Origin of the sequence: Mesorhizobium intechi, assembly GCF_002879535.1 — a bacterium.
Lineage (GTDB): Bacteria > Pseudomonadota > Alphaproteobacteria > Rhizobiales > Rhizobiaceae > Mesorhizobium > Mesorhizobium intechi.
This window is the reverse complement of record NZ_PNOT02000156.1, coordinates 1-49,182: the sequence shown is the minus strand read 5'-3', so window position 1 is coordinate 49,182 and position 49,182 is coordinate 1. Positions and strand designations below refer to the sequence as shown.

At 64.1% G+C, this 49,182-nt stretch carries 54 protein-coding genes and 1 pseudogene; 29 read left to right on the top strand and 26 right to left on the bottom strand.

From position 1 onward, the window contains the following. Nucleotides 1-339, top strand: a 339-nt coding sequence (locus C1D09_RS13305; RefSeq protein WP_143974756.1) for a 4'-phosphopantetheinyl transferase superfamily protein, incomplete at its 5' end; no start/stop codon positions are given. 6 nt (nucleotides 340-345) lie between these two features. Here the strand turns inward: C1D09_RS13305 and C1D09_RS13300 are convergent. From C1D09_RS13300 to C1D09_RS13290, 3 genes are all read right to left on the bottom strand, one after another. Continuing rightward, on the bottom strand, nucleotides 346-1,440 hold the full coding sequence (locus C1D09_RS13300) for a KamA family radical SAM protein (protein ID WP_143974755.1): 1,095 nt from the start codon (nucleotides 1,438-1,440) through the stop codon (nucleotides 346-348). 344 nt (nucleotides 1,441-1,784) lie between these two features. Further along, nucleotides 1,785-2,681 (bottom strand): NmrA family NAD(P)-binding protein, encoded by an 897-nt coding sequence (locus C1D09_RS13295; RefSeq protein ID WP_143974754.1) that lies wholly within the window; start codon nucleotides 2,679-2,681, stop codon nucleotides 1,785-1,787. Continuing rightward, the gene (locus tag C1D09_RS13290; protein WP_143974753.1) at nucleotides 2,678-2,875 is read right to left on the bottom strand and encodes a DUF1127 domain-containing protein; all 198 of its coding nucleotides are present in this window, start codon (nucleotides 2,873-2,875) and stop codon (nucleotides 2,678-2,680) included. The genes C1D09_RS13295 and C1D09_RS13290 overlap by 4 nt, the downstream gene beginning before the upstream one ends. A 216-nt stretch (nucleotides 2,876-3,091) precedes the next feature. Between C1D09_RS13290 and C1D09_RS13285 the strand changes: the two genes are divergently transcribed. Beyond that, entirely contained in the window at nucleotides 3,092-4,003 is a 912-nt protein-coding gene (locus tag C1D09_RS13285) for a transcriptional regulator GcvA (protein WP_143974752.1), read from the top strand. Between the two features lie 16 nt (nucleotides 4,004-4,019). Here the strand turns inward: C1D09_RS13285 and C1D09_RS13280 are convergent, their stop codons facing one another. Then, complete coding sequence (locus C1D09_RS13280) at nucleotides 4,020-5,060, bottom strand: SDR family oxidoreductase (protein ID WP_246135734.1); 1,041 nt, start codon at nucleotides 5,058-5,060, stop codon at nucleotides 4,020-4,022. A gap of 55 nt (nucleotides 5,061-5,115) precedes the next feature. Between C1D09_RS13280 and C1D09_RS13275 the strand changes: the two genes are divergently transcribed. Next, complete coding sequence (locus C1D09_RS13275) at nucleotides 5,116-6,111, top strand: AraC family transcriptional regulator (RefSeq protein ID WP_425463416.1); 996 nt, start codon at nucleotides 5,116-5,118, stop codon at nucleotides 6,109-6,111. Between the two features lie 484 nt (nucleotides 6,112-6,595). Next, the gene (locus C1D09_RS13265; protein WP_143974749.1) at nucleotides 6,596-7,531 is read left to right on the top strand and encodes a hypothetical protein; all 936 of its coding nucleotides are present in this window, start codon (nucleotides 6,596-6,598) and stop codon (nucleotides 7,529-7,531) included. Between the two features lie 101 nt (nucleotides 7,532-7,632). Here C1D09_RS13265 and C1D09_RS13260 read toward each other — a convergent pair whose 3' ends face one another. From C1D09_RS13260 to C1D09_RS13240, 4 genes are all read right to left on the bottom strand, one after another. After that, entirely contained in the window at nucleotides 7,633-8,766 is a 1,134-nt protein-coding gene (locus C1D09_RS13260; RefSeq protein WP_143974748.1) for a substrate-binding protein, read from the bottom strand. Between the two features lie 87 nt (nucleotides 8,767-8,853). Further along, complete coding sequence (locus C1D09_RS13255) at nucleotides 8,854-9,126, bottom strand: hypothetical protein (protein ID WP_010910579.1); 273 nt, start codon at nucleotides 9,124-9,126, stop codon at nucleotides 8,854-8,856. A 90-nt stretch (nucleotides 9,127-9,216) separates the two neighbouring features. After that, nucleotides 9,217-10,794, bottom strand: coding sequence for an HD domain-containing phosphohydrolase (locus tag C1D09_RS13250; protein ID WP_143974747.1), 1,578 nt, complete (start codon nucleotides 10,792-10,794; stop codon nucleotides 9,217-9,219). Between the two features lie 455 nt (nucleotides 10,795-11,249). Further along, nucleotides 11,250-12,806, bottom strand: coding sequence for a serine hydrolase (locus C1D09_RS13240; protein WP_143974746.1), 1,557 nt, complete (start codon nucleotides 12,804-12,806; stop codon nucleotides 11,250-11,252). A 175-nt stretch (nucleotides 12,807-12,981) separates the two neighbouring features. Here C1D09_RS13240 and C1D09_RS13235 point away from each other — a divergent pair, with 175 nt between their 5' ends. After that, nucleotides 12,982-14,628, top strand: coding sequence for an acyl-CoA synthetase (locus C1D09_RS13235; protein WP_143974745.1), 1,647 nt, complete (start codon nucleotides 12,982-12,984; stop codon nucleotides 14,626-14,628). A 69-nt stretch (nucleotides 14,629-14,697) separates the two neighbouring features. Here the strand turns inward: C1D09_RS13235 and C1D09_RS13230 are convergent, their stop codons facing one another. Further along, nucleotides 14,698-15,465 (bottom strand): hypothetical protein, encoded by a 768-nt coding sequence (locus tag C1D09_RS13230; protein WP_167514592.1) that lies wholly within the window; start codon nucleotides 15,463-15,465, stop codon nucleotides 14,698-14,700. A gap of 40 nt (nucleotides 15,466-15,505) precedes the next feature. Further along, a complete protein-coding gene (locus C1D09_RS13225; protein WP_143974743.1) occupies nucleotides 15,506-16,681 on the bottom strand; it encodes a coiled-coil domain-containing protein in 1,176 nt (391 codons plus the stop codon). Nucleotides 16,682-16,964: 283 nt separating this feature from the next. Here C1D09_RS13225 and C1D09_RS33140 point away from each other — a divergent pair, with 283 nt between their 5' ends. Continuing rightward, nucleotides 16,965-17,120, top strand: coding sequence for a hypothetical protein (locus C1D09_RS33140; RefSeq protein ID WP_167514589.1), 156 nt, complete (start codon nucleotides 16,965-16,967; stop codon nucleotides 17,118-17,120). Between the two features lie 25 nt (nucleotides 17,121-17,145). On the opposite strand, the gene C1D09_RS34225 is transcribed toward C1D09_RS33140, so the two are convergent. After that, a complete protein-coding gene (locus C1D09_RS34225; protein ID WP_342780226.1) occupies nucleotides 17,146-17,382 on the bottom strand; it encodes a MerR family DNA-binding protein in 237 nt (78 codons plus the stop codon). A 101-nt stretch (nucleotides 17,383-17,483) separates the two neighbouring features. Then, nucleotides 17,484-17,588 (bottom strand): annotated as a pseudogene (locus C1D09_RS34220) (MerR family DNA-binding transcriptional regulator); the annotation flags it as partial. Nucleotides 17,589-17,662: 74 nt separating this feature from the next. Here C1D09_RS34220 and C1D09_RS13215 point away from each other — a divergent pair. Then, the gene (locus tag C1D09_RS13215) at nucleotides 17,663-18,211 is read left to right on the top strand and encodes a hypothetical protein (protein WP_143974742.1); all 549 of its coding nucleotides are present in this window, start codon (nucleotides 17,663-17,665) and stop codon (nucleotides 18,209-18,211) included. A 138-nt stretch (nucleotides 18,212-18,349) separates the two neighbouring features. On the opposite strand, the gene C1D09_RS13210 is transcribed toward C1D09_RS13215, so the two are convergent. Further along, a complete protein-coding gene (locus C1D09_RS13210; RefSeq protein WP_246135733.1) occupies nucleotides 18,350-18,631 on the bottom strand; it encodes a hypothetical protein in 282 nt (93 codons plus the stop codon). Between the two features lie 345 nt (nucleotides 18,632-18,976). Between C1D09_RS13210 and C1D09_RS13205 the strand changes: the two genes are divergently transcribed. The 6 genes from C1D09_RS13205 (at nucleotide 18,977) to C1D09_RS13180 (ending at nucleotide 26,304) form a co-directional block, all read left to right on the top strand. Continuing rightward, nucleotides 18,977-19,861 (top strand): hypothetical protein, encoded by an 885-nt coding sequence (locus C1D09_RS13205; RefSeq protein ID WP_143974740.1) that lies wholly within the window; start codon nucleotides 18,977-18,979, stop codon nucleotides 19,859-19,861. Between the two features lie 361 nt (nucleotides 19,862-20,222). After that, nucleotides 20,223-22,109, top strand: a complete 1,887-nt coding sequence (gene htpG, locus C1D09_RS13200; RefSeq protein ID WP_143974739.1) for a molecular chaperone HtpG — start codon at nucleotides 20,223-20,225, stop codon at nucleotides 22,107-22,109. Nucleotides 22,110-22,288: 179 nt separating this feature from the next. Then, a complete protein-coding gene (locus C1D09_RS13195) occupies nucleotides 22,289-23,167 on the top strand; it encodes an ABC transporter permease (protein ID WP_143974738.1) in 879 nt (292 codons plus the stop codon). Beyond that, nucleotides 23,164-24,003: an ABC transporter permease gene (locus tag C1D09_RS13190; RefSeq protein WP_143974737.1), complete on the top strand. Its 840-nt coding sequence runs from the start codon at nucleotides 23,164-23,166 to the stop codon at nucleotides 24,001-24,003. Before C1D09_RS13195 ends, C1D09_RS13190 begins: the two co-directional genes overlap by 4 nt. Next, nucleotides 24,000-25,142, top strand: coding sequence for an ABC transporter substrate-binding protein (locus C1D09_RS13185; RefSeq protein ID WP_143974736.1), 1,143 nt, complete (start codon nucleotides 24,000-24,002; stop codon nucleotides 25,140-25,142). Before C1D09_RS13190 ends, C1D09_RS13185 begins: the two co-directional genes overlap by 4 nt. Next, nucleotides 25,135-26,304: an ABC transporter ATP-binding protein gene (locus C1D09_RS13180; RefSeq protein ID WP_143974735.1), complete on the top strand. Its 1,170-nt coding sequence runs from the start codon at nucleotides 25,135-25,137 to the stop codon at nucleotides 26,302-26,304. Before C1D09_RS13185 ends, C1D09_RS13180 begins: the two co-directional genes overlap by 8 nt. A gap of 52 nt (nucleotides 26,305-26,356) precedes the next feature. Here C1D09_RS13180 and C1D09_RS13175 read toward each other — a convergent pair whose 3' ends face one another. Next, nucleotides 26,357-27,337, bottom strand: coding sequence for a GlxA family transcriptional regulator (locus tag C1D09_RS13175; protein WP_143974734.1), 981 nt, complete (start codon nucleotides 27,335-27,337; stop codon nucleotides 26,357-26,359). Between the two features lie 161 nt (nucleotides 27,338-27,498). Between C1D09_RS13175 and C1D09_RS13170 the strand changes: the two genes are divergently transcribed. The 8 genes from C1D09_RS13170 (at nucleotide 27,499) to C1D09_RS13140 (ending at nucleotide 35,380) form a co-directional block, all read left to right on the top strand. Then, on the top strand, nucleotides 27,499-30,102 hold the full coding sequence (locus tag C1D09_RS13170; RefSeq protein ID WP_208760376.1) for a bifunctional diguanylate cyclase/phosphodiesterase: 2,604 nt from the start codon (nucleotides 27,499-27,501) through the stop codon (nucleotides 30,100-30,102). 127 nt (nucleotides 30,103-30,229) lie between these two features. Next, entirely contained in the window at nucleotides 30,230-31,129 is a 900-nt protein-coding gene (locus tag C1D09_RS13165) for a LysR family transcriptional regulator (protein WP_143974732.1), read from the top strand. Further along, nucleotides 31,111-31,869: an NADPH-dependent F420 reductase gene (locus C1D09_RS13160; RefSeq protein ID WP_342780225.1), complete on the top strand. Its 759-nt coding sequence runs from the start codon at nucleotides 31,111-31,113 to the stop codon at nucleotides 31,867-31,869. Before C1D09_RS13165 ends, C1D09_RS13160 begins: the two co-directional genes overlap by 19 nt. Before the next feature lie 144 nt (nucleotides 31,870-32,013). Further along, nucleotides 32,014-32,991, top strand: a complete 978-nt coding sequence (locus C1D09_RS13155) for a glutathione S-transferase family protein (protein WP_143974730.1) — start codon at nucleotides 32,014-32,016, stop codon at nucleotides 32,989-32,991. Beyond that, nucleotides 32,991-33,587 carry an alpha/beta hydrolase gene (locus tag C1D09_RS13150; RefSeq protein WP_143974729.1) on the top strand — a complete coding sequence of 199 codons (597 nt, stop codon included), beginning with the start codon at nucleotides 32,991-32,993 and terminating at the stop codon, nucleotides 33,585-33,587. The genes C1D09_RS13155 and C1D09_RS13150 overlap by 1 nt, the downstream gene beginning before the upstream one ends. Before the next feature lie 67 nt (nucleotides 33,588-33,654). Next, nucleotides 33,655-33,819: an aromatic-ring hydroxylase C-terminal domain-containing protein gene (locus tag C1D09_RS34215; protein ID WP_425463415.1), complete on the top strand. Its 165-nt coding sequence runs from the start codon at nucleotides 33,655-33,657 to the stop codon at nucleotides 33,817-33,819. A gap of 68 nt (nucleotides 33,820-33,887) precedes the next feature. Beyond that, on the top strand, nucleotides 33,888-34,604 hold the full coding sequence (locus tag C1D09_RS13145; RefSeq protein ID WP_143974728.1) for a hypothetical protein: 717 nt from the start codon (nucleotides 33,888-33,890) through the stop codon (nucleotides 34,602-34,604). A 134-nt stretch (nucleotides 34,605-34,738) separates the two neighbouring features. Beyond that, a complete protein-coding gene (locus tag C1D09_RS13140; protein WP_143974727.1) occupies nucleotides 34,739-35,380 on the top strand; it encodes a glutathione S-transferase family protein in 642 nt (213 codons plus the stop codon). Between the two features lie 76 nt (nucleotides 35,381-35,456). On the opposite strand, the gene C1D09_RS33135 is transcribed toward C1D09_RS13140, so the two are convergent. Further along, entirely contained in the window at nucleotides 35,457-35,627 is a 171-nt protein-coding gene (locus C1D09_RS33135) for a hypothetical protein (protein ID WP_167514591.1), read from the bottom strand. A gap of 109 nt (nucleotides 35,628-35,736) precedes the next feature. After that, nucleotides 35,737-36,087, bottom strand: a complete 351-nt coding sequence (locus C1D09_RS13135; protein WP_143974726.1) for a hypothetical protein — start codon at nucleotides 36,085-36,087, stop codon at nucleotides 35,737-35,739. A 248-nt stretch (nucleotides 36,088-36,335) separates the two neighbouring features. Between C1D09_RS13135 and C1D09_RS13130 the strand changes: the two genes are divergently transcribed. Then, nucleotides 36,336-36,776 (top strand): lipid-binding SYLF domain-containing protein, encoded by a 441-nt coding sequence (locus C1D09_RS13130; RefSeq protein WP_143974725.1) that lies wholly within the window; start codon nucleotides 36,336-36,338, stop codon nucleotides 36,774-36,776. A 124-nt stretch (nucleotides 36,777-36,900) separates the two neighbouring features. Further along, nucleotides 36,901-37,338 (top strand): VOC family protein, encoded by a 438-nt coding sequence (locus C1D09_RS13125; RefSeq protein WP_143974724.1) that lies wholly within the window; start codon nucleotides 36,901-36,903, stop codon nucleotides 37,336-37,338. A gap of 60 nt (nucleotides 37,339-37,398) precedes the next feature. On the opposite strand, the gene C1D09_RS13120 is transcribed toward C1D09_RS13125, so the two are convergent. Next, on the bottom strand, nucleotides 37,399-39,021 hold the full coding sequence (locus tag C1D09_RS13120) for an ABC-F family ATP-binding cassette domain-containing protein (RefSeq protein WP_143974723.1): 1,623 nt from the start codon (nucleotides 39,019-39,021) through the stop codon (nucleotides 37,399-37,401). Between the two features lie 228 nt (nucleotides 39,022-39,249). Between C1D09_RS13120 and C1D09_RS13115 the strand changes: the two genes are divergently transcribed. Next, nucleotides 39,250-39,561: a hypothetical protein gene (locus tag C1D09_RS13115; protein ID WP_167514593.1), complete on the top strand. Its 312-nt coding sequence runs from the start codon at nucleotides 39,250-39,252 to the stop codon at nucleotides 39,559-39,561. Between the two features lie 26 nt (nucleotides 39,562-39,587). Continuing rightward, complete coding sequence (locus tag C1D09_RS13110) at nucleotides 39,588-39,884, top strand: hypothetical protein (protein WP_143974722.1); 297 nt, start codon at nucleotides 39,588-39,590, stop codon at nucleotides 39,882-39,884. A 64-nt stretch (nucleotides 39,885-39,948) separates the two neighbouring features. On the opposite strand, the gene C1D09_RS13105 is transcribed toward C1D09_RS13110, so the two are convergent. Then, entirely contained in the window at nucleotides 39,949-40,833 is an 885-nt protein-coding gene (locus tag C1D09_RS13105; RefSeq protein ID WP_143974721.1) for a DUF3365 domain-containing protein, read from the bottom strand. After that, the gene (locus tag C1D09_RS13100) at nucleotides 40,788-41,015 is read right to left on the bottom strand and encodes a DUF6471 domain-containing protein (protein WP_143974720.1); all 228 of its coding nucleotides are present in this window, start codon (nucleotides 41,013-41,015) and stop codon (nucleotides 40,788-40,790) included. The genes C1D09_RS13105 and C1D09_RS13100 overlap by 46 nt, the downstream gene beginning before the upstream one ends. Before the next feature lie 105 nt (nucleotides 41,016-41,120). On the opposite strand from C1D09_RS13100, the gene C1D09_RS13095 reads away from it, so the two are divergent. Next, on the top strand, nucleotides 41,121-42,077 hold the full coding sequence (locus C1D09_RS13095) for an IS1595 family transposase (protein ID WP_143974719.1): 957 nt from the start codon (nucleotides 41,121-41,123) through the stop codon (nucleotides 42,075-42,077). A gap of 378 nt (nucleotides 42,078-42,455) precedes the next feature. Here C1D09_RS13095 and C1D09_RS13090 read toward each other — a convergent pair whose 3' ends face one another. From C1D09_RS13090 to C1D09_RS13075, 4 genes are all read right to left on the bottom strand, one after another. Next, the gene (locus tag C1D09_RS13090) at nucleotides 42,456-43,052 is read right to left on the bottom strand and encodes a Panacea domain-containing protein (RefSeq protein WP_143974718.1); all 597 of its coding nucleotides are present in this window, start codon (nucleotides 43,050-43,052) and stop codon (nucleotides 42,456-42,458) included. Between the two features lie 183 nt (nucleotides 43,053-43,235). Then, nucleotides 43,236-43,658 carry a hypothetical protein gene (locus tag C1D09_RS33130; protein WP_167514590.1) on the bottom strand — a complete coding sequence of 141 codons (423 nt, stop codon included), beginning with the start codon at nucleotides 43,656-43,658 and terminating at the stop codon, nucleotides 43,236-43,238. A 248-nt stretch (nucleotides 43,659-43,906) separates the two neighbouring features. Beyond that, complete coding sequence (locus tag C1D09_RS13080) at nucleotides 43,907-44,536, bottom strand: NADPH-dependent F420 reductase (RefSeq protein WP_143974716.1); 630 nt, start codon at nucleotides 44,534-44,536, stop codon at nucleotides 43,907-43,909. 23 nt (nucleotides 44,537-44,559) lie between these two features. After that, entirely contained in the window at nucleotides 44,560-45,258 is a 699-nt protein-coding gene (locus C1D09_RS13075) for an SDR family NAD(P)-dependent oxidoreductase (protein ID WP_143974715.1), read from the bottom strand. A gap of 170 nt (nucleotides 45,259-45,428) precedes the next feature. Here C1D09_RS13075 and C1D09_RS13070 point away from each other — a divergent pair, with 170 nt between their 5' ends. Continuing rightward, nucleotides 45,429-46,058 carry a glutathione S-transferase family protein gene (locus C1D09_RS13070; RefSeq protein WP_143974714.1) on the top strand — a complete coding sequence of 210 codons (630 nt, stop codon included), beginning with the start codon at nucleotides 45,429-45,431 and terminating at the stop codon, nucleotides 46,056-46,058. Between the two features lie 3 nt (nucleotides 46,059-46,061). On the opposite strand, the gene C1D09_RS13065 is transcribed toward C1D09_RS13070, so the two are convergent. Both C1D09_RS13065 and C1D09_RS13060 read right to left on the bottom strand, forming a co-directional pair. Continuing rightward, nucleotides 46,062-46,661 carry a YdeI/OmpD-associated family protein gene (locus C1D09_RS13065; RefSeq protein ID WP_019859500.1) on the bottom strand — a complete coding sequence of 200 codons (600 nt, stop codon included), beginning with the start codon at nucleotides 46,659-46,661 and terminating at the stop codon, nucleotides 46,062-46,064. 334 nt (nucleotides 46,662-46,995) lie between these two features. After that, on the bottom strand, nucleotides 46,996-47,469 hold the full coding sequence (locus C1D09_RS13060; RefSeq protein WP_143974713.1) for a cupin domain-containing protein: 474 nt from the start codon (nucleotides 47,467-47,469) through the stop codon (nucleotides 46,996-46,998). 65 nt (nucleotides 47,470-47,534) lie between these two features. Here C1D09_RS13060 and C1D09_RS13055 point away from each other — a divergent pair, with 65 nt between their 5' ends. Together C1D09_RS13055 and C1D09_RS13050 are read left to right on the top strand one after the other, a co-directional pair. Continuing rightward, nucleotides 47,535-47,990 carry a MarR family winged helix-turn-helix transcriptional regulator gene (locus C1D09_RS13055; RefSeq protein ID WP_143974712.1) on the top strand — a complete coding sequence of 152 codons (456 nt, stop codon included), beginning with the start codon at nucleotides 47,535-47,537 and terminating at the stop codon, nucleotides 47,988-47,990. Nucleotides 47,991-48,116: 126 nt separating this feature from the next. Further along, a complete protein-coding gene (locus C1D09_RS13050) occupies nucleotides 48,117-48,845 on the top strand; it encodes an SDR family oxidoreductase (RefSeq protein ID WP_143974711.1) in 729 nt (242 codons plus the stop codon). A gap of 13 nt (nucleotides 48,846-48,858) precedes the next feature. Here C1D09_RS13050 and C1D09_RS13045 read toward each other — a convergent pair. Next, nucleotides 48,859-49,182: substrate-binding domain-containing protein (locus C1D09_RS13045; RefSeq protein ID WP_246135731.1), on the bottom strand; the 324-nt coding region annotated here is incomplete at its 5' end.

The window sequence follows — 49,182 nt, the reverse complement described above, 5'->3', positions numbered from 1 at the left end:
GAGATGGCCGTGGCGGCGGTTGCGCCTGTCGGCGGCATCATCTCTGTTGGCATTGACGTCGAGCCCGCCGAGCCCTTGCCGGACAACATTTTCGCGATCGTTGCAATCGGCGCGGATCGGGCCGGCGCGGCGGACCGGCGGCTTGCCGGCCGCATCCTGTTTGCCGCCAAGGAGGCGGTCTACAAGGCAGCCTATCCGCTCGATCGCGAGGTGCTGGGCTACGAGGATATCGCCGTGGACCTCGGTGCAGGCCGCGCGACGACCAAGACCGGCCGCAAGGTCAGCCTCGCCTACTGCGTCGCCCCGCGCGTGGTCGTGTTGGCGTTTGTCGGCGAATAGCGCGGTCTATTCGCCCACAATCTCCCGATAGGTCCTCACCGCGCCGTCCTGGCCGCGTATGCGCCAGGTGTGCTCATTGCGGTCCTCGATGGGACATGGCCCGAGCGGCACCTTGCCGCCGCCTTCCGGCAGGTCGAGCACGTAGACAGGGTTGCAGATGCCCGACAGGCGCGCCCTCAGCGCTTCGACCAGCGCCTGGCCCTGCGCGATCGTGGTGCGCCGGTGCGCCATGCCGCGCGCCAAGTCGCCATGGTGCAGGTAATAGGGTTTTACCCCGAGCCGGTACATCAGCTCGCGGCACAGCTCCTCCAGCACTTCGACCGTGTCGTTGACGCCCTTGAGCAAAACGCTCTGGTTGAGCAGCACGAAGCCCGCCTGCCGCATGGTGCGGCATGCCACCTCGGTCGCGGGCGTGATCTCCCGCGCGTGGTTGAAATGCGTGACGACGGTGACCATCAGCCGGCCCTGCAGGGCAGCGACCAGCTCGGATGTGATGCGCGACGGCAGCGCCACCGGCACCCGCGTGTGGATGCGCAGGAGCCGCACATGCGGGATGGCCTCGATGCGCGCGAAGATTTCGGCCAGGGCCTTGTCGGGCAGCGACAGCGGGTCGCCGCCGGTCAGGATCACTTCGCGGATCTCGGGATGATCGGCGATATAGGCCAGCGCTGGCTCCAGCGCCTCGCGCGTATAGCCGCGGCCGATCGACGTCAGCGATTCCTTGCGGAAGCAGAACCGGCAATAGACCGCGCACTGATAGGTCGGAAACAGCAGCACCCGATCGGCATGGCGATGCGTCAATCGCGGCACCGGGCTGAACGCATGGTCGGCGATCGGATCGCCAAGCTCGCCTTCCGTCTCCCCCAGTTCGTCCGGCGAAGGGATGACCTGCGCGCGGATCGGATCGGCCGGGTCGTTCCAGTCGATCAGGTCGAGATAGGCTTTTGGCGCACGCACCTTGTGCAGCGCGGCGGCAGCTTGAGCGGCTGCGCGCTCGGCCGGCGACAGCGGCAGGCGATCAAGGTCGCGCACATGGCGCACGCCCTGGCGGACATCGTCCTGCCAGTCGGGGGCGCGGGCTGCATCTTTAAGGTCGGTCATCGCGGGTCTCGCAGTGGTCGCGCGGACCTATCTGCCGGATCGGCGGCGCGGTCAACCATCGTCGCGGAGCCAATGCCGCGCCCTGCGGCGCCGGCCCTCTGGCTTGCCGGCCATCTCCCCCGCGAGCGGGGAGATTGGCAGCTTCGCCGCCGGCTCTTCTCTCATACCTTCTTATAGCTTCGGAGATTGGCGAAGGCTGTCGCGCCATCCGACCTCCCCCTTGTGGGGTTGAGGAGTGATCCGCAAACCGTTCGGAAAGCCGATTGCTCAGCTTTGCGAACGGCGAACGGCCGGCAAGCCAGGGGAGCGCCGTATGGCGCCGGCCCCTGCCGTTCAGCGAGCCTTTACCCAGCCAGCTTACCCCTCGCCGCCATGGCCACGAAAGCACTTTCGACCGTCTCGAACCTCAGCTCCGGATAGAGCACACCCGCCTCCGGCGTGTCCGTCTCGTGCGCGGTCTCGCCACGGATCCAGAACGCCCTCAGCAAGCCGAGGCCGGGGACTGCCGCGATCAGCGCCTCCAGCTCCTCCGCGCTCATATTCACGACGCGCGGCGAGCGGCCGCTGATCCGACGCCACAGATCGATCATCTGGCCTTGCGTGATCCTGTTCCGCGCGATGCGGATTTCGCGGCGGACGGCGTTGGGGTCCTCCAGCGCGCGCATGGTGATGGCGGCGATGTCCTTCTCGCTGACGAAGGTCGCCGGCACGGTGCCGTCGCCATAGAGCGTCACCTCGTCGGGAGGCAGGGGTGTCGAACCGAAGCGTGTCAGGTCGCCCAGCGTCGCCACCCAGGTGGAGAAGAAGCCGTTGGTGTAGATCACCGTATAGGGCAGATCTGCCTCCCTCACCGCATCGAACACGGTCCTCTTGATGTCGAGCGGTGCGATCGTGCCGGGTGCGGCAGCGGCAAAGTCAAGGCCGAAGCCGGCGGACGGCACGAAGCGGGAGACGCCGACATCCCTGACGGCGCGAACTAGCGTCGTCTCGCTGGCCGAACCGACATGCACCGAACTGATGACGCGGTCGACCTTGCCGACGGCGCGCACAAGGCTGTCATAATCGTCGAGATCGCCGACATGCACCGTGGCGCCCAATTCCCTGAGCGGCCGCATCCGCTCTTCATTGCCTGAAGTGGCTGCCCGAACCAGGACATGCAAGCTGTCGCCATTGCGCGCGCTCGCCTTGGCCATTTCGCTGCCCAGCAGGCCCGTCGCGCCGATGATCAGGGTGGCGGTCATTGTCCCCTCCCGTTGCCCAGAATTCCATTGCTGGGGATCGAACCGTCCCAGTCGCGCTCCAGGCCGATGTCCTGCAGGCGGCGGTCGGAAAACCGGGAAATCCGGTGCAGCACGCGGCGGCGCTCGAATGCCGCCGTGCCGCGCATGGCAAGGCCGCTCATCGCGGCGCCGATGGCTCCAAAGGTCAAGGTCATTGTCTTCTCCTATCGTCGTCAGGGCGCGAACGTGCCGATGCCGCCCGTCGGGCAAGCATGACGATCGCTCACACGTTTCATTGGCCTTTCAACGCATCAGGGGAACCCGAAGGGTTGATGTCGATGCGCGGTACGCCATGATATTGAGCATTTCCGGACTGGACGACAAACGACTCTTTGTGCAAGATTTGTGAGTAGCGCTCACAGGTCGAGATCATGCCGCGCAGATTGCCGCCCCTCACCGCCCTGCCCGCTTTCGACGCCGCCGCACGGCATCTGAGTTTCTCCAAGGCGGCCGACGAGCTCAACGTCACCCATGGCGCGGTCAGCCGCGCCGTCCGCAACATCGAGGACCGGCTGGGTATACAGCTGTTCGATCGGGGAACGCGATCCGTGCGCCTGACCGCCGTGGGCGCGGCCTATGCGCTCGAGGTCGGCAAGGCGCTCGACCAGATTGCTGCCGCCACCATCGCCGCCACGCCCGACCGCTCGACGCGCATCCTGAACGTCTCGACGTCGGACGGCTTCGCCGGCCGCTGGCTGGTGCCGAGGCTGCATCGCTTCCACCGCGCGAATGCCGATATCGACGTGCGGCTGGCGACCTCGGGCATGCTGGCCGATTTCGTCAGCGACGGCATCGACATCGCCATCCGCTACGGCAAGGGCGGCTATGCCGGCGTGACGGCGGAATTTCTCGCCGACGAGGAGGTCTTCCCGGTCTGCAGCCCGGAACTGCTGCAAGGCGAGCGTCCGCTGCGCCGGCCCGGGGACCTGAGGCACCACAAATTGATCCATGACGCCTTTCGCATCGACTGGGCGACATGGCTGCAAAAGGCCGGTGTCGACGGCATCGACCCCAAGCGCGGCGTGCGCTTCGATTCCGCCACCTTCGCCGTCGAGGCCGCCGTGCATGGCGAAGGCGTGCTGCTCGGCCGCAGCGCGCTGGTCTCCGCCGACCTTGCGGCGGGGCGGCTGGTGCGGCCCTTCGACCTCGCGCTGAAATCGGCGGCCAGCTACTACCTCGTCTATCCGGAAGGCGCGCTGCGCCAGAAGAAGATCAAGGCGTTCCGCGACTGGCTGTTTGCCGAGGTCGCGGCTGACTGGGTCGGGATGCCCGGGAAGAATTGAGGGCGAAGAGACCCGCCTACGCTTTTGGCCAACCAACCAAGGCCAGCCGCAACAAACTCTCGGCCGTGGCGACGATCGCCTCCTCGGCCGGGCGCGGCGTCCAGCCAAGCCGTTGTGTCGCCTTTTCGCTGGTGGCGTCCATCATCACGCCGAGATGCCTGGCCAGCATCCTCGTCGTCGGATCGCCACGCAGCGCCAGCAGGCGGATCACCCAATTGGGAATCTCCCTGGTCGGCACCTTGGCTGCCGCCGCGCCCATCCTGCGCCGCAGCACTTTAGCAACATCCGCCATCCACAGGCTGTGGCCCGAAATGCCGATGAAGCGCTCGCCCTTGGCCGCATGGCTGGTCATCGCCAGCAGGTGCAGGTCGGCCAGGTCGCGCACGTCGACATAGCCTGAGTTGACGCGGGGACAACCGGGCATGCCGTCCATCAGCCGCTTGATCAGCCCGATCGAATGCGAGAAGTCGGCGGCGAGCACCGGGCCGAGCACGGCGACCGGATTGACGACGGAGAGTTCGAGGCCGCCGCCCTCGCGAGCGATGAAATCCCAGGCGGCGCGCTCCGACAGCGTCTTCGATCTCTGGTAAGGCGCGACGGCACCGCTGAGATCGGACCAGTCGGTCTCGTTGAACGGTCGTGTCTGCGGCGCATGACCCATGGCGACAGCGCCGATGGCCGAAGTCAGCACCACGCGTTTTACGCCGGCCTCGCGCGCGGCCTTGAGCACCCGCAGCACGCCGTCGACGGCGGGCCTCACCCAATCCTCCTCGCGCGTCTGGCTGCCGGACGGCGTCGGCGATGCGCCATGCATGACATAGGCGCAGCCGGCGACCGCGTCCGCCCAGCCGACGTCCGCAGTGAGGTCGGCGGCGACGAAGGACAGCCGATCGCCGGGCTCGGCGCCACCTTCCCTGAGCATCGCGCGCACCTCGGCTTCGCGCTCGAGCGAACGCACCGTCGTGCGCAGGCGATAACCGGCGTCGAGCAGCTTCAGCATGCAGTGCGATGCAATGAAGCCTGAGCCCCCGGTCACCAGCACCAGTTCGTCGTTCATGTCAGTCTCCTGATGTTCGTTGGTCATCAGCTAGGCTGAGCAGTTCGGATTGTGAATGCTTGAAAATCCGCATAAGTTGCGCGAAAGTACGAAAATGACCGGCGATCCCTTCTCCGACATCCTTAAATTCACCAGCGCGCAAACCATGGTAACAGGCGGCTTCACCGCCGGCGGGCCATGGGCGCTGCGCTTTCCGGCGCCCGAAAAAATCAAATTCTTCGCCGTGGTGAAGGGCAGTTGCTGGATCCGCCTCGAGGGCGAGGACGAGCCGGTGCATGCGCAAACGGGAGACGTGCTGCTTTTGGCATCGCGGCGCGCCTTCATCCTCGCCAGCGACCTGTGCGTGCCGCCGCTCGACGCCATGGCGGTGTTCTCCGGTTGCAGGATCGCCCAACTCGGCGACGGCAAGGATTTCACGCATATTGGCGGCCACGTGCTGCTCGACCAGGCGAGCGGGCGGCTGCTGGCCGACGTCTTGCCGCCATGGATACACATCCACGCCTCGTCGCCGCAAGCGACGGTCCTACGCTGGATCCTCGAGCAGCTGGTGCACGAGCAGGCGGATGGTCAGCCGGGCGCCAGCCTTGCCTCGGCGCAGCTCGCTCAATTGCTGTTTATCCAGGTGTTGCGGGCGCATCTGCAGACATCGAGCCTGATGCCCGCCGGCTGGCTGCGCGCGCTCGCCGACCCGCGCCTGGCACCGGCGCTGCGGCTGATGCATGGCGACCCCAGCCGCGACTGGCATCTGGAGGAACTCGCCAGGGCCGCCGCCATGTCGCGCACCAGTTTTGCCGCCCATTTCAGGCAGACCGCCGGGGTCGCGCCGCTGACCTACCTGACGCAATGGCGCATGCATCTGGCCGAGCGCGCCTTGCGCGAGGAAGATACCCCGGTGGCGGTGCTTGCGCGCTCCCTTGGCTATACCTCGGAAAGCGCCTTCAGCAATGCCTTCAAGCGCGCTACCGGCACCGCGCCCAAGCGATATCGAACCGCAGGGAAAGCCGAACGGTCGGATGACGCCGAAGCGCGGTCGCTGAGCCTGGTATCCTGAAAAATCAGGAGAGGCGGATGCCCGGGACAGGTGAACAGCGCGGGACTGTCCACCTGTCTCGGGCCTGATGCATGCCCGGAAAAGCGGGCATCGATTTTCAGGGAACTGACATGCCTTGAAAGACCCCGTGCACAGAGTGGACGTTTGGTATCCTCGGCGACCAGTCGTCATATCACGGGTGTCGACCAAGGCTGGCCCTACTCCTTGGCGCGATAGGCTTCCGGGATGACGAATACTTCGTTGGCCCGGCCATGGCCGCCGCCCTCGCCGACGCCGCTGTCGGCGCTCTATCGGCGGAACCGCCAGCTCTCGCCGCCTGCGCGTTTTCCCCGATTGGGCCGCATGCACCTTCACCGATGCCGACCTGTAGGGACGCGGCCATCGTCCGTGTCCAGCATGGGTATCTCGCCGCCATCGACCCCGACGAAACCGTAGGTATTGAAGCAAAATAGCGGTATTCTGCGTCGGGTCTTGGGATAAGCGGATGGATTTCAGCACGGGCCATGGCTACCTCCTCATCGGCGGCCTCATCCTGGTCGGCACCGGGTTGCTCATCCTGTCGCTGATCGTCAATCTTCGCGTTGCCCACAGCGTGCGCAACGACGTGCGCCATCGCGAAAAGCTGCTCGAATATTACCGCAACATCTTTTCACAGCTGGGCGTGATCCTGATCGGCATCGGCGTGTCGCTGTTCATCTTCTTCTTCCAGCAGAACTATCAGGACCAGCGCCGACGCGAGACCGAGCTGCAGCAGGTTCTCGCCAAGCTCGCCGCGCGCATTGCCCGGGGCGCGCCGGTCATGCAGTCGCTGGAAGAATTCGACGAGTTGCTCGATGAAGGCGGGCCCTATCTGAGCCCCCAACTCGGCGGCAAGAACACCGCCGTCAGCGTCCATGGGACAGAGCTCGGCAAACAGGCGGCCAGGATCCTGCTTGTCGAGCGCGACGTCGATCTCGCGGACTTCGAGGTGCTGAACTTGTCGCGCGATTTCGAATCCTCCTTCGTCGTCAACGACCTCGATTCCAGGCTTTGGTTCGACATCGTGCGCGACGAGAGCGAGATCAAATACGCCACCACCCAGCTCGCGCTCGACTACAAGGACCTACGGGACACGATCGGCGGCGATCCGCCAGAGGCAGTGGTCGCCGACCCGGAAAAGGAGCGCCGGGTCAAGCGGGAGGTGCTCGACATCTTCTACGATGCCGATCTGCTGCGCCAGCGCGCCAGGCAGCATCTGGCCCGCGCCTGCTGGCTGTTCAGCCAGGGGCGCGGCTTCGTCGGCGCCGCCCCGGTCAATGCGATCGAGGCCGATGCCAGGTCGCATCAGGAGTGGCTCGATCGGTCGAAACCCTTTCTGACGCAGGCGAAGTCGGGCAACAGCGATTGCTTTACGCTGCTCCGGTACGGCCAGCGGTCATGAGCCGCGAGCAGCGGGCAAGGCCCGCCACTGTGTGACAAGCCAATCGCTGTCAAACACCGGGTTGGCGCCGGAAGCGGACCGTCGGATTCCGGCGCCTCCGGTTACCCCGCTTTGCTTAGCTGGAGTTCGTCGCCAAGCGCGCGCTCTTTGGGATCGATCGAACCCAAATTCTTGACAACCCGGAACCGACCACCCTGCGCCTGCGCGATGTACATGTTCATGCGAACATGGTGCTGGCCGGGGACCATTTCGGCCGGGCCACCCGGTCCCTCGTCGATGCGAGCGTGATCGAGCGCTCGGATGACGGGATCCCGCTCGGCACTGCCCGCTTCCTTCACCGCCGCTTCCCACATCTTGATCGCCCGGTAGTGCCCGGTGCATCCGCTGCCCGCGGTCAGTGTAGCCCCACCCGGGAAGCGTTCACCATAGCGGCGCAACAGCGCACGACCGAACGGCTCGTCGAGTTCCTGGTAGTAGTCGAGGCAGCTGTAGAGGCCTTCAATCTGATCGGACGGCACCAGATTGAAGAAGTTCTCGTCGAAGTAGGTGCAGACGATCTTGCCGCCGCGTTTGCCGAAACCGGCCTTGTGCAGCTCCTCGAGGAATGGCGTCAGGCCCGGCGGGACGATGGTGTTGAAGACCACGTCGGTGCCGCTTGCCATGATCTGTTGCACCGTCCGGCGGAAATCGACGGTGTCCAGCGGAAAATACTCCTCGCCGACGATCTCGCCGCCATTGGCGCGCACCGCCCGGCTCGCCGCCTTGTTCAGCAAATGGGGCCAGATGTAATCGGCCGACGGCAAATAGAACCGCTTCGCGCCGGTGCTGTTCATGAGCCATGGTATCAGCGGCTCGACCTGCTGGGCGGGTACGGGCCCGGTGCAGAAGATAAGGGGATCGTTTTCCTGTCCCTCATACTGCTCTGTATAGATGTAGAGCGTCCTGCCACGGGTGACCGCCTCGCTCTTGATGGCCAGGCGGGTCGAACTGTAGATGCCGCCGACGACCACGTCGACCTTGTCGACGTCGACCAGTTTCGCAGCCTTCGCCTTGGCAACGCTGTCCGTGGTCTCGCCATCCTCGATGACGAGTTCCACCGGCCGGCCGAGGAGGCCGCCATTGGCGTTGATATCGTCGACGAGCATGGTGGTGAGGTTCGCATTTGCGACGCCCATGAAAGACAATGGGCCGGTGAGTTCGGCGATAAGGCCGATCTTGATGGGTTTCGGATCCATTTTGATTTCTCCAAATCTGGGGTTTGGTCCTCTGGCGATTGTCGGCGCGCGCCGCCGGCCGGCGGCAGGCGGCGCTCGGCGCGGGACTCAGGCCTCGTAATGGCCGAGCAGCAGTGCCGCCTGCGGCTTGCCGACATGGCCGGCTTCCTGCAGGATCGCTGGCACCTCCGGGTCGGACACGAAATTCTTCCAGCCCTCGGCGTCCCAGTCGAAGATCGCCCAGACGCGGTCGGGCTCGCTGGGGTCGCGGAAGACGGTTGCGCCGTTCGAGCCGTGCAGCCGGCGCTTGTCGGCGCCCTTGGTCGAAAAGATACGGATGAAGTGGTCGATATCGGCCACTTTGGTCGTTGCGAGCAGCATCTGATTTCCTCCTGTCGGTCGCGGCCACCATTGAACCGTCGACAGGATCAGGATGCGCGCCCCGGATCGGGCGCGCATGGGGTGGATTCCCTATGCCTGCATCTCGCCTGGGCGGACAAGGCCGTGCTCGACCGCGTAGAGCGCGGCCGCGGCACGGGTGGTCACGCCGATCTTGGAATAGACGCTCTGGATATGGTGGTCAGCGGTCTTGGGCGAGATGTCGAGCTTTCGCGCCACTTCCTTGGCCGTAAGTCCCGCGGCGATCAGGCGCAACACCTCGATCTCGCGCGGCGTCATTCCGGCCAGCGCGCGCGGCACGGCCCGCCGCGATGGCTGCCCGGCGAAGGACAAGACGGCCTCTGCGGCGTCCGGACAGATGCAGCCGTCACGAACGGCAGCGCGCAGCTGGGCGGCCGCCGCCTCGCTGGACAGCGCCTTGCGGTGCGGACGTTCCTCTCGCGACGTCTGGAAGGCTTCGGCAGCGGCCAGGATCCTTGCCGCCGGCGAAAGGTCTGAGCCGCCGACCTTGCGGTGATAGCCGGAGCCGTCGAGGCGCTCATGATGGCGAAGCACGAGGGCGGCCATCGCCTCGCCCTCGCGACCGAACGAGGCCAGCGCCCGCTCGCCGTAATAGGCGTGCAGCTGTGCCGCGTCGCGTTCGCGCACCGACAGCGGACCGTTGCGCATCCAGGTCGCCACCGGCACCACCAGTTCGCCAATGTCGTGGATGCAGCCCGACCAGCGCAGCGCGCGCACGTCAGGGTCGGGCAGCCCGATCCGTTTGCCCGCACCCGTGGCCAGTTCCGAGACCATCCTCGAATGGCCCTGCGTAAACGGCATGCGCATGTCGATCATGTCGGCTATGGCCAGGAACGCCTCATCGCAAGCCCCCTCATCCAGCGTCACCGGCGGATCCGGCTCGAGCGCCAGGATGGTCTCGCGGTCGACCGTCGCGCCGATGCCCTCCATCAGGACCGCCGCATTGGCCGAGACGAGCCGGGCCAGACCCGCTTCGTACGGACCATCGCCTCGGCTGGCGACGGTCTCGGCCATCCCGTCGATGCCTACGGCATCGCTGAGCGCAATCGCATCCTGCGCCAATGTGATCAGGCGCACGGCGGGCAGGACATCCTCGCCACTCAGCCCGCGCGGCAGGCCCTTGCCGTCCCAGCGTTCGTAGATCTGCCCGAGATTGCAGCGGATCTCTTCGGACAGGCCAAGCCGCTCGCCGATCCGCTGCGCGACCTCGCAATGCGCCGTGAGCACCGGGCGGGCCACGGCGAGCGCCTGCGACATCGCAGCCTCGACCGCCCTGGCCTGCGCATCAGGTTGGAGATCGTAGTAGAACCGCTTGAACGCCTGTACGAAGACCCTGCCCAGCTCCGCACGATTGCCCATGTCGAGGCCGACGAGATCCTGGCGCAGGGCGATTTCGTCGCCGAAGGTGGCCGACAGAAGGTCCGTGTCGGCATTGCAGCCGACATAGCGCAGCATCGACTGATGGTAGGCGTTGCGCCGAACCTCATCGGAAACGCCCGCAAGCTCGGCGATCCGCATTGCAAGCACGCAGGATTTCAGCGCGAAGTCGCGGGAATGGCCTGTGGCGAGGTCCGAGGCATAGGCCAGGACCATCATGAAGTCCGCACGGCGTATCGAGACTTCTGCCATCGCACCCCCCCAATGACGCCATGCTAGCCCCGTGTGCCGTCAATACCTAGGGGAAAATCTCCGGCCGATTGCCGATCGGCGGCGGTCCCGATCGCCGCCCAACCTGGCAAAAGGCAGAACCGCAATCGACGGCTTGCCGGGCGGTGGTGTGGGCCTGCGTCATACGCTCGCCATCGGCTGGACAGTCCGGTGAAGCGGTAGCCGAGGCGAGGGACAGTGGCGATCCACTCCCCGCCGTCGTCAGCCGGACAGAGAGCCCTTCTGAGCCTCGCGATTTGAACGGCGGGTGGCGTCCTTCCAGCGCTGGCACTGTCGCCCATCGCGATCGTGTTGCGGCGGCGCGACGCAGTGAACCATCGCATCGATCCTTGCGACCGTCCGACATCGGGCAAGCGCCCCCTGGAGCAGCGGCACAAGATCTGCGTCCCGGCGCCGCTCGCTGCCCCTGTCGGCCGCTAATCGGCCACACGCCGCAGCGTGCCCAGATGATTGTCGTCGAGGAAGCCTATGGTTATGGCCGACGCCTTGCCGTCAGGGCCGACGACGAAGCTCACGCCGGTTGGCCTGTCCGGCATCTCCGCGTCCGGGAAGGCCACGAACAGGTCGCCGTCGAAATGCGTCAGGGGATAGGACCGCGCACCGGCCGGGCCGACCTTGAGCACAAGGCCGTCTCCCGCACTGGCCACGGCAGCATCGCCGAAGAAGTCGTTGGCGTAGCGGCCCGCATAGGCACCTGGCGGCCGGGCCGGCCTTGCCGGAGACGGCGGCGTGGCATAGGTGGCCTTGGCCGCATCGACCGCCGGGCCGAACATTCCGGCGTAGATGTCGTCCCATGCGTTGACCCAGTTCTTCTGCACCGCCCCCTCGAAGACGAGGTCGGCGAAACTGTCGGACAATCCCTCCGGCACGCCTGTCGGAAAGGCGTTGGCGATGATGACGATGCCCAGCTTCTCCCGCGGGAAGATCGTCACCAGCGTGCGCGCGCCGACGCTGAAGGCACCGGCATGGCCCCAGCTCAGGCCATGCCGGCCGAATTCAACATTCCAACCGAGGCCATAGAAGGACATGCCGCCGGACACGGGGTTCTTGCCCCGCGCCATCAGCGGCACGTGCGTCTGGTCCAGCGCATCGGCGGCTATCAGCGTCTTGCCGGCATAGACCCCGTCGCCGATGATGAGGCGCACCCATTGCGAGAGATCGCGCGCGGTGGAACTGACGCCGCCCGCGGGCGCCTGCGCATCGGGATCGCGCTCTATCTTGGCGGCCCAGGCGCCGGCGACCTTGACGTGCAGCGCGGCACGATCGGCGTGCTTGACGAAGTCCGAATGACGGGAACTGGTCGAGGCCATGCCAAGCGGACGGTAGAGCTTCTCCTCGGCGATCTCCTCCCAAGGCTTGCCTGTCGGTATTGCGGCCGCGACGGCGCCCTCGGTCAGACCGAAATTGCTGTAGGAGTAGCCGGCACGGAAGCTCGACGATGGCGGCACGAACCGCAGGCGATGCAGGATCTCGGCGCGGTCGTAGCCTATGTCCTCGAGGTCGTCTCCGGCGGTGCCGGGCAGTCCGCTGCGATGCGAAAACAGGTCGCGGACGGTAAGCTGGCTGGTCGGATAGGGATCGGCCAACCGGAAGGCCGGATCAAGGTCGGCGATCTTCGAATCCCAGGACACGATCCCGTCGCTGACCAGCGCCGCCACGACGGTGGCGGAGACCGGCTTGGAGAGCGAGGCGATCTGGAACACCGTGTCGGCGTCGACCGCCTCGGGCTTGCCGGCCTCGCGGTGGCCGAAACCTTTCAGGAAGATCACTTCATCGTCATGCACCACGCCGATGGCGAGACCGGGCACCCCGCCGTCCGCCACGGCGCCTTGGGCAAGCACTTCGAGCTTTGACAGGGCGACAGCGATGCGCTCCGGCGTAATGGTGTCGGCCGACGCAACACGCGGCCAAAGCGCCAGTACGGCGATGCAGACCCAGATTGGCCAGTGGCAGAGGTTCCGTTCCAGCGGCACGATCGAGCCTCCTCTCCTGCATTCACCTGGCTACCATACAGGCCGGTGCAAACGAGGCCAATGCCTGCCGCCCCATGGTCCACCTTCGTCGCAATCGACCGTCACCGCGATTTCAGGCAATCTGACAGATGAAGGCGCGCCATGGGGAGATGGGCCGCCGCCAGGGAGGACCGACATGACCGGCTTGCCACGCTACGAGGACGCCGTTGCGGACTTTCGCGTCGAGGATGAAATCGCCAGGCTTGACGGCGACCCGGCGACCGGCATCAACGCCTATGTCGAATGCTGCGGCCGCCATACCGGCGAAAACCGCCTGGCGCTGCGCGCGATCTCCACGGGCGGCGAACTGCGGCTGTTCAGCTTCGACGACCTCGCCGACATGTCGGGCCGCGTCGCCAACCTGCTCAAGGATGCAGGCGTCAGGCCCGGCGATGTCGTCGCCGGCATGCTGCCGCGCATTTCCGAACTCATAGCGCTGATCCTCGGCACCTGGCGCCTCGGCGCCGTCTACCAGCCATTGTTCACCGCCTTCGGCCCGAAGGCGATCGAGCATCGCCTCGGCTACAGCGGGGCCAAGCTGGTGGTGACCAATCCGGCCAATCGCGGCAAGCTCGACGAGATCGAAAACTGCCCGCCGATCGCCACCATCCTGCGCCCCGGCGATACCTTGCCCCAAGGCGACATCGACTTCCGCGCCGCGCTTGCCTCTGCCTCCCCCGACAGCGAACCCGTCATGCGCAAGGGCGACGACCTGTTCATGATGATGTCGACATCAGGCACGACGGGCCCGCCCAAGGGCGTGCCGGTGCCGCTCGATGCGCTGCTGGCCTTCGGCGTCTACATGCGCGACGCCATCGGGCTGCGCCCCGACGACGTCTTCTGGAACATCGCCGATCCCGGCTGGGCCTATGGCCTCTATTACGCCATCGCAGGCCCGCTGCTGCTCGGCATCGCCACCACCTTCAACGAGGGCGCCTTTAACGCCAGGAACACCTATGACGTCATCGAGCGGCTCGGCGTCACCAGCCTTGCCGGCTCGCCCACCGCCTTCCGGCTGCTGCTCGCCGAAGGGCCTGAAGCCGCCGCCCGCATCAAGGGACGGCTGCGCGTGGTGAGCAGCGCTGGCGAGCCGCTGAACCCGGAAGTGATCCGCTGGTTCGACGCCCATCTCGCCGCGCCCATCCACGACCATTACGGCCAGACCGAAAACGGCATGATGGTCAACAACCACCATGGGCTTTCGCATTCTGTGCGCGCGGGCTCGGCCGGCTTTGCCATGCCGGGCTATCGCGTGGCGGTGCTGGACGAGGCGGGCAACGAGCTCGGCCCTAACCAGCCCGGCATCCTAGCCGTCGACATCGCCAACTCGCCGCTGCGCTGGTTCGACGGCTACCACCAGGCTGAGACGCCGGCGATCGCGGGCGGCTATTACCGCACCGGCGACACGGTGGAATATGAGCCGGACGGCTCGGTGTCCTTCATCGGCCGCGCCGACGATGTCATCACCTCGTCGGGCTACCGCATCGGCCCGTTCGATGTCGAAAGCGCGCTCATCGAACATCCCGCGGTCAACGAGGCGGCGGTGGTCGGCGTGCCCGACCCGCGGCGCACCGAGATCGTCAAGGCCTTCGTCATCCTGGCGCCCGCCTACCGGGGTAGCCCAGAGTTGGCCGAGGAACTGGCGCAACACGTCCGCAAGCGGCTCTCGGCCCACGCCTATCCGCGCGAGATCGATTTCGTCGCCGAATTGCCGAAGACGCCGAGCGGCAAGATCCAGCGGTTCCTGCTGAGGAAGGCGGAGGTGGACAAGCGGCAGGGCTGAAGGGGGCTACAGCGCCGACCCAACTCGGGCGACGCGGGCGGAGCGGCGCGTGCCCTGTCGCGGACCGTTCTATATTGCCGCTATGACCCTGCCCGCCACATCGAGGCGGCAACCGACTTGCGCTTGCCGGACTTCGATGCCACCGCGTCCGGCGTAGTCTATTCGCACCTGGATCGGCGCCGTCAGTGCACCCCCACGTCGACGCAAGGCACCTGCGCTCACCGCGCGGACGCGGACGGCGCCAAGTGGCCTGGCCGCCGACAGGATCGCCGCCTGGCAGGCTTGCACTACCGCGACTGGCGTGCCGGGCTTCGCTTTCAGGGCTTCCAGGGGTGCAAAGGGATATCCCCTGGTGAGGTCGCCCTGACCAACTTTGGAAGGCCTGAGGATGGGCGGCAGGACGATCGATGGCCTGGCGGTCTTGGCAGTGGCGGTCTTGGCAGCGGCCGTCGCGGCAGACCCGGTGCCTGTCGCGGAAGAACCACTGGCTGCCGTGGCGGCCGAACCACCGGAAACGGCCGCCGACCCGTTTCCGGCGGACGGATCGGCGCCCGGGCCGACATCCGCCGAGAGGCCTCCGCCTGTGGTGCCAACGCTGCCGCCGGCACTGACGCCCGCGCTGACTGATCCGCCGCCTGTGCCGACCGAAGCGCCGACATTCGCTCCGCCGACACCACCGACGCTCGCGCCCACCCCTACGGAAACGCCTTGCGAACCGCCGCTCACTCCAGCACCGATCCCGAGACCGCCAACCGTGCCGCCTAAACCTGTGTCAAGAGCCGAGGCAGGCCCGATTGCGATGCCGATCGTCAACGCGGCCGCGAGATATTTCTTCACTGTCTTCCTCCCTGCGCCATGCATTTGGCTCACCTGTCTTTCACTGCGAGAGTGGGCGGGTTGGCAGCAATGCGGGGGGAAGAGAAATCGTTGCCAGCATGACAGGTTGGGCTGAACTTGGACCCTTCACCTTCCGTTTTTTCGGCAAGCCCGGTTTACGGGCTGCGTCCGGACGCGACAGCGCACTCGCGAGCGCGCTCTTGGAAACACCTGCCTTGGGCGCGCGCGCCGCGGCCGCTGTCCGACGTTTCTCCTTGATACTGTCGATCCCAGCGCTGTCGATTTCCTCGCGCGCGGCACTGAGGCTGCGGGCCAGGCCGTTGGCTCTTTCACGCTCCTGGTCCAGCGCCGCGCTCAAATTCATGGAGCTCTGCTTCAACGCCTCGCTTTCCCGACGGGCAATCTCGAGGTCGCGCATGGCTGAATCTGCTCGTTGACGTTCCAGTTCGAGCCCTTTGCGAGCCTGGTTTGAAACGGCGTCGGCCTGTTGTCGGTCCTTTACCGCCTTTGCATGCTCAGCGACGGCCAGATTTGCGCGTGTCTCGAGCGCATCGATGGTCTGACGGGCCGTGGCGAGTTCCTGTTCCAGCAGCCCGATCTTATGGCGCTCCTCATCCAGCGCTTGCTTCGCGGCGTCGTCGGCCTGTTGCCGGTCCTTCACGGCCCTGGCCTGCTCCGCTGCAGACAGATCTGTGCCTGTCGTGAGCGCATCGATGGTCTGACGGGCCGTGGCGAGTTCCTGTTCCAGCAGCCCGACCTTATGGCGCTCCTCATCCAGCGCCTGCTTCGCGGCAGCCCGGGAGGCGTCCGTGGAGGGAAGCGCTTCAGGCATCGCGGCTTTCTTGCTGTCCCAGAGACTGGCTTCCGCCCTGAAATCTTCGATGGCACGCTGCGCCGTCTCCAGATTGAGCGTAAGCGCTTCGTCTGTCTGCTTCTGCGCTTTCAGGGCCTGCGCTTGCCTGGCCAATTCTGCCCGTGCCGCGGCCAGTTCGCGGCGCAATGCCTGCTCATCCTCGCCCGGCAGCGTTTGCGCGCCCCCGATTCCGGCGGCGCTTGGTTGCATCAGGCTCGGTTCCTTGGCGATATCGGTGTGGTCCGAAACCGCGACCGGCGAGCGGCCATTGGCTGCGGTGGTCGCGGACGCTTCGGGTATCGGTTGGCTGTTTGCCGGAGATGCCAACAGCAGAATGAGGATTGACGACACGACCGGCAGCATGGCGTTGCACCCGCTGGCAGATATCCGCTGAAGGACGATCGACGGCCGTCGTCTGGTAAACGTGAAGTCAAAGCGCAGACATTTGGACCTGGTACCCTGCAAATGATTCATCACTTGACCTCACCTGGCGCGACCCTCACCGCGATTGTATTCTCCACTCAATTCGAGCTACGGCTGGATGCCGCGTCACCGGGACGCTACCTCCTATTTCCTTGCTTGTTGTCATTCGAACGAACGAATGCAGCCTTTCCCCGTTCCGTGCGGCAAGGACGGCCCTGTTTGAATGAGCAACAGTGATGGCCACAAGACCTTCTTGCTTGTGATGGCGGCGTGCTCGATCGTCGGCACGCTGGTCGGCGGCCTGCTTGGTGTGGTGCCGAGTTCATTGCGGTTGCCGGCCCTTGCTGGCCGTGAAGGTCTGGGGACGCGGCTAGTCTAATCGATTCCCATGGACGGCTGGACTTTCATCCACAGCAGCCGCCCTTGGCCGGTGCAGCCATATCCTTGAAAATCACGCAGTCTTGCGCAGGGCCGCCAGCGCAGGCGACATTGCAGCGGGTGACAAAGCTCTCCAGCCGTCGTTCGAGCAAGCGCAGTTCGGCGAGTTTCTGGCGAACCTCGTCAAGATGCCCCTGGGCGAGGTCGCGCGTTTCCACGCAATCGCGGTCGGTGCTGATCGAAAGCTCCAGCAGCACGCGCACCTGATCGATACCGAAGCCGAAGTCCCGGCACTGCTTGACGAAGTCAGCCGCCCCAAATCGTCATTGTCATAGGTGCGTTGACCGCCAGCCGTGCGTGGCGGGGGTGGCAATAGACCGATTTCCTCATAGTAGCGGATTGTGGGCGTGCTGACACCGGCGGCCCTGGCGAGCGCCCCGATGGCAAACACGCCGACATTAAGGTTCATCGCAAAACACTCTTGAACCTCAAGTTACTTGAAGGAGTACGCTACCCTCATTCTGGCGCGAAAGGAACATTCTGTTGATGGGTTTTTTCGGAAACCGGGTCGTCCTCGTCCGTTGGACGTCGGCCATGCTGGCGATCTCGGCGATTCTCTTCGCAGCCGCCGTCTTGATGGAAGGTGTCGGGCATCAGGAGCCTGCCGACCTGGCCGCGCACCAAGAAGCAGCCGGGACTCAAGAACAGGGCGGCCATGATGAAGCTGCCGAGAATTCCACGGCGAAGCAAGATGGTGACAGCGGAGCAGTCGGCGAAACGGGCGGTCACGCCGAGCAAACGGTCCTTGGCATTAACCTCGAAACCCCTTGGCTGGTATGGGGGTTCTTCAGCGTTTCGATCGTGCTCGCCGCCGCCGTCCTGAGGTTTGGCAAAGCGACCCTCTTGCTGGCCATTCTGCTGGCTGGGGCTGCGGCAATTCTTGATGGCCGCGAGGTGTTCCTGCAACTCGCTCGGGCCAACGCAAACGTGGCGAGCATGGCGGCGCTGACAGCGCTCGCTCACGCCGCGGTCGTCATCCTGGCCGTGTTCGCCTGGCAGCCCGCTTCCGGTCCGCCTGGCGGGAAATTCTAAGGGGCGACCTCCATCATGGTCACCAGCGATGTCTGCTTTCAGGCGACGACAGGGCTTGCCTCTGCGACCGACAAGGCGCGCATTGCCGCCATTCGAAGCGCAGGCAATCAGAGCCGATCAGGGACAGCTTGGCTGAAATCAGTGCGCCACGCCATCCGAAGCGTGCAGCAGCCTCCAGGTCGAGCCGAGACGGCCGTGGAACTGGGCGGCAAAATGTTCCGCGGCCACGTCCTCTAGGCCGTCATCGACGAGCGCCTCGATGCTTCGCCGCATCAGGGCAAGCTGCATCTGCCTGGCGTGTTCCAAATTGGCCTCTCGCATGATTTCCGTCACGTGGTAGGCGACGACTGGTTGGCCGAGGCACGAGAGCAGCGCGTTGGCCTCGGCCGTTACGGCGGTCACTGCGTCTTCGATCTTCATTCTGGCGATCCTCATCAAGAAATGATGCTGACGCCTCCCCGCAAAGGCGACGGTGGTCCGCCGCTTCTTCTTTGATTGTCGGCCTGCCGCGCGCGACCGAAAGCGGCGCGCCAGGCTTATGATTACTGTCTTGTCCGGCCTCTCGAGCAGCCTCGTTTGGCCTGGAAATAGTATCCGTCAAATTTGATTCAAAGGCGACCGGATAGTTAACTGATGGTTAATGGCAGCACTTGCCATGCCTTCCCCATCAGGATGTTTCGCCTCGGCGTTTTCTGCCGCGCAATAGCCGCAAAGCTGCCCGATGGCTGCCTGGCCTGTTGATCCGCCACGAAGAAAGGTTCTGTCATGCGGTTGGTCTGGACGGTCATGTTTGCCCTGGCGAGCAGCGCTGCCTTCGCCGCCTCGCCGGAGGACGATTATATCGCCGCGCGCGACAAGGCGATTGCCGACATCGCGGCGATGGAGAGCACGAACGCACCGGTGGAGACGCTCGATGCGGCCAATGAGAAGGCCCGCGCCGATCTCGAAAAGCGCCTTTCCGCCCTGCTCGGCCCCTTCACGGTCAAGGATTTTCCGGCGGCCGGCACGATCAACATCGAAAGCCTGAGTTCCTCCGATGTCGGCTTCGGCATGCTGGACGGGCTGCGCCACGGCACCGAGGACGGCCCCAGCATCGTGGCCTCGACACGCGGGCTGGTCGAGCGCTGGTTGCAGTCGCGCGCCGCCGAGACGGACGCCGATCTCAAACTGCCGACGAGCTTCGACGCGGCGCTCAAGCTTGATGCCTTCTACACCCAGGCCATCGGCAGCGACGCGGCCTTCACCAGCACGCTCGACTTTGCGCTGAAGAAGCCTGATGGCGCCGACATGGCGATCGCCCGCCTCGGCGGCTGGGCACAGGATATCGGACCGAACTCCGACCAGGAGGTCGTCGTCACGGTCGTCAAGGGCAACAGCGTCCTGATCGCCGAGGCGCCCGCGACACCGCCCGTGCCAAAGATCGCGGCCTGCGACGCCGCGTGGACCGCCGCCGACGCCGCCGCCCAGAAACTCGCCAAGCAGGCCACTGACGACAGCGACGAAAACACATCCGATGCCGCCAACGCCGCCTGGACGAAAGGCGACAACGACTTCCGCGCCTGCATGGGCAAGAGCCTGCCGGACACCCCCGCCTACCCCGCCCTGCTCGCCCAGGCGCAGGCGCTGGCGGATCACATGGCGGGGAAGTAGGGAATAGTTGGAAAGTTGGCGCCGCCCCTCACGTGCCTGCCGGCATCCTCTCCCCGTATAGTGACGGGGAGAGCGACGGCTCGTCGCCACTTTCGCCAATCGCCAACGTTGCCTGGAAGGCGCCCGCCATGCGGCCAGCCCCTTCTCCCCGTTGCTAAACGGGGAGAAGTGCCCGGCAGGGCGATGAGGGGCAGCGCCGACATCGATGATTGGCACCTCTTGCTACCCTCGCTTCCAATCACAATATCTCCGGCGCGCTGGCCTTGCTGAACACAGTTGCCAGCACCGCAAAAAATGGTTGAAAGGAAGCCCTGAACGCGCCCCGGCGCGGCGGGCGGATGAACAGCGTGGGAAAACTGGAATGACGACTGACACAAAAGCGACGGAAACCAGGGCATTCGAGGCCGATGTCTCGCGGCTGCTGCACATGATGGTGCACTCGGTCTATTCCGATAAGGACGTGTTCCTGCGCGAACTGATTTCCAACGCCGCCGACGCTTGCGAGAAGCTGCGTTTCGAGGCCGTCAGCCGCCCCGAACTGCTGGGCGACGATCCCAGGCCGCGCATCGCGATTTCGGCTGACGCCGACAACAAGGAGATCACCGTCGAGGACAATGGCATCGGCATGAGCCGCGACGACATGGCCGAGGCCCTGGGCACGATCGCCCGCTCGGGCACGCGCGCTTTCATCGAGCGCGTCGGCACAGGCACGGAGGACACGCAGCTCATCGGCCAGTTCGGCGTCGGCTTCTACTCGGCCTTCATGGTGGCCGACCGCGTCGATGTCGTCAGCCGCCTGGCCGGAAGCGAAGAAGCCTGGCGCTGGTCCTCGGACGGCAAGGGCTCCTACGAAATTGCCCCTGCCCCGCTGGAGGCCGCGCCGAAGCGCGGCACCCGCGTCGTGCTGCATCTGATGGATGACGCCGTTTCCTACACCGGTTCCCACCGGCTCGAACAGCTGGCCAAGTCGCAGTCCGGCCATGTGCCGGTGCCGATCACGCTCATCGAAAAGCCCGGCGCCGAGGCGCGCGACATTGCCGATGGCACCGCACTCTGGGTGCGACCGAAGAGCGAGATCAAGCCCGAGGAATACACCGATTTCTATCGCGGCGTCGCCGGCCAGTATGACGAGCCGGCCGCCACCATCCATTTCCGCGCCGAGGGCCGGCAGGAATACTCCGTGCTCGCCTTCGTGCCGGGCTCGCGGCCGTTCGATCTGTTCGACCAGGACCGCAAGGGCCGCATGAAGCTTTATGTGCGCCGCGTCTTCATCACCGACGATGCCGACCTTCTGCCGCGCTATCTGCGCTTCGTGCGCGGGCTGGTCGATTCCGCCGACCTGCCGCTCAACGTCTCGCGCGAGATGATCCAGGAAAGCCCGCTGCTCGCTTCGATCCGCAAGGGGCTGACCAACCGCGTGCTCGGCGACCTCGCCAAGCTGGCGGAGAACGAAGCCGAGGCCTATGCCAGGATCTGGGACAATTTCGGCGTTGTGCTGAAGGAAGGGCTCTACGAGGATTACGAACGACGCGAGCAATTGCTGAAGCTCGCCCGCTTCCGCTCGACCGCCTCGGGCGAAGGCTGGCGCGGCCTTGCCGACTATGTCGCGGCGATGAAGGAAGGCCAGAAAGCGATCTTCTTCATGGCCGGCGACGACCGCGCGCGGCTCGAAGCCTCGCCGCAGCTCGAAGGGTTCAAGGCGCGCGGCATCGAGGTGCTGCTCTTGACCGACCCGGTCGACAGTTTCTGGGTGACGATGGCGCCGGAGTTCGAAGGCAAGCTGTTCCAGTCGGTAACGCAAGGCGTCGCCGAACTGTCCGACATCCCGCTGCTCGACAATGCGAAGAACCCGGACGCGGCGGCAACGCCGGAGGTCGACGGCTTCCTGGCCTTCGTCAAATCAGCGCTTGGCGATGCCGTCTCGGATGTGAAGGCCTCCGACCGCCTGACCGAGAGCGCGGTCTGCCTGGTCGCTCCGGAGCATGGCCCCGACCGGCAGTTCGAGCGGCTGATGAACGCCGCCGGCCGTCTCGACAAGGCGGCCAGGCCCATCCTCGAAATCAACCCGCGCCACGAGCGCGTGCTGGCGCTCGCCGGCCTCGGCGAGGAGGACCAGGCGTTCAAGGACGACGCGGCCCACCTTCTCTACGACGAGGCGCGCGTGCTCGACGGCGACAAGCCCGCCGACGCCAGGGCGTTCTCGGAGCGTCTGGCCCGGCTGATCGCACGCGGCATCGCGAAGGGCTGAGCTTCGCCTACCGGAGCCGCCGCGATGCCGTCCGCCGACACGGTTTCGGCGTCCATCGCCGCCGGCGACGCGCCCGATGTCCGCTGGCTCAATCGCCTGGTGTAGACATCGGGCCTCCAATCACCCAATCTCGGCACCGGGAACAAACAGGCGCTTCGAAGAAAGCGCACCGGGTGCTCATGAAACGACGATGGACATTGTACGATCCACGGCTGGCATGGCTGCTGGTCGCACCAGTGCTCCTGCTGCTGATCTTCTTCCTGGTGCTGCCCATCGCCGTGATGGCCGCCTATACCTTCTTCACCTTCGTCACCGCCGGCGTGGAAACCAGCGCGCTGACGACGGCGAATTGGCACGAATTCCTGACCGACAGCTATTATGCCGGCTTCCTTTTGAAGACGCTGCGGGTCGGCGCCATCACCGCGCTGCTTTGCGGCGTGCTCGGCTATTTCCCGGCTTATTTCATCTGGGCGACGACCTTCAAGCACAAATGGGTGCTGCTTCTCCTGCTTATCGTGCCGTTCTGGATAAGCTTCACCATCCGCACCTTTTCGTGGATCAACATCCTGGGCGAACAGGGCGTCATCAATGTCGCGCTGCTGAAAATGGGCATCATCAGCGAGCCGCTGCCGATGCTCTACAATGAGGGCGCGGTCATCCTGGGCATGCTGCACTTCCTGCTGCCCTACATGATCCTCAACGTCTATGTCAGCCTCGAGGGCATCGACCGCACCCTGATTTCGGCCGCGCGCTCGATGGGCTGCACCAGCGCGCAGGCGTTCCGGGAGGTCACGCTTCCGCTTTCGCTGCCCGGCCTGGCGGCAGGCCTGCTGCTCTGCTTCGTGCTGGCCGCGGGCAGCTATGTGACGCCGCAGCTGCTCGGCTCCGGTCGCGACGCGCTGTTCGGCAATCTGATCTACGACACCATCATGGGCGAACTGAACTGGCCGATGGGCGCCACGCTTTCGATCGTGCTGTTCCTCGTGCTCGGCTCCTTCGCCGCCATCTACACACGCTTCATGGGCATGTCGCAGATCGTCAAGGGACTGGGTGGATGAAGGCGCGGCGCAAGGAGGAAGGCAGATGGGCCTGGCGGCTGACCGGCTTCGTCACGGTCTGCGTCTACATCTTCATGTTCGCGCCGATCGTGGCGACGGTGGTCCTGTCGTTCAACGCCTCGATGTTCGGCGGCTTCCCGATGACCGGCTTCAGCCTGCAATGGTACGGCAAGCTGATGGCCAACGAACAAGTGCTGGCCGCCTTCCGCACGTCGCTGTGGATCGCGCTGGTCACCGCCGCCGTCACCACGGCCATAGGCGTCGTCACGTCGTTTGCGCTGGTGCGCTTCGAATTCCGCGGCAAGCAGGCGCTGAGCACGCTGGTGATCCTACCGGCGCTGGTGCCGGAGACCATCCTGGGCGTCGGCCTTCTGGTGCTGATCAAGGCGGTCGACCAGCCGCGCACCATGCTTCTCCTGGTGCTCGGCCATATCCTGCTCGCCGTGCCCTATGTGGTGCTGATCACCCAGGCCCGCATGGTCGGCATCCGCCGCGTCTATGAGGAGGCGGCGCTCTCGCTCGGCGCTTCGCGCTTTTCATCCTTCCGCGAGATCACGCTGCCGCTGCTCATCCCCGCCGTCGTCGGCGGCGCGCTGCTCGCCTTCACCATCTCGTTCGACAACACGTCGGCCAGCCTGTTCTGGCGGCCGGCGGGCGTCGAGACCATGCCCACCCAGATCCTTTCGATGCTCAAGATTTCGATCAGCCCGGAGATCAACGCGCTCGGCACCGTGATGATCCTGGTAACCGTCGGCATCCCGCTGCTTGGCGGCCTGATCCTGCAAAGCCTGACCAGATTGAAACGACGCGACGAACCAAAGGAGGAAGCACGATGAAATTGTCCAACGGCAAGCGGCTTGAACGGCTGCACGATAGGTATCAAAACGGCGATCTCAGCCGCCGCACTTTCCTGACGCTGACCGCCGCCGCCGCGGCCGCGGTCGGCCTCGACATGCCGTGGATGCGGCAGGCGCTCGCTGCGGTCGAGGAGGTGCGCTTCGACGGCTGGGGCGGCACCGTCCAGGACGCGATCGACAAATACGCCTTCAAGCCCTACACGGCCAAGACCAAGATCAAGGTGGTCCAGGGCACGTTCGGCGACGAGGACGAGATCATCACCAAGATCAAGACCGCCAAACCCGGCGACTACCAGGTCATCCATTCCTCGGGCGTCAACTACTACATCAAATATGTGAATGGCGGCCTGACCTCGGAGATCAACGAGGCCAACATTCCCAACATGGCGAATGTGCTGCAGCCGATGATCGATCCGTTCCGCAAGCTGACGCCCAAGCTCTCGGCCGTGCCTTACGACTACGGCACGACCGGCATCGCCTACAACACCAAGGTGATCTCGCCCGAGGAAGCCAAGGAAAAGGGGGCCGGCCTCCTGCTCGACAAGAAATATGCCGGCAAGGTCGGCGGCTATCAAGACATGACCACGCGTGTCTGGTACGCCGCGCTCGCCACCGGACAGGACCCCAACAACCTCAAGGACATGGACGCGATCTGGGCCAAGGTGCGCGAGACGCGCGACCTTGCCAAGAAGTTCTGGAGCTCCGGCGCCGAACTGATGGACCTGCTTTCCAAGGGCGAGATCGTGGTAACCGACGCATGGTCGGGCCGCGTCGCCGCCTTGCAGGACCAAGGCCATCCCATCGGCTATCTCGACCCGGCCGGTTCCTACGCCTGGATGGAGGACATGCTGATCCTGAAAGGCTCGCCCATGGCCGAGTGCGAGGAGTTGATCAACTTCATGCTCGACCCGGCGACCTCGATCGCCGTGGCCGAGGGCCAGAGCTATCCGCCGTCGCTCGATCCGACAAAGGTCAAGCTCACCGAGAAGATCGAGAAGCTGCCGGCCTTCGACAAGACCGGTACGATGAAGTCGCTGACCTTCGCCGACCCGATCTACTGGGCGACCAACGAGGATGCCTGGACCAAGCAGTGGAACAGGATCTCGAAAGGTGCCTGACAGAAACGACCTTTCAGAAGTGCCCCGGCCGGAAGCGGCCGGGGTGGCAAGGAGCGCAGCCGCACCGGGCGGCGCCGGGACCGGCCAGCCGGCGGTCGAGTTCCGCGATATCGACATCGCCTATGGCAAGTTCGTCGCCGTGCGCGATTTCTCGCTTTCCATCGCCAGGGGAAGCTTCGTCACGTTGCTCGGGCCTTCGGGCTGCGGCAAGACGACGATCCTGCGCTCCATCGCCGGCCTCGTCGACATTTCGGGCGGCCAGATCATGATCGACGGGCGCCGGGTCGACGACGTGCCTATCTACAAGCGCAATATCGGTCTGGTCTTCCAGAGCTACGCGCTGTTCCCGCACAAGAACGTCTTCGACAATGTCGCCTTCGGCCTGAAGTACCGCGACGTGCCGAAGCCCGAGATCGCCCGCAGGGTCGGCAAGGCGCTCGAAATGGTGCGGCTGCCGGGCAGCGAGAAGAAGCTGCCGTCGCAGCTGTCGGGCGGGCAGCAGCAGCGCATCGCGCTCGCCCGCGCCATCGTTTTCGAACCGCAGGTGCTGCTGCTCGACGAGCCGCTGTCGGCGCTGGACGCCAATATGCGCGAGGAGATGCGCGTCGAGATCAAGAAGATCCAGAAAGAAACCGGCATCACCGCCATCTTCGTCACCCACGACCAGGAGGAAGCCCTCTCCATGTCGGATCGCATCGTGGTGATGAACGCCGGCGCGGTCGAGCAGATCGGAACCCCGCAGGAGGTCTATGAGACGCCCGCCACGGCCTTCGTCGCCGACTTTCTCGGCAAGGCCAACATGCTGGCCGGGACCGTGAGCCGGTCCGGCCAGGCAATAGCGGTGACGCTTGCCGCCGGCCAGACGGTCGAGGTGGCCTGTCCGAGGCCGCTTGCGCAGGGCAGCAAGGTCACTGTCGTGGTGCGGCCGCAGAAGCTGTCGGTCGGCACGGCGGCCAGCGCCAACAGGCTGTCCGGCCGTGTCGTCTCGGCCTCGTATCTGGGCGGCAGCGCCATCTACGAGATCGATATCGGCGGCAAGACCAGCATCCGCGCCAACGCCCCGATCACCGGCCGCGTCCTGCGCGAAGGCGAGGCGATCGACCTCGGTTTCGATCCCGAAGGCTGCGTTCTGCTGGACGAGGACGGTCGGCGGATTTCGTGACGCCTGTCGCCGGAGGGACAGCCCGGCCCGGACACCGCCTAGCGGCCGCGCTTCATTGTCCCGCTGCGACGCTGGCGATGCGGTTGGGATGCCTCAGATGGGTCGGCGTGATGCCCGTCTGCTGGCGGAACACGCGGCTGAAATGACCGGCATTGGTGAAGCCGCAACGGTAGGCGATGTCGCCGATCTGCAGGTCGCTGCCTTCCAGCAGCGACTTTGCATGATGGACTCTCAGCGCGAGATAGGCCGCCATCGGGCCGATACCCAGCTCCGTCCCGAAAAGCCGCTCGAGCTGGCGCCGCGAGCAGTTCAGCCGGGTTGCGATCTCGCCGACCGACAGCGTCTCCTGCAGGTTGCTCTCCATCAACAGCAGAGCCCGCTTGACCGCGCGGCTCGACGCGGCCGGAAACAGGTCGCCGACAGGCTGCACGTCCCGGCTGCTCCTGATGCGGTCGAGCACCAGGATCTTGGCGGCCTTTTCCGCCGCCTTCTGGCCGATGAACTGGGAGACGAAATAGCCGGCGAGGTCAGCCGCTCCCGTGCCGCCCGCGCAAGTCGAGCGGCCACGGTCGACGGAATACAGGCTGTCGGCATGGGCGTTGACGTCAGGGAACTGGTTGCGGAAATCCTTGATGTGGAACCAGCTGACGGCGGCGGCGTAGCCGTCGAGCAGGCCGTAGCGCGCCAGCACGAAGCTTCCGGTGCAGAGCGCCGTCAGCGGCACGCCCTTCTCGGCCGCCCGCAAAAGGAAGGCCTCCTTGTCCGAACTCAGGCTGCGGTTGGTGTCGAGCAGGCCGCCGACCACCACGACATTGTCGAAATCCTCCGGATTGCCGATCCCCTTGGTGGGCAGCAATTCGACACCGCAACTTGCCCGGATCGGCAGGCCGCGCTCGCCGACGATCTCCCAGTCGAACTCGATCCTGCGGCTGCGGTCGCCCTCGTCACCCGCCAGCCGCAGCGTGTCGATGAACAGCGACAGCGGCGACAGCGTGAAGTCGCGAACCAAAAGAAACGCAAAACGCCTGGCCATTGTACTTCCGCCGCCCGTCCGCCTGCCATAGCTGATGCCGAAACTTACCACCAGTCTGGAAGGGTAAATTTAAGCGTTTTCTACTACAGTCGATCGATGAGCTATAGTTCAGGAAAGGTGTCGGGGTCGAATTGACCGTCACTGGATTCAGCCTCGGCCGCTTGAGACGGGCCGTTCTTTCTTCCGCCAACTTGCCGGCGGCGATCGCTTTTGTCGTGCTTCTGATCTGCTCCATTGTTGCCGACCAGCAGAACAGGAGGGTCTCCGACCAACTGGCGCGCGCCGACGTGCTGGCCAAGGTCAACATCATCCGCGCCAAGCTCGAAGGCAACATCAACGGCAATCTTCAGCTTGTTCAGGGATTGGCCTCGGCCATCAATACCGAACCTTATATGGGCCAGCAGAGATTTGCCTCGCTTGCCCGGAATCTGTTCCAGCAGAAATCGCAATTGCGCAACATTGCCGGCGCGCCCGACCTGGTCATCTCGCTGATGTATCCCATGGCAGGCAACGAGAAGGCCATCGGGCTCGACTACCGCAAGAACGAAGCGCAGCGCATGGCGGCGCTGCGGGCGCGCGACCAGCGGGTGCTGGTGTTTGCCGGCCCGGTCGATCTCGCCCAGGGCGGGCGCGGCTTCATCGGCCGCATCCCGGTCTTCGTTCCGACCGCGAACGGCGGCGACCGTTTCTGGGGCATCGTCTCGGCGGTCGTCGATGTCGAGAGGCTCTACGCGGCGAGTGGGTTGACCGATCCGGATATCGACATCGATGTCGCGCTCACCGGCAAGGATGCGCTGGTGGGCGGCGGCGACCGCTTTTTCGGCGGCGACCAGGTCATTGCCGGAAATCCCGTATCGGCCGATGTGCAGCTGCCGTCGGGTTCCTGGCAGATTTCGGCCATCCCCAAGGGCGGCTGGCCGGCGGCTCCGAAAAACGAGTGGGCCTTGCGGTCGCTTATGTTGCTCGCCGGGGCGCTGGTGGTGCTGCCGATCATGGTGGCCGGTCGGCTGTTTGGCGAAAGGCAGAAAAACTACGCCGAGCTGAGGCGCCTGTCCGGGCGCCTGGAGCTGGCGCTGGAAGCCTCTGGTATTGGCGTCTGGGAACACGACCTCACCACCAACGAAATGGTGTGGGATGACCGCGTCAACGAGATCTACGGCAAGTCAGCCGACGGCAAGCCCCGCGGCTATGATGACTGGGCGCAGGCGATCCATCCTGAAGACCTGGCACGGGCGAGACAGGACTTCGATCTCGCCGCGTCCAAACAAGGCCCCTATTCCTCGCAATACCGGCTCCTGCGCCCCGACGGCACCGTCCGCCATGTGCGCACGCGCGCGACCTACTTCCAGGACATCGGCGGAACGCCCAAGCTGATCGGCGCCGAATGGGACGTGACCAGCGACGTGCTGCTCAACGAAAACCTCATTCGTGAACGCCAGTTGACGGAATCGAACAACGCCGAAATCAATCTTGCCAAGGCACATATCGAGTATGCGGCGCTGCACGATTCGCTGACCGGCCTCCCCAACCGCCGCTATCTCGACGAACAGCTGGCCGAAAACGGCGAACCGGACCGGCGCACGGCGCTGCTGCACCTGGACCTCGACCGCTTCAAGCAGATCAACGACACGCTCGGCCACGCTGCGGGCGACGCCATGCTGGTGCATGCGTCCAGGGTTATCCAGGCCAATGCGGGCCGTGACGATTTCGTCGCGCGCATCGGCGGCGACGAGTTTGTCGTGGTGAGCCATGGGCTCGACGACGACGGACTGTCGGCACTTGCCCATCGCATCATCGAGGACATGCGCCAACCTGTCGATTATCGCGGTCATCCCTGCCGTTTCGGGGTCAGCATCGGCATTGCCGCCAACAACGGCGTCGACGTGAAGCAGTTGCTGGTCAACGCCGATATCGCGCTGTATCGGGCCAAAAGCCGTGGCCGCAACCGTTACGAGTTCTTCAACGAGGAGCTGCAGAGCGAGATCGTCCGGACCAAGCAGATCGCCGACGAGATCCTGGGCGGGTTGGAGCGGAACGAATTCGTCGCCTACTATCAGCCGCAATTCGACGCCGCCACGCTCGAGATCGTCGGCGTCGAGGCGTTGTCGCGATGGAAGCACCCGCGACGCGGCATCCTTGCCCCCGACGCCTATCTCAAGGTGGCCGAAGAACTCAATGTCGTGGCGCTGATCGACCGCATCGTGCTCGAACACGCGCTGGAAAACTTCGAGCGTTGGTCGCGCAGTCATCTCAACATCCCGCGCGTGTCGGTCAACGTCTCGGCCAGGCGGCTGGACGACAGGGACCTCATCGAGGGTCTGCGCAAGCTCGCCATCAAAGCTGGAACGGTGTCGTTCGAACTGGTGGAGTCCATTTTCCTCGATGAAAACGACGACGTGGTCACGTGGAATATCGACCACATCAAGGAGCTCGGCATAGACCTCGAGATCGACGATTTCGGCACCGGCCACGCCTCGATCGTCTCGCTGCTCAAATTGCGTCCGCGCCGCCTCAAGATCGACCGCCAGCTGATCACACCCATCACCGGCTCGATGGCGCAACGGCATCTGGTGGCGTCGATCATCGAGATCGGCAAATCCCTCGGCATCGAGGTGGTCGCCGAAGGCGTCGAGACGATGGAGCATGCGCGCATCCTCAAGGAACTTGGCTGCGATATCCTGCAGGGCTACCTTTTTGGCCGCCCGATGGAGGCCAAGGCCTTCAAGGCCTTCGCCCAGTCGCGCGGATGGCTGGCTGCGGGCTAGTTTGTCCGCTTCGCACCGCTCGCCATCGCGAAATTCGTCGAAGCCCGACCAGATTTCATAAAACCCTTCGCCTTATCTGCGATTATGGTGGGCGCTCAAAGAGTCGCCGCCCTCGAGGTACCCCAGCATGGACAGACTGGCATGCGACCGGATGTTCGTCGCGGTCATCGAGCGCGGCAGCCTGTCCGGCGCGGCGCAAAAGCTCGGCGTGAGTTCAGGCCAGGCGTCCAAGCTGGTCTCCCGGCTCGAGGGAGAACTGGGCGTGCAGTTGCTGCACCGCACGACCCGCTCGGTATCGTCCACGGAAGCCGGCCGCGCCTATTTCGAGCGCATCAAAAGCTTGCTCGAGGAAATGGATGAGCTCGATTCCACCATCCGCAGCGCTTCTGGCGATCCGCGGGGACGGCTGGCCATGTCCGTGCCGATGACCTTCGGCACCCAGGTTCTTGCGCCGCTTTTGGCCAAATTCGCGCGGGTGCATCCGCTGATCGAACTCGACGTGTCGTTCTCCGATCGTGTGGTCAATCTTGTGGAGGAAGGTTTCGACCTTGCGCTGCGTATCGGCAGTTTGCGCGACAGCAGCCTGATTGCAAAAAAGCTCTGCCCGATCCGGCTGGTGACGACGGCAGCGCCATCCTACCTCGCGGCATTCGGTGCGCCGGATCGTCCCGAGGACGTGATCAGACATGCCTGCATCCTCGACACCAACTTCGCCGACGGGGCCAGCTGGCGTTTTGCCGGCGGCTTGTCGGTGCCGATCCGTGGCCGGTTGCGCTTTTCCAACGCAGAGGCCTGCGCGGCCGCGGCTGCGATCGGTCTGGGTCTGGTGCAGGGTCCAAGCTTCGTCGCCGGCGAGCGCATTCGCACTGGCCAGCTCATTCCGGTGCTCGCCGACCACGAGGCCGACCCGATGGCTCTCTGGGCCATCTACACCACCGGGCGGCACCTGGCGGCCAAGGTGCGGGTGATGGTGGATTTCCTGGTCTCGCATTTCCAGGACAGCCCGCCTTGGGATCAGGGTTGGTAGACTTTCCAATCCGGAAGAAATCTTCTGCGATTCTACCGGATAATAATCCATCCGGAAAAATCGCATATTCCCGTCATCGCCGCAGGGCAAACGCTGACAGGAGCAAGGACATGACACTCGCAATCATCGGAACCGGCAATATGGCCAAGGGCCTGGCCAAGGTCTTCTCGCGCGCCGGCAACGCCGTCGTCTTTGGTTCGCGCGACCCCTCGGAGGCCGCTTCGGTCGCCCGCGGCTTCGGCGACACCGTCGCCGCCGCCTCGATCCCGGAGGCTGTTGCCAAGGCCGACATGGTCTTCCTTGCCGTGCCTTATGATGCCGTAGCCGCTGTGGTGAAGGCAGCCGGAAGCCTGGCGGGCAAGATCGTGGTCGACCTGACCAATCCCATGAAGGCCGATTTTTCCGGGCTCGCCATCGGCTTTTCAACCAGTGCGGCTGAAGAAATCGCCAGGCTCGCCCCGCAGGCCAAGGTGGTGAAAGGCTTCAACACGCTGTTTGCGTCGGTGCTGCAGAATGGCGGCGAGGTTGCTGGTACCCCGGCAACGGTGCTGCTCGCCGGCGACGACGCCGACGCTGTCGCCGAGGTTGGGGCGCTTGTGAATTCAGCCGGGCTCAAGGCCATCGTTGCCGGTCCTCTCGCCGCATCGCGCAATATCGAGGCCGTCGCCGCCCTCAATATCGGGCTCGGCTATGGCCAGGGCAAAGGCACCGATATCGCTCCGACCTGGGTCGGCATCTAAGCATTCATCGCTCCCCGGCCTCGTGGGCGCAAGGCGACCTCAAGGAACAAATAGCAAGCCGCGACGCGCCACTTGATATCGGTCAAGTGGCGCGCCGCTTACCCCGTGGACAATCTCCCGCCGACTGCGGAGAAGGACGAAGCAATGCTCATCGAAGGAAGATGGACGGCCAATTGGCAGCCGGTGCAGGCAACCGATGCCAAAGGCGGCTTCGTCAGGCAGATCTCCGGCTTCCGCAATTGGGTGACGCCCGACGGCAGCGCCGGGCCGACGGGTGATGCGGGCTTCGCCGCCGAAGCGGGCCGCTATCATCTCTATGTCGCGCTAATCTGCCCCTGGGCATCCCGCACGCTGATCGCGCGCAAGCTCAAGCAGCTGGAGAACGCCATTTCCGTCAGCATCGTCAACCCCCGCCTTGACGATGAAGGCTGGGTGTTCGGCGGCTATCCCGGCACCAGCCCGGACGGGATAAACGGAGCCCGCCATCTGCATGAAATCTACACCCGGGCCGACCCGCTCTATAGCGGTCGTGCCACCGTGCCGGTGCTTTGGGACAAGCAGCTTGGCACCATCGTCAACAACGAGAGCGCCGATATCGTGCGCATGCTCAATTCAGGCTTCGGTGACCTCGCGAGCGGGGCGGATCTCTATCCTGCAGCCTTGCGGGCCGAGATCGACGCCCTCAACGCCGATATCTATCCGCGGCTCAACAACGGCGTCTATCGCGCCGGCTTCGCCACCACCCAGATCGCCTACGAGGAAGCCTTCGACGACGTGTTCTCGATGCTTGAGATCCTCGAGGCCCGGCTCGGCAAAGGCGGCCCCTTCCTCCTGGGCAATGTCCTGACCGAGGCCGACATCAGGCTGTTCGTCACGCTGGTGCGGTTTGACGCCGCCTATCACGGCCTGTTCAAATGCAACCTGCGGCGGCTCGTCGACTATCCGGCGCTGAGCGGCTATCTGGACGCGATGCTGGCCGTGCCGGGCGTCGCTGAGACCGTCAGCATCGAGCACATCAAGGCCGGCTACTATTCGATCAAGGCTCTCAACCCCAACGGCATCGTGCCGAAAGGGCCCGACCTGCGGGGCCTCGCACCCGTCTCCGTGACAGGACAGCACTGATGGATCGTGGCCTGGTCATTCTCTTGCACGGTGTCGGCAGCAACGGCGCCAATATGGCGGCACTCGGGCGGGCGCTCGCGCCCGCACTGCCCGGCGTCATCTTCGAGAGCCCGGACGCGCCAGGCGGTCGTGGCCCGCACCGTGAATGGTTCAGCGTCGTCGGCGTCACCGAGGCCAACCGCCAGCACCGCGTCGTTGCGGCGCGGCCCGGCTTTGACGCGGTCATCGCCAAGATCATCGAGCGGCACGGATTTTCGAACGCGCTGGACCGGGTTGCGCTGCTTGGGTTTTCCCAAGGTGCGATCATGGCGCTCGACGCGCTGGCCAACGGGCGCTGGCCTGTCGGGGCGGTGATCGCTTTCTCGGGACGACTGGCATCCCCAGCGCCGCTTGCTCCAGCAACCGGCACCCCATTGCTCCTGATTCACGGCGGCGCCGATCCGGTCATGCCGTCAAGCGAGAGCGTGCGAGCGGCAGAACAGCTGACAGCGGCCGGTGTCCGGGCGAGGATCTCGATTGAACCCAGTCTCGGCCACCAGGTGTCAAACACCGGTCTTGCCGTGGCGGCCAGGTTTCTCAATGACGTGCTGACCTGACCGTCCCAACCGCACGGCGAATGGTCGGCAACTTGGCGCTGCTTCCAGGCAGTCAATTTTCGACCCGATGTCTATGGGAGCGGCCGGCCTCAGCGCCGTGCCCATGCGCCCCGATGGCTTCGTCGCCTGGGCCGCAGATGGCGAGCCTGAACTCGAGGGCCCTGCTCAGGCGGCGTCGCGGTGGTTTGGCGACTCGAATGGTTGCCTGCGCGTGCTAAAAGGAACTGTTTGAGCCTGATTTCGGTTGTCTGCTGTGCGAACCGCCGTTCCGCGAAGGCCCCCGATGAGCGAACATGAAACATGGCAGACAAGAAGCGCGATTCCCTGCGAAAGGTCCTGAGTGGCATCGTCGCGGCGATTGCCGGCGCGCCTGATCGCACATCCGTGCGAGGCGCGAGCACCGCTAAAGCGTCGGTAGTTGCCGAATGGCCGCTGCCGCCATCGGCAACGCTTGGCTCCGCCCTGCGCCTGAAGGGGATCGAACGCGAAATTCGAGCCCGTCTGCCGTGGGCCGTAAGGAAATTTGCCAAGGCCGAGACGGGCCGCATCGTCTTGCGCATGTTGAAAACCGACGCGGATGCCTTCCAGGCGGCCTCGGCAACCATCTCGAGGACGCTGGAGGGGATCGAAGCCCTGGCCGTGCTTCCGCGCGAGGCAGAGGATATTCTCACCATCTCCGCCCGCGAGCGCCACAAATGGCTGAAGGACGGCCGCCTGAAGAGCATCGGCACGCGCACCGTAAAGATGCGCGGGCGATCCAAGGCCGTGACCTTCCATGTCTTCGATCCACGCCACATCGAGGATGTTCTCGATCGCGACCTGGCGAGCGCCTGGCGGGAGGAAGATGCGCAGGAAAGGTCAGAAAACAGACGGCGCGGTGCCGGCAAGGCCGCCCTGACGCGCGCCGGAAAACGAGAGCGAAAGGCGCCCGGCGGCAGGACTTCGGCAAAGGATGACACCCCACCGCCGGAGCTGGAGGGCTGGGACACATTCGAGGCGGAAGGCCTGCTGCGCTAGGACCGGGGACGCATTCAAACCGTCCGAACCGTCAAATCCCGCGGTCCGGAAAAACCAGGCGGTTGTCGGGAATCGCCCCGGCCGTTCGTCCTTTGGGTGCAACCAACAACCGAAGCAACCACCCGGAGCCTCCCATGATCCCCACCATCACCGCCTTCGAACGATCGCCCGACGGCGGCAAGGGACTGGCGCGCGATACGCGCGTTCGCTGGGCGCTCGAAGAAGTGGGGCAACCCTATGAGGTTCGTCTCGTTTCCTTCGCCGGGATGAAGGCGCCTGACCATCTGGCCATCCATCCGTTCGGCCAGATCCCCACCTATGAGGAAGGTTCTCTGTGCCTGTTCGAGACCGGCTCGATCGTTCTTCATCTTGCCGAGCGGCATGCCGGCCTGCTGCCCGGGGATCACGATGCCCGCGCCCGTGCGATCACCTGGATGTTTGCCGCCCTCAACACCGTGGAGCCGCCGATTCTCGATTTGACGACTGCAAGAATATTCGAAGCTGACAAGCCGTGGAGCGAGGAGCGCCTGCCATTGGTCAAGGATCGTGTTCGCGCGCGGCTGGACCAGCTCTCGGCTTATCTGGGCGCCGCGGAGTGGCTCGATGGTGCGTTCAGCGCGGGCGATCTGCTGATGGTGTCGGTGCTGCTGCGACTGCGGATGTCGGGCATTCTGGACGAATATCAGAACCTGGCCGCCTATGTGGCGCGCGGCGAAGCTCGGCCGGCTTATATCAGGGCTTTTGCCGCGCAATTTGCGGTCAACGCGCCATCATGAGGCCGGGGCCGACATCGGGTTTGAAGTCGGCTTGCCACCGAGTTTGCCAGGACCGCGCGCTGCCTGGCAAAACCAATCAGCGGTCCTGGGACCAGGCTCCGAGGCCGGCCATGTCAGCCAGGCGGATCGCGGCCAAGGTCTCCAGTTCCTTCGAAATCGGCGTCTGCCGGGGGTCCTGCGCTTCGGGTCCGCTTTTGGCGGCGATGAAGCGGGCTTGGCCAATCGTGGCCCGAACGGTGGTCAGCATGTATCATGTCCCTGCACTTGTCCTGACGCTAAGAACTTGGCGAATGGATTTACGTTCCAAAGGCTGGTGACATAAAGCTCGAGTCCAGCGCTTCGAGGGCTCACGACGGCTACGGATATTTCGCCTTTGCGCCCGGGCCTAGATCGCCCTGCAACTCCTTCGGCAAAGGCAGGCTCGAGCATTGCAGGTGCACGTCGCGGGCGTGAAGCTTTCGCTGCTTCCGCTCGGCCTCCTTGGTGGCCGCGATGATGCCCAAGCCGTACGGGCCAAGGGCCGCGAATTCCCAGCCCGGATGCTGTTTTTCGCGCGCCGCGTAATCCGAAGCCGCCGCCAGTGCCTGCCGGCATTCCGGCGACGCCCATTTCGGATCCTGCGGCGAAAGCGACGCGCCATAGTCGACCGGGGAGGTCGCGCATCCGGCCACTGTCGCGGCCAGTGCGAAGGACACCGCAATTCGCATCGCAAGTCTCATCCCGAAGCCCTTCTCGCTTTCCACAGACCTCGCAGGCACCCGTCGGCGCCAATCACGTGTACGCGATGTCTCGCCGGAGCGCTTGCCATAGGCCTCGCTTCATGTCGATCTTCCCGCGGCCACATTCAGGCAGCGTGCCTGGAACCAAATGACGGGCGAGACTGTTCCGTTGTAACTTTAACACAGCGCTGGCGCGCCCGGTCCGTTGGGCAAGCGGCGACTTTGAGGAGCTCATCATGAATATTTCGTCCGGATTTCGCAGAATCGCGGTTGCCGCCATCGCCACCGCCGGCATCGGCTTTGCCAGCGCCGCGCATGCCGACAGCGGCACGATCCGCTTTGCCGTCTACAAGGCGGCCTTCTTCGTCGGCGGCTCCGGCGGCGAAGGCACCTTCACCTTCCACGGCAAAACCTATCCCATCTCGATCGGCGGTGTCTCGGGCGGCCTCGCCTTCGGCGTTTCAAAGACCTATTTCCGAGGCACCGTTCGCCACATCAGGCGCGTCCGCGATGTGACGGGGGTCTACGGTGCGGCGGGCGGCGGCGGCACGCTCGGCAAAGGCGCCCAGGTGATCGTCATGACCAATGACAGGGGTGCCCAGCTCGAACTCACCGGCAAGCAGGTCGGGCTGCAGGTCAACGCCGATCTCAGCGGCATGGCCATATCGCTGAGGTAAGGGACCCATTCCTTCGGCACGAAGAGATCGGACGGAAAAGTCCAGAAGGCGGCGTCGGCCCGACAGCCGCCTTTTCCCTGGCCGAAGACCGACAGGCTTTTGATCCCGGCACGAGGTTGGACACATGGCACTCAAACGGATGGACAATGTCGGAATCGTCGTCGATGACCTCGAAGAGACGATCGATTTCTTTCGCGAGCTCGGCCTCGAACTGGAAGGGCGGGCCACCATCGAAGGCGAATGGGCCGGACGTGTCACCGGACTGGGCGATCAGCACGTCGAAATCGCCATGATGCGCACGCCGGACGGCCATAGCCGGCTTGAACTTTCCCGTTTCCTCACGCCGCCGGTCGTCGCGGATCACCGCAGCGCCCCGGTCAACGCTCTGGGCTACCTGCGCGTCATGTTCACCGTGGACGACATCGACGATACGCTTGAAAGGCTGCGCAAGCGCGGCGCTCGGCTCGCGGGCGAGGTCGTCAAGTACAAGGACGTCTACCGGCTCTGCTACATTCGCGGACCCGGAGACCTTCTCATCGGGCTCGCCCAGGAGCTCGGCTGAGCGCAATGCGATGACGAGAGACCAATGTCGGTGCGCGCGTCTCGCAAGGCCCGTTGCAGGCTAGCTCCGCAGTCCCGGCGCTTCCTGCCCCGTCCTCTCGACATATTCGGTATAGCCGCCGCCATAGGTGTGGATGCCTTCGGGCGTCAGTTCCAGCACGCGGTTCGACAATGCGGCCAGAAAATGCCGGTCGTGCGAGACGAACAGCATGGTGCCCTCATATTGCGACAGCGCCTCGATGAGCATCTGCTTGGTGGCGATGTCGAGGTGGTTGGTCGGCTCGTCCAGCACCAGCAGATTGGGCGGGTCGAACAGCATGAGCGCCATCACCAGCCGCGCCTTCTCGCCGCCTGACAGCACGCGGCACTTCTTCTCGATCTCGTCGCCGGAAAAGCCGAAGCAGCCGGCAAGTGCGCGGAGCGGCGCCTGGCCGGCCTGCGGGAAATTGTCTTCCAGCGTCTGGAACACAGTGCGCTCGCCTTCGAGCAGTTCCATGGCATGCTGGGCAAAATAGCCCATCTTCACGCTCGGCCCGCGCGCCACCGTGCCGGTGTCGGGATCGGAGGCGCCGGCCACCAGCTTCAGCAGCGTCGACTTGCCGGCGCCGTTGACACCCATGATGCACCAGCGCTCGCGGCGACGGACCTGGAAGTCGAGCCCTTCATAGATGGTGCGGCTGCCATAGGCCTTGTGGACGTTCTTCAAGGTGACGACATCCTCGCCGCAGCGCGGCGCCGGCTGGAACTCGAAATTGACGATCTGGCGGCGCTTGGGCGGCTCGACGCGGTCGATCTTGTCGAGTTTCTTCACCCGGCTCTGCACCTGGGCCGCATGCGAAGCGCGCGCCTTGAAGCGCTCGATGAAGGCAATCTCCTTGGCCAGCATCGCCTGCTGGCGCTCGAACTGCGCCTGCTGCTGCTTGTCGGCGATCGCCCGCTGCTGCTGGTAGAATTCGTAATTGCCGGAGTAGGCGGTGAGCGAGCCGGCATCGATCTCGACGATCTTGTTGACGATGCGGTTCATGAACTCGCGGTCGTGCGAGGTCATCAGCAGCGCGCCGTCATAGCCTTTCAGGAACTGCTCCAGCCAGATCAGGCTCTCCAGATCCAGATGGTTGGACGGTTCGTCGAGCAGCATGACATCGGGCCGCATCAGAAGGATGCGCGCCAACGCCACGCGCATCTTCCAGCCACCCGACAGCTTACCGACATCGCCGTCCATCATCTCCTGGCTGAAACCCAGCCCATCCAGCACTTCGCGGGCGCGGCCGTCCAGCGCATAGCCGTCGAGTTCCTCGAAGCGATGCTGCGCCTCGCCATATTTCTCGATGATCTCGTCCATCCGCTCGGCCTGGTCCGGATCGGCCATCGCCGCTTCCAGTTCCGCCATCTCGGCCGCGACATCGCTCACCGGCCCGGCGCCGTTCATCACTTCGGCGACGGCGCTATGGCCTTCCATGTCCCCGACATCCTGGCTGAAATAGCCGATGGTGACGCCCCGATCGACCTGCACCTGGCCCTCGTCGGGCTGTTCCTGGCCGGTGATCATGCGGAACAGGGTCGTCTTGCCGGCGCCGTTCGGCCCGACAAGGCCGACCTTCTCGCCCTTCTGCAGGGCGGCCGACGCCTCGATGAACACAAGCTGGCGGCCGTTCTGCTTGCTGATGCTTTCAAGTCTGATCATGCGATTTCCGGACCATGCCTGCGCTGAATGGATTTGCCCGGCGCCTTACGCGAAGGATGGCGGCAAAGGAAGAGGCTCAAGCGCCGCATTCGGACGATCTCCCCCCAGACACACTTCAGAAACAAGATTCAACATCCGGGAAAAACTGAAGAAAACATCGTCTGCGATAACCACCCTCGTAGCGACCGGACGGCGGTCGCCAGGCAACGCAAAGGGATGGTCCCGACAATGCAACGACGTTCGACCGGATGGATGGGTGCCCTCGCAGGCATTTCGCTCGCCATGCTTGCGGTCGCGCAATCGGGTGCGGAAGCGGCGGTTACCCGGAGCGAATATTGCAGCCGGCTCGGTTCTCAACTCGACGGAGCCATCCGCACCAAAGCCGAACCCGGTGCCAGCGCGAGCCAGATCGCCACGGCAACGGCCCTGCGGGGCAAGGCCAACCGGTTTTGTGCCGAGCGCAAGGAGGCGCAAGGCATCCGGACCTACGCCAACGCCCTGAAACTTCTTGGAGTGACGCCGGTCGACCTCGACCAGTGACAGCAACCGTCAAAGGAAAGCCTATCATGAACAAGCCCCTCCTCTCCGCCCTCGGTCTCGCTATCGCACTCGGTCTGGCCATGCCGGTTGTTGGCGCCAGCACGGCCAACGCGGCCGCCACCACCGCCGCTGCGCCGACGACGGCTCCGGCTCCCGCCGCGTCGACCACGGCTCCCGCCGCCACGACCAAGCCGGCTGAGGCTGCCGCTCACAAGCACCTCAAGAAGCGTGTCAGGCACGCCAAGAAGCACCATCGGCATACGAGGAAGCACCGCCACAAGCACGTCGCCAGGAAGCACGCGCACAAGCGCGGTCTTATCTAGCAAACGCACCAAAACCCGGAAATCTTGGGGCGGCGCGGTGAGCGCGCGGGCGGCTTTGTCTTCGCTAGCTTATCTCGTTGCCAGCTTCGCAGGGGCTGAAGCCCACGTTCTCGTGAGAGATGTGCATTACGTAGCGAAAACGGGTCCGTTGTTCGCGATGGAAAATGTCTTGGTACTCAATTACGCCAAAGATCCAAAACTTAAGTTTGCCGTCGACCAAATCGGAGAGCACTTCCCGAGTAAGTTTTATCCTAGCTGGTTTGGCTGGATCGTTGGGCCGGACTGCTGCAAAGAAATCCATGCCGGGGCCAACGGACCCGCGTCCATCGACAGTGACGATGGACGGGAAGTGCTTTCCCTCTTCGAACGGCAGAAGACCCAATTCCCATTCCATATTGACGCGGACGTTTTGCGCCGGGGTCTGTCCAGCATTTCTGAAGGTGACTTTGACGCGGATATCCGGCTCGGGCTTATCGGTAATCACAGAGTCGAAATTGAAAGGCGAGATATAGGCGCGCAACTGGCGTTCGGCGGTTTCGCTGGCAATCCGGTTAGCAGCGTGAGCCTCTTGGACGGCTTCGGTATTGGCGTTGAGGGTCCGCCAAATGAAGAAGATACCGATGACGGTGAACACGACGCCAGCCCACGAAGCCCAATGCATTCCTGTGGTGTCTTCAGCGACACTTTGCTGGGCTGCGAGATCACACCAATCAGGCTGGGATTTCTGGCCGTCGTCGGATGGCTTGGCTTCTGGTTTGCCGGCAGAGGAATGGACGCTGGCGGCCGCAAAGGGGCTGTCTGGATATTGTTGGGCACATCGCTGTGCGTAGTAGGAACTTTGATGTTTGCTGGTGCTGTATGACTGCCCAAGCGCCGCAAAAAGCAATAGGCCGATGATCGTGGCTATCCATCCAAACGTAATGTAGTCGTGCCCACCGCCGTCATGCATTGAAGTAAAAAAGCCGCCGTGAATTTGCCCCTAGAGAGCTTATTCCGCACGTTTACCTCTTTCTCGTCAACGCCCATCGCATTGAGCTTTTCAACGAGCTGCGAGTAGGTGACGCCCTTGCGCTTCAATTCGGCTTTCAGGAGGTTAGCCGCTAGGGCTTCATAGTCCGTCTTATCCGCCATACGTATCGCCTTTGCAGAAAAATGCATCGATATCGATACGTATGCCCTTGTATGGGATACGTCAACGTACTACATTCGTTACATAGGTAACGGAAACAGTACGTCATGGCACAACATTTCCTCCTTTGCGCCGAAAGCCGCACCCTCTCCCTGAAGGACATCTACAAGGGTGGCGAGGAAAAGGCTTACGACACGTTCAAGCGCCTTCGCTGGGCTTCGACGCAAGGCGAGCCTGTTTGCCCGAAATGCGGGTGCCTGGATCGCTACGACATTCCGACCCGCCGCAAGTTCAAGTGCGCCGCTTGCGGTGCGCAGTTCTCCGTCACGTCCGGTACGATCTTCGCTTCGCGCAAGCTGTCGTTTGTCGATCTGCTCGCTGCGATCTGCCTGTTCGTCAACGGCTCCAAGGGCATGTCGTCGGTCCAGTTCTCCCGCGATCTGGATGTGCAGTACAAGACCGCCTTCGTGCTGTCGCACAAGCTGCGCGAAGCCCTGTCGGCTGAAACCAAGAATGAAATGCTTGAAGGCGAAGTCGAGATTGATGGCGCGTATTTTGGTGGCGTGGTGCGCCCCGAGAACCGCGTAGAGGACCGCAAGGACCGTCGCGTGAAGGCCAACCAGTCAGACCGCCGCCGCGTTGTCATCGCCCTGCGCGAGCGCGCTGGCCGTACTTTGACCTTTGTCCGTAACCGTGAAGCCGAAGGCGTCGATATCGCCCGCGCTCGCATGCTGGCCGGTTCGAAGCTGTTCGCGGACGAAGCCAACCATTGGGACTCGCTGGAGGCCGATTTCGCTTCGACCCGCATCAACCACTCGGAAAGCTACAGCGACGGCCACGGCAAGCATACGAACATGGTGGAAAGCTATTTCAGCCGCCTGCGCCGCATGGTCGTCGGCCAGCATCACCACGTTTCGCACAAATACCTATACCAGTACGCCAATCATGCGGCATGGCTGGAAGATCACCGTCGCCGGTCAAATGGCGGCAACGCCTTCGCTATCCTTGGCGGTGCGCTCAATCACCCTGTGTCGCGGGTTTGGGCTGGATATTGGCAACGCTAACGGCTTGATCCGCATAATACTTTTGAAGCTTGGGGGCTGCAAAATCCGATTTCGCTACGCCTGCACAAATGAAGGCGAAAACCTTTTCGTCGATCAAGCCCTCATAGGATATTTCGTCTGCCTTAACTCGCTTAATCAAGTCTGTGGCATGATAGATCGCTAGCCGCGCATACATGATGAAGCTAGGGTGTCGAATGAACTTGTGATCGCCGACGCCCAAAAGACACGCCGAATCGAACTTCGTTTTTTGGGTGCAAACAGGCACAAGCAGGCACTTGCCTTCCTTGCAAGGGTTCGTCAGGACCACAAACAGATGGCCAGTATCCCCGGTCTCTGGAATATGGAGGGTTTGAGTTCGTAAGGGCGTAAATAGCGCTTTCAAGCAGCAAGCGCGCTCTCGGCGCGACGCGCGGAATTGATTTCGCGTTCAACGCTGTCTGCGGTTTGATCACCGAACGCTTCGAGAATGTCTCGATATGAAATCGGCAATCTTTCGCCTTCGGGGACTTGAGTATATTCTGGGCAATGGCTGTGCGAGTAGTTTCGCAATTGTGAGGTGGTTTTGCTTCCTAGCTCTTTCCAGATATATTCAATCGCAGCCCATTCGGCATTGCTGATTTCATCAAAATCAGATCTTCCAAACTTTTTAAGTGCGACAACTTGATTTCCGTTCCGAGCGACAAACTCACTCCATATATCAACGTGGATCACCCCGTTGATACCATTCAGCGTGCCCGAGCAGATTGGCCCATTGAAAAGTGAATAAAATTCATCCCACAAAATCGGGATGTGATTTTCGCTAAGGAATTTGCGCTCCGAGAAATAGATAAGCTTTATAAGTTTGAGCTTGTCTATGATGCCATCTTCCTTGAGTGCAAAAAATGCGCTCACCTGTGCAGCTTTGCGGGATTTGAATCCCGCGACTGGGATGGCGTACGGTGGTATCGGGTCGTGTTTCAAAATTCCAACCTGCATTCGGTTAGAAGGGATCCTATCAACGCACGAAGGTTATGATTGATCCAACCCTGAGACGGTTTCCCCTCTTACCATCCTTAAATGGTTCTATAATTTCCCGTTGTAGCGCGCAATATGGTAATTTGACGTTCACCCATCGATGGCCGCTAATCACAATTGATTGCGAGGTTAACGCAAAGCTAGCTACTCGTGCCTAACTGCACAGGATCGCCTGCGCCGTACCTTGGCGGTATTGACGCACTCTCGTACCCTGTCGACCAGCGACGGCTCCCAGCCCTTCACCGCAACAATGCGCTGGGCAGTTTCCTTGTTGGCCTTGCTGCCTTCCGCCTCGCACTTCAAGATAAGCCGGTAAAGCTCGCCCTTGCGGAACCGGTTCGGCTTTCGTCGCAGCGGCACGATTTGGGACGGATCGCCCTTGTAGCCAAGGATGAGCAGCACCGCGTCTATGTGGACAAGCTGGTGCGCCAGGTCCGCGCCTTTGAACCGGATTAGGCCCGATATCTCGGATCGCTTCGCGACAAGCGTATTGATCGCGTGTTCGTATCGGGTGGAGCGGACGATAGGGGCAACTCTCGGCATGCCCCGGATTTTATGGGAACCCACCCTTTAGGTCGTGCGAGAAGTTGGTGCGTTTGCTACATAAGACCGCACAAGCGTACCCACAGGAAGCACGCCCACGCCAAGGCGGCTTGATCGGCAGCTTTCTTTCTGACTTCCTCCCGGGAAAAGGCCGCCATCCGCTGAAAAGCGAGGGCGGCTTTTTCTCGTGCGTGACAGGGTAAGTCAGATCCGCTGAAAGTACGCCGAAACAGGCGCTTACGGCAATTCCACGATTCAGGTCGTGAGCCGCATCAAGCCACGCCGAGCGCGGTCCGAACCTCACGGCCGGTCATGCCGCTGTCGAAGACGGTGGTGCCGGGATCGAAGCGGCGGGCCTGCGACAACGGTCCGACCACGACCGGGTCGAAGCCGGCATCGCTCACCAGCCGCGCGGCCAGGGCGACGGCTTCTTCGTCATCGCCGGCAAGCGGGATGCCGATCCTGTCGCCGGCGCGATGCGCCTGCGATTGCAGTGTCGTCCACATGACCGTGCTGAAGGCACGAACCAGTTTCGCGCGCGGCAGGAGCGGCGCCACCGCGAAAGCCACGCCGTCCTCGCGGGCAAGCGCGGTGTCGCCGAAAGCGCCGTCGCGAGGCGGATCTGGCACCGTGCCGTCGAGCAGCACCTTGTCGCCGAGCGCTGCCGCGATCTCGTCCGCGACACCGGGCCAGGCGCGAAACGGGATGGCGGCCAGCACGACGTCCGCGCCCGCAACGGCATCGAGGGCCAATCCCGCCGTGGCCTTGCCGCCGAGCCCGGACAGCATCGAGCGCAGCCGCTCGGGATGCCGCACGCCGAAACTCACCGCATGTCCGGCCTCGGCCCACAGCCTTCCGACCGTGCCGCCGATCATGCCGGCGCCCAGAATTCCGATTCTCATCTTTGCCTCCTGTACAGTCCGACTCACCACGGCAGTCTTTTGCCGTCGCGGAAGAAGCCGCCGGTCGGGCCGTCGTCCGGCAAGGTCGCGGCCCAGACGATGCCTGCCGCCCCTTGCGCCACCGGGCGTCCGCCTGGCCCGCCCATGTCGGTGGCGACCCAGCCCGGGCAGATGGCATTGACCAGCACGCCCGAGCCGCGCAGTTCCGCCGCCAGCACACGGGTCAGCGCATTGAGCGTCGCCTTCGATGTCGCATAGGCCGGCGCGCCCGCGCCCATCGAGGCCAAAGAACCGGCTTCGGACGACACATTGACCAGTCTTCCGTGGCCGCCGGCCTTGAGCAGCGGCGCGAAGGCCGCCGCCGCCCGCCAGGAACCGAAGACATTGGTCTCGAAGGCTTCGCGGATGACAGTCCAGTCCGGCCGCAAGGCGCGCGAGCCGCTGTCGTAGTGGATGGCGGCATTGTTGATCAGCACGTCGAGCCGGCCGAACCGGCGCTTGACCTCATCGGCTGCCCTTGGAGCCGCGTCGAATGCCGCGACATCGAACGCGATGGCCTCGACATGCCCCTCGACGGCTTTCGCTGCCGCCTCCCCCTTGGCCAGATCGCGCACGCCGAGCAGCACGGTGAAACCGCGTTTCGCCAGTTGGCGGCCGGTTTCAAGTCCGATGCCACGATTGGCGCCGGTGATGAGGGTGACTTTGTTGGGATGCGTGGTCATGGGGGATGCCTTTGTCTATCGTCTCGGGAAAGATGGCACGGGGGGAATTGATTTATTAGGCGGCGGAGGCTGCAATCATTGTGCGATCAAGCGCATGAATCGATCGAGCGGGAATCGGGTGTCGGCCGGTGTCGTGCCATGCGATCGTCGACCCGTCACGAGGATCGGCCATGCTCACGCTTCACGATTATCTGCCATCGCAAAATGGCTGGAAAGTCCGGGTCCTGCTCGGCGTGCTGAATATGCCCTATGAGACCCGCATCGTCTCGATTTTCGAGGGCGAGAGCCACTCCGATGCCTTCCTTGCCCTGAACCCGGCCGGTGCCGTTCCCGTGCTCCAACTCGAAGATGGCATCGCCATCGCCGAGTCCAACGCGATCCTCACCTACCTGGCCGAAGGAACGCCTCTGCTGCCGGCGGACCGCTACCGGCGTGCCAAGGTGATGCAGTGGCTGTTCTTCGAACAGTACAATGTCGAGCCCGTCATCGGCTCGCTGCGCTTCTGGACCCTGACCGGACGGCTCGAGCGCAACCAGGCCATGGTTGCCGGCAAACGCGAGGCCGGCGCCCGCGCGCTCGCCGCCCTGGACCGCAGCCTTGCCGAGACGCCGTTCCTCACCGGAAACGACCTGACAATCGCCGACATCGCCGTCTATGCCTACAGCCACCGCGCCGGGGATTGCGGCTTCTCTTCAGCGGACTACCCGGCATTCCTCGCCTGGACCGGCCGTGTGCGCGATGCCATTGGCCCCGGCTACCCCGTCCATCCCTACAGCATCGACCCGCATTCAGGCGGCTGAGAACTATTTCTTCCCCTGCGGATAGATCGTCTCGCCACGCTTCAGCATCGCCACGAAGGTCTCGATCTTCTTCTTGCGGCCGGCCTCGGTCTTCATGTTGTGGGTGCGGAAGGCGAGCGAGAAGCGGTTTTGCGCGCTGAGTTTTTCCAGCATCGCCTTCGCCGCCGGCTCGGCATCGATGGCCGCCTGCAAATCGTCGGGGATTTTCATCTCCTTGCTGCCCCCATAGGCGCGCGCCCAGCGCCCGTCGGCCTTGGCGGCTTCGACCTGTTTCAGCCCATGCCCGGTCATGCGGCCCTCCTCCACCAGCCGCGCGACATTGTCGATGTTGATCTTGCTCCAGATGCTCTTCTTGCCGCGCGGCGTGTAGCGCTGGAGAAAACTGTTCTCGTCCAGCCCCTTGCGCACCGCGTCGATCCAGCCGAAGCACAGCACGACGTCGATGGCTTCCTTCGGCGTGATCGACTTCAGCCCCGATCCCACCTTGTGCACCTTGATCCACACTTCGCTTTCCGTGGCGTGGTGCTGGCCGAGCCAGGCGTAGAAACTCGCCGCGTCGGGGAATTCCCGGACCTTGTCGGGATCGACCTTGACCGGCGCCATCAGCGGGCCTGCCGGTTCAGAATCGTTGTCGCTGGCATCCCTGTCATCTTGCCTCCGTCATCTCGCCATCCCCGCACCATAGCATCGCCCGCTGTCATTTCTCGTCAGCAGTGAGGAACGGGTGCAGCGAAATAGGGAAGGCGCGATACATCGCCGCGTTGCGGCTGGCGCGCAACCGACCGGATGGAAGAGCGCGACGCTTCCCCAGCATGCGATAGGACCACAAATGCAACGCTGGGACCTCAAGCCGTCGAAATCGTGCGCGAACAGATCGGTGGCGCGTGGAACGGTTACGACCGCCTGGGCTGCGTGCTCGCTGGACCCTCGGCCGGTATCAGGCCGGTGGCGGCATTGCCGGCGTCAGGCCATGGCGGCGCATGATCTCCATCATCGCAGCTTTGTCAGGCGGCCCGCCGGCAGCGGCGTTGAGCAGGCCGAACGCCTCGCGGAAATAGTCCGGACCAATTGCCGCCGGCGTGATGACGCACAGCGTCTTGGCATCCCGGGCGCCATTATTGTCGAAGCGGTGGACGGCTCCGCGTGGAATGCACAGCGCCTCCCCCGGCCCAACCTCGATCGGCTTGCCGTTCACGGTCCAGGTCAAAACCCCGTCAATGCCGTAGATCGTTTCCTCGTAGTGGTCGTGGCTGTGCGCCGGCGCCGGCAGGCGCTGCGCGCCCGGCACCATCAGTTCGAAAGCGGCGACGCTGCCGTTCGAATCTTCGCCCGACACCAGGAAACGGACCGATAGCCCCCTGGTGCCGATGGTCTCATTGGCTGGATTGACCCGAAGATCCATGGCTGGCATTGCGCAAACTCCTCCGGTAAATTACATTTACCAGAAACAAGTAAACTCAATTTACCGGACCGTCAATGGCCACTTCCACCGAAGTTCTGCAGACCAAGACCACGGACCTTTTGATCGGCGCCCTGCTGCGCGTGCCGGCGCAGGCCATCCAGCGCCGGCTGATCAAGGAACTCAACGCCGCCGGTTTCGACGAATTGCGCCTGCCACATATGGCCGTCTTGCAGTTTCCCGGCCCGGATGGCGCGCGCCCCGGCACCATCGCCGAACGTGCCGGCATGAGCAAACAGGCGATCAACCAGTTGCTCAGCAGCCTTGAAAATTACGGCTATATCGTACGCTCCGACGGCGAAGGCAGCGCGCGCGTGGTGCACGCCACCGAGCGGGGTCACGCCGCCTTCTGGAAGATGGTCGACATATTGCGCGACATCGAGGAGGAGTGGCGCGCCGAGCTCGGGCCGGAGCGCTTCGCCCAACTCAAAGCGCTGTTGTTCGCCGTCTGGGACAGCCCGCTGGTGCGCTGACCGAAACCGCATTCCTGCATCATCATCGGCACTTCCGATGACATTATCGGTTTCTTCCGTTTCCTTCTCGGCACACCGACCTGCCAATTCCCTGCCCTTGTCCCCTCGAAACAAAGGCAGAGCGAAATGAGCATTTCGAACCAGAGGATCCTGATCGTCGGCGGCGGCTCCGGCATGGGCCTGGCGCTGGCCAGGCGCTGCGTCGAGGCCGGCGCCACGGTCATCGTCGCCGGGCGCGGCGAAGACAGGCTGCGACAGGCGCGCGAGACACTTGGCAATCCCGCCGGCCTGGACGTTGCCGTCGTCGACATCGCCCGGGAAGACCAGGTCGCGGCGTTGTTCGCCGAGATCGGTCGGGTCGACCACATCGTCAGCACGGCGGCCGACATAAATGGCGCCTACAGGCTGCTGCCGGAGCTTGATCTCAAGGCGGCGCAACGCATGGTCGACAGCAAGCTGTTCGGCCCGCTGCTGCTTGCCAAGCACGGCGCGCCACGGCTCAGCGCGAGTGGCTCTATGACCTTCATCTCCGGCATCGCCGCCTACCGGCCGGCCCCGCGCGGCTCGGTCGTCGCCGCGGTCAACGCAGCGCTCGAAGGACTGGTGCGGGCGCTGTCCGTCGAACTCGCGCCGATCCGCGTCAACGCCGTTTCGCCCGGCTGGGTCGACACCACGATCTGGGCGCAGGTCGCCGGCGACCGCAAGGCCGAGATGCTGGCGGCGATGGCCGAGCGGCTGCCGGTCGGCAGGGTCGGCCAGCCCGAAGACATCGCCGACGCCATGTTCTTCCTTATCGGCAACGGATTTGCCACCGGCACGACGCTGCATGTCGAAGGCGGGCACAGGCTGGTCTAGCTGGTGGCAGCCCTCACCAGGAGTTGTTTGGAAACAATGCCTTGGAGCTATCAGCCGATTCAAGTTCTGAGCCCGCATCGAGGCGTTCAGGCGCCAGCGTGTCGCGCGCGGCGGCGAGCAATTGCCTGAGCGCCGGCGGCTGGATGCGCCGGCGCCGCCAGATCATCGTCAGTGGCGCCGGCCGCATTCGACCGGGCCACGGCAGATCCATGAGCTCGCCGCGCGCCAGCGCATCGCTGGCGGCGAGACGGGGAATGAGGCCGAGCCCGCCACCCGTCGCCACCAGCCGGGCAATGGCGCCGATGCTGCCGACTTCGGCCAAGGGCTTGGGCGGAGC

What these genes read in the sequence shown, in the direction of transcription:
- C1D09_RS13300 (WP_143974755.1), bottom strand. Translation starts at nt 1,440, where the DNA reads ATGACCGACCTTAAAGATGCAGCCCGCGCCCCCGACTGGCAGGACGAT.
- C1D09_RS13295 (WP_143974754.1), bottom strand. Translation starts at nt 2,681, where the DNA reads ATGACCGCCACCCTGATCATCGGCGCGACGGGCCTGCTGGGCAGCGAA.
- C1D09_RS13290 (WP_143974753.1), bottom strand. Translation starts at nt 2,875, where the DNA reads ATGACCTTGACCTTTGGAGCCATCGGCGCCGCGATGAGCGGCCTTGCC.
- C1D09_RS13285 (WP_143974752.1), top strand. Translation starts at nt 3,092, where the DNA reads ATGCCGCGCAGATTGCCGCCCCTCACCGCCCTGCCCGCTTTCGACGCC.
- C1D09_RS13280 (WP_246135734.1), bottom strand. Translation starts at nt 5,060, where the DNA reads ATGAACGACGAACTGGTGCTGGTGACCGGGGGCTCAGGCTTCATTGCA.
- C1D09_RS13275 (WP_425463416.1), top strand. Translation starts at nt 5,116, where the DNA reads ATGCTTGAAAATCCGCATAAGTTGCGCGAAAGTACGAAAATGACCGGC.
- C1D09_RS13265 (WP_143974749.1), top strand. Translation starts at nt 6,596, where the DNA reads ATGGATTTCAGCACGGGCCATGGCTACCTCCTCATCGGCGGCCTCATC.
- C1D09_RS13260 (WP_143974748.1), bottom strand. Translation starts at nt 8,766, where the DNA reads ATGGATCCGAAACCCATCAAGATCGGCCTTATCGCCGAACTCACCGGC.
- C1D09_RS13255 (WP_010910579.1), bottom strand. Translation starts at nt 9,126, where the DNA reads ATGCTGCTCGCAACGACCAAAGTGGCCGATATCGACCACTTCATCCGT.
- C1D09_RS13250 (WP_143974747.1), bottom strand. Translation starts at nt 10,794, where the DNA reads ATGGCAGAAGTCTCGATACGCCGTGCGGACTTCATGATGGTCCTGGCC.
- C1D09_RS13235 (WP_143974745.1), top strand. Translation starts at nt 12,982, where the DNA reads ATGACCGGCTTGCCACGCTACGAGGACGCCGTTGCGGACTTTCGCGTC.
- C1D09_RS13225 (WP_143974743.1), bottom strand. Translation starts at nt 16,681, where the DNA reads ATGCTGCCGGTCGTGTCGTCAATCCTCATTCTGCTGTTGGCATCTCCG.
- C1D09_RS33140 (WP_167514589.1), top strand. Translation starts at nt 16,965, where the DNA reads ATGAGCAACAGTGATGGCCACAAGACCTTCTTGCTTGTGATGGCGGCG.
- C1D09_RS13210 (WP_246135733.1), bottom strand. Translation starts at nt 18,631, where the DNA reads ATGAAGATCGAAGACGCAGTGACCGCCGTAACGGCCGAGGCCAACGCG.
- C1D09_RS13205 (WP_143974740.1), top strand. Translation starts at nt 18,977, where the DNA reads ATGCGGTTGGTCTGGACGGTCATGTTTGCCCTGGCGAGCAGCGCTGCC.
- htpG (WP_143974739.1), top strand. Translation starts at nt 20,223, where the DNA reads ATGACGACTGACACAAAAGCGACGGAAACCAGGGCATTCGAGGCCGAT.
- C1D09_RS13195 (WP_143974738.1), top strand. Translation starts at nt 22,289, where the DNA reads ATGAAACGACGATGGACATTGTACGATCCACGGCTGGCATGGCTGCTG.
- C1D09_RS13190 (WP_143974737.1), top strand. Translation starts at nt 23,164, where the DNA reads ATGAAGGCGCGGCGCAAGGAGGAAGGCAGATGGGCCTGGCGGCTGACC.
- C1D09_RS13185 (WP_143974736.1), top strand. Translation starts at nt 24,000, where the DNA reads ATGAAATTGTCCAACGGCAAGCGGCTTGAACGGCTGCACGATAGGTAT.
- C1D09_RS13175 (WP_143974734.1), bottom strand. Translation starts at nt 27,337, where the DNA reads ATGGCCAGGCGTTTTGCGTTTCTTTTGGTTCGCGACTTCACGCTGTCG.
- C1D09_RS13165 (WP_143974732.1), top strand. Translation starts at nt 30,230, where the DNA reads ATGGACAGACTGGCATGCGACCGGATGTTCGTCGCGGTCATCGAGCGC.
- C1D09_RS13155 (WP_143974730.1), top strand. Translation starts at nt 32,014, where the DNA reads ATGCTCATCGAAGGAAGATGGACGGCCAATTGGCAGCCGGTGCAGGCA.
- C1D09_RS13150 (WP_143974729.1), top strand. Translation starts at nt 32,991, where the DNA reads ATGGATCGTGGCCTGGTCATTCTCTTGCACGGTGTCGGCAGCAACGGC.
- C1D09_RS34215 (WP_425463415.1), top strand. Translation starts at nt 33,655, where the DNA reads ATGTCTATGGGAGCGGCCGGCCTCAGCGCCGTGCCCATGCGCCCCGAT.
- C1D09_RS13145 (WP_143974728.1), top strand. Translation starts at nt 33,888, where the DNA reads ATGGCAGACAAGAAGCGCGATTCCCTGCGAAAGGTCCTGAGTGGCATC.
- C1D09_RS13140 (WP_143974727.1), top strand. Translation starts at nt 34,739, where the DNA reads ATGATCCCCACCATCACCGCCTTCGAACGATCGCCCGACGGCGGCAAG.
- C1D09_RS33135 (WP_167514591.1), bottom strand. Translation starts at nt 35,627, where the DNA reads ATGCTGACCACCGTTCGGGCCACGATTGGCCAAGCCCGCTTCATCGCC.
- C1D09_RS13135 (WP_143974726.1), bottom strand. Translation starts at nt 36,087, where the DNA reads ATGCGAATTGCGGTGTCCTTCGCACTGGCCGCGACAGTGGCCGGATGC.
- C1D09_RS13130 (WP_143974725.1), top strand. Translation starts at nt 36,336, where the DNA reads ATGAATATTTCGTCCGGATTTCGCAGAATCGCGGTTGCCGCCATCGCC.
- C1D09_RS13125 (WP_143974724.1), top strand. Translation starts at nt 36,901, where the DNA reads ATGGCACTCAAACGGATGGACAATGTCGGAATCGTCGTCGATGACCTC.
- C1D09_RS13120 (WP_143974723.1), bottom strand. Translation starts at nt 39,021, where the DNA reads ATGATCAGACTTGAAAGCATCAGCAAGCAGAACGGCCGCCAGCTTGTG.
- C1D09_RS13115 (WP_167514593.1), top strand. Translation starts at nt 39,250, where the DNA reads ATGCAACGACGTTCGACCGGATGGATGGGTGCCCTCGCAGGCATTTCG.
- C1D09_RS13110 (WP_143974722.1), top strand. Translation starts at nt 39,588, where the DNA reads ATGAACAAGCCCCTCCTCTCCGCCCTCGGTCTCGCTATCGCACTCGGT.
- C1D09_RS13105 (WP_143974721.1), bottom strand. Translation starts at nt 40,833, where the DNA reads ATGCATGACGGCGGTGGGCACGACTACATTACGTTTGGATGGATAGCC.
- C1D09_RS13100 (WP_143974720.1), bottom strand. Translation starts at nt 41,015, where the DNA reads ATGGCGGATAAGACGGACTATGAAGCCCTAGCGGCTAACCTCCTGAAA.
- C1D09_RS13095 (WP_143974719.1), top strand. Translation starts at nt 41,121, where the DNA reads ATGGCACAACATTTCCTCCTTTGCGCCGAAAGCCGCACCCTCTCCCTG.
- C1D09_RS13090 (WP_143974718.1), bottom strand. Translation starts at nt 43,052, where the DNA reads ATGCAGGTTGGAATTTTGAAACACGACCCGATACCACCGTACGCCATC.
- C1D09_RS13080 (WP_143974716.1), bottom strand. Translation starts at nt 44,536, where the DNA reads ATGAGAATCGGAATTCTGGGCGCCGGCATGATCGGCGGCACGGTCGGA.
- C1D09_RS13075 (WP_143974715.1), bottom strand. Translation starts at nt 45,258, where the DNA reads ATGACCACGCATCCCAACAAAGTCACCCTCATCACCGGCGCCAATCGT.
- C1D09_RS13070 (WP_143974714.1), top strand. Translation starts at nt 45,429, where the DNA reads ATGCTCACGCTTCACGATTATCTGCCATCGCAAAATGGCTGGAAAGTC.
- C1D09_RS13065 (WP_019859500.1), bottom strand. Translation starts at nt 46,661, where the DNA reads ATGGCGCCGGTCAAGGTCGATCCCGACAAGGTCCGGGAATTCCCCGAC.
- C1D09_RS13060 (WP_143974713.1), bottom strand. Translation starts at nt 47,469, where the DNA reads ATGCCAGCCATGGATCTTCGGGTCAATCCAGCCAATGAGACCATCGGC.
- C1D09_RS13055 (WP_143974712.1), top strand. Translation starts at nt 47,535, where the DNA reads ATGGCCACTTCCACCGAAGTTCTGCAGACCAAGACCACGGACCTTTTG.
- C1D09_RS13050 (WP_143974711.1), top strand. Translation starts at nt 48,117, where the DNA reads ATGAGCATTTCGAACCAGAGGATCCTGATCGTCGGCGGCGGCTCCGGC.